The following is a 55661-nucleotide window of genomic DNA, read 5'->3' as shown; positions in this document are numbered from 1 at the left end:
GGTCCAGGGCCCCGGTGCGGATTCCGGGAGCGGCCCCAAGCAAGCACGGCCCGGCCAGTCGGCCGCGCCGGTACCGCCGCCGCAGGGCTGCAAGGACTTCGACCCGTCGGTGATCGCGACCTGCCTGGACACCGTCGCCGCGGTGGCCGGCCTGCCGGGTGACGGCTCCACGCCCAGCGCGCTGGCCGGCGAGCGCAAGAGCGGCCGCGTGCTGCTGGCCACGAGCGGCAAGGACGCGACGGACTTCGCGACGCTCGAAGTCCAGGCGGCCGGCGACGGCGGGCTGACCGGGCTCGCGCTGTCGCCGTCGTACGTCGAGGACCAGCTGGTGTTCGCCTACATCACGACCGCGACCGACAACCGCGTCGTGCGGTTCGCCAAGGGCCAGTCGCCGAAACCGGTGCTCACCGGCATCCCGAAGGGTGCGTCCGGCAACCGCGGCACGATCGGCACCGACAACCGGGGCGCGCTGCTGGTCGCGACCGGCGACGCCGGCAACCCGGCCGCCGCGGCCGACCCGAATTCGCTCGCCGGGAAGCTGCTGCGCATCGACACTTCCGGCAAGGCCGCGGCGGGCAACCCGAACGGGTCGCTCGCGGTGGCGGCCGGCCTGCACGCCCCGGGCGGGGTGTGCGCCTCGGCCGACGGCGGCCGCGTCTGGGTCACCGACCGCCTCGCCGACAAGGACGCCCTCTACCGGATCCAGGCCGGCCAGCCGCTGGCGACGCCGGCGTGGACGTGGCCGGACAAGCCGGGTGTCGCGGGCTGCGCCGACTTCGTCGACGCCAACGGCTCGCTCTCGGTCGGCACCGCACTGGCCGGCAACCTGCAGAACCTCCCGGTCAGCCCGGACGGCGCGATCAGCGGCAAGCCGACGATCAGCCTCGACGGAAAGACCGGCAAGCCACCGCTGACGTACGGGCGCCTGGCCGGCATGAGCATGATCAACCCGCAGCTGGCGGTGGCGGGCACGGTCAACAAGGACGGCGGCACCCCGGTCTCCAGCGACGACCGTGTGGTGCTGATCACCCCAGCCACCTCCGGCGGCGGCAACAGCAAGGACTGACCAGCAGGTTTTCGCCGGTCGCCGATTTTTGACGACGGCGTGCTCCGCGCGGGCGCCCAGCACGCGGGGTTCGCCCGTCGCCGACTTTCGACCACAGCGCGCGCCCGCGCCGGCGCGGCAAGGCGCGGGTTTCGCCGGTCGCCGACTTTCGACCACAGCGCGCGCCCGCGCCGGCGCGGCAAGGCGCGGGTTTCGCCGGTCGCCAATCTTCGACCACAGCGCGCGCCGCGCCGGCGCGCAGCGGCGGGGTTCGCCGGTCGCCGATTTTTCGACCACAGCGTGCGCCGGGCGGGCACGCAGCACGCGGGGGTTCGCCCGTCGCCAACTTTCGACCACAGCGTGCGCCGCGACGGCGCGCAGCAGGGCGCCGGTTTCGCCGGTCGCGGACTTTCGACCACAGCGCGCGCCGCGGCGGCGCGCGGCAGGACGCGGGTTTCACCGATCGCCGACTATCGACCACGGCGTCCTCCGCCGCTGGCGCGGCAGGGCGCAGGTTCAAGGACCGGCCGCGCGCGCCCACCGCCCGAACGGTCCGCGCACTGCCACGGCCGGCCGGTGCCGAACCGCCCTCGTCTCCCCGGACGGTCAGCTCAGCGGCTTCAGCTCCACCCGCCGCCCTTCGGCCGACGACGTCAGCCCGGCCTCCGCCACCTGCAGACCGCGGGCCGCCGAGAAGAAGTCGTACCGGTGTTGCCGTCCGGCGACCACGTCCCGCACGAACTCCTCCCACTGCGCCTTGAAGCCGTTGTCGAATTCGGCGTTGTCCGGGACCTCCTGCCACTGGTCGCGGAAGGGCTCGGTGGCCGGCAGGTCCGGGTTCCAGACGGGCTTCGGCGTCGCCGAGCGGTGCTGGACACGGCAGCGCCGCAGCCCGGCGACCGCGCTGCCCTCGGTGCCGTCGACCTGGAATTCGACCAGCTCATCGCGGAAGACCCGCGTCGACCACGACGAGTTGATCTGCGCGATGACCCCCGACTCCAGTTCGAAGATGCCGTACGCGGCGTCGTCCGCCGTCGCCGCGTACGCCTCCCCCTGCTCGTCCCAGCGGCGCGGGATGTGCGTCACCGCCTTCGCCGTCACCGCCGAGACGCGGCCGAAAAGGTTCTCCAGCACGTAGTTCCAGTGGCAGAACATGTCGAGCACGATCCCGCCGCCGTCCTCGGCGCGGTAGTTCCAGCTCGGGCGCTGTGCTTCCTGCCAGTCGCCTTCGAAGACCCAGTAGCCGAACTCGCCGCGCACCGAAAGGATCCGCCCGAAGAACCCGCCGTCGATCAGCCGCCGCAGCTTGAGCAGCCCGGGCAGGAACAGCTTGTCGTGCACGACGCCGTGGCAAACGCCGGCGTCCCGCGCGAGCCCGGCCAGTTCCAGCGCCGCCGGCAGCGTCTCGGCGAGGGGCTTTTCGGCGTAGATGTGCTTGCCCGCGGCGATGGCCTCCCGCACCGACGGCTCGCGCGCCGACGTCAGCTGCGCGTCGAAGTAGATATCGACGTCCGGCAGCGCGGAGCCGGCGTCGGTGGTCCACGCCGTCAGGCCGTGGCGGTCGGCGAGGTCCTTGAGCTTCGCGGCGTTGCGCCCGGCGAGGATCGGCTCGAGCTGTACGCGGCTGCCGTCCGGGAGGGCGACGCCACCCTGCTCGCGGATCGCCAGGACCGACCGGAGCAGGTGCTGCCGGTAGCCCATCCGGCCCGTCACCCCGTTGAGCAGCACTCCGATGCTGGACTGGTTCATCTCTGCAAGCCTTCCTGGTCGAGCGGGATGTCGTATTCGGCCCGGCGGCCGCACATGCCGTAGCCGTCCGGGTTGGACGGCGTCGCGACCCGCAGGCCGGACCGGTCGAGGTGGCTCCCGTCGCCGTCGGCGAGCGCCTGGAGGTGTGCCCCGGTCAGTTCGGCGGCCCGCAGCGCCCCGGCCTGCCAGCGCGGTACCCACTCTGCGACCTTCGGCGCGACCAGCGCGACGGCCGCACGGTGGAACGCCCGCAGCGGTTCCGGATCGCCGTCGCGCAGGGCGTCCCGCAGCGGCAGGTACCCGCGGACGGCCAGGTCACGACGCTGCCGCGCGGCGTCGTCGGTTTTCGGCAACGCCGCGGCCTCGGCGTAGGCGCCCGCGTCGGCGAGCACATCGGGCGGGAAGGTGAAGACGGCGTCCCCGGCCTCCGGCAGCCCGCTGTTCTGCATCAGGACCGTGACGCGCAGGCCGTCGTCCTGCACCATCCGGTGCACGGTGCCGGGCGCGAACCACGCGATCACGCCGGCAGCCAGCGGCGTCTCCGCGTAGCCGCCGACGCTCAGGGTCTGGACGGCACCCCGGCCCCCGGTGACGACGTAGGCCTCGGTGCAGGCGAGGTGGATGTGCGGGCTGCCGCCGCAGACGCCGTCCTCGGCCGTCCAGTCGTAGGCGCGCAGGTGCGAGACGCCGATGCCACCCGGTAGCGGAAAATCGTTCATGACCACCCGTGTCCGTCGAGGTAGCGGGTCACCCGATCGCGGTCCCAGGCCCCGTCGGCGACGACGATCCGGTACCGGTAGGCGAAGCTTTCGCCCGGTGGCAGTTCGAATTCGTCAAAATACGCCCACGAAAAGGCGACCATGGGCGCCTCCTGGGCTCGGACGAACCAGTGCGACTCGTGGATCGCCTTGTCGTTCTCGGGGGCGTGGGCGAAGACCAGCGTCGAATGCGCGTCGACGAAGTCGTGCTCGCCGACGAACGCGAGCCACGGCGCCTGCGCGCCCATCATCGCCTCGCCTTCGAGGTCGCCGGGGCCGAGGACCCGGCCACCGCCGAAGTCCCGGGGCCCCCGCCAGTGCAGGCCGGTGTACCCGGCCAGCTCGCGGCCGGCGGTGGTCGGGCTGCCGAACACGAGCGGGGTATCGCGGACGTTGGTCAGCTCGATCCCCCAGTCGAGCGCCCAGGTCCCTTCGTCCGGCTCGACCGAGTGGACGACGATATCCCGCCGCTCCTTCGCCCACTCGTCCCCGCCATTGGCGACCCAGGTGAGGTTTTCGGCGAAACTCAGCCGATCGCGTCCGACGGTGATGCCGGCGAATCCGTCGTGCCGCATGGACCCGATGCGGTCGGGCAGCTCCTGGTACCAATCGCCGGGGACGTAGGTGTGGCCGCCCCAGAAGTTCTGCCCGGACAGGTGGCTCGCCGTCATCTGCAGGCCCTTGTGCCACCGGTGGTCGGCGGGCCGGTACCCGCTGACGTGCCGGCCGCCGAGGGTCCGCAGCGGGTGGGCGTAGGGCTTGCGCGACTCGAAGGCCACCGGGTCGGGCTTGTACACGTAGGACATCAGCTGAACGCCGCCCGCTTCGACGGAGACGTGCTCGCCGTGCCGGTGGGTCACGGTGATCGTCGCGCTCATCCGCGGTCTCCTGTCCGGGTGCCGGCCATGGCGCGGTAGAAGGGATCGCCAGGCCCGATCTCCCCGCGGCGCACGCCGAGCCCGGTGGACGCGGACTTGTACAGCGCGGCGATGAACTCCAGCACCTGCCGCCCGTCGTCCCCGCTGCACGGCGGCCGTCGCCCAGCCCGGTAGGCGGCGAGGATCGGCGCGAACGCGGCGGCGTGCGAGCTGCCGACGTCGTCGGCCGGGGTGTGCCAGCGTTCGACGGCATCCTCGGCGACGTGCGGCGCCGGGGTGTAGCGCCAGTCCTTGACGCCGTACCCGTAGAGGTGGGTGAGCTCCGCGGTGGCGAGCTCGCAGTCGATCCGGATCCGGCTCACCTCGTCCGGCGAGAGGACGCTGTTGACGACGGTCGCGAGCGCCCCCGACTCGAACCGGACCAACGCGGTGGAGACATCCTCGGTCTCGACGTCGTGCACCAGCCGAGCGGTCATCGCACGCACCTCGGCCCAGTCGCCGAGCAGGTGGAGCAGCAGATCCATCTGGTGGATGCCGTGGCCCATGGCCGGTCCGCCGCCCTCGGTTTCCCAGCGCCCGCGCCACGGCACCGCGTAGTAGGCGGCATCGCGGTACCAGGTGGTCTGGCAGTGCGCGACGAGCGGGCGTCCCAGCTCCCCGCCGGCGAGCAGGTCCCGGAAGTGCGCGGCGGCCGAGCCGGACCGCTGCTGGTAGACGAAGGCGGCGTACGGACCGCCCTCCCGCTCGGCAACGGTCATCTCGTCGTACTCGGCGAGCGACCGGCACGGCGGCTTCTCGCACCAGACCCAGGCGCCGCTCTCGAGCGCCTTCTTGGTTTGCTCGACGTGCAGGCTCGGCGGCGTGCAGATCGAGACGAGGTCCGGTTCCTGCTCGGCGAGCAGGGTGCCCAGGTCGCGATAGGGCTTGGCGTGTTCAGTCTCGGCGCAGAACGCGGCAACCCGCGCCTCGTCGACGTCGGCGGCGGCCACGAGGTCGACGTCTTCGCGGTGGGCCTCGAAGGCGGTCCGGTGGCTCTCCGCGATGGCCCCGGTTCCGATGACGGCCACCCGTAAGCGCTTTCCCTGAGCCAATCCGGGTCTCCCTCCACGGCTCCGGCGCCCCAGCAGCACCGATCCGCGCCACCCGCCACCCACGAGGACGGCGATCTCCGCGGCTGGGCTGCGCCTCTCCGACCGTTCCAGAAAGCGCTTTCTCATGCAACGGGCGACCGCGATGTCAACGTTGTCAACGCTCGCGATCCACCGGTCGGACGACTCGCGCGGCCGGTCGGAAATTCTCCAGCGGCAGGACTCCTACCGAAGTGGGCCCTCGAACGCCCGCGAAGATCAGCCGCTCTTGCTGCGGGTCTTCCGCGGCTGCCGGCTCTCGGCCCGCATCGCCCGCATGTCCAGGAAGGCGGCAACACCGGACACCAGCGCCGCGAACAGGCCGAGGAACCGGCCCAGGCCGGGTCCGATGGCGACCCCGGCAGCCTCGAAGATGCCGCGCTGGTCGCCGTCGAACTCCCAGTCCAGGGTGAACCAGCCCAGCACCATCAGCAGCAGCGACGCCGCGGCGACCACCAGCCACAGCTGCGGCAGGCCGCTGACGCGCAGGGTCCGGATTCGCCCGAAAGCGACCACGACCAGCCCGGCCAGCAGCAACGGCAGCGGCGGGCACCAGGAGAAGAAGCTCGAGTGCCACGCGTCGCGGACGACGTCACCGTGAGGCAGCTGCGCGAGGATGTTCTCGATGTCCGGCCTGGTGGAGGTGAGCGTGGTCCACGGCAGGAACGTCGAGCCCAGCGCGAGCAGCCCGGCCGCCAGGCCGAGCCACTCGCGCCAGGTGACGCTTTTGACGAATCCCGGTCGTGTCATGGAACCGGTCAGGAACCGACGCGCTCGATGATCAGCTCACGGACCCGCTTGGCGTCGGCCTGCCCCTTGGTCGCCTTCATGACCGCGCCGACGATGGCGCCCGCCGCGGCGACCTTCCCGCCGCGGATCTTTTCCGCGACGTCGGGTTGCGCCGCCAAGGCCTCGTCGATCGCCGCGAGCAGCGCCGAGTCGTCCGAGACGACCTTCAGCCCACGCTTCTCGACGACATCCCGCGGCTCGCCCTCGCCGGCGAGCACGCCCTGGACGACTTCCTTCGCCAGCTTGTTCGTCAGCTCGCCGGACGTGACCAGCCCGATCACTTCGGCCACCTGGGCCGGGGTGATCGCCAGCTCAGTCAGCTCGACCTCGCGGGCGTTGGCCTCCTGGGCAAGGGTGTTGACCCACCAGCCGCGAGCCTCGTCCGGCGACGCACCTGCCTCGACGGTGGCCGCAACGAGGTCGACGGCGCCGACGTTCAGCAGGTCACGCAGGGCTTCGTCGGAAAGCGACCATTCCTGCTGGATCCGCTTCCGCCGCTCCGAAGGCATCTCCGGCAGCGTCCCGCGCAGCTCCTCGACCCATTCGCGCGACGGCGCGATCGGGACCAGGTCGGGCTCCGGGAAGTACCGGTAGTCCTCCGCGGTCTCCTTCGTCCGGCCGGGCGACGTCGTCCCGTCGGCCTCCTGGAAGTGCCGCGTCTCCTGCTTGATCGAACCGCCCTCGGCGAGGATCGCCGCCTGCCGCGTCATCTCGTAGCGGACGGCGCGCTCGACACTGCGCAGCGAGTTGACGTTCTTCGTCTCGGTGCGGGTCCCGAACTCGGTCGCGTCCTTCGCCATCAGCGAGACGTTCGCGTCGCACCGCAGCGAACCCTGGTCCATCCGGACGTCGGACACGTCGAGCGCGCGAAGCAGGTCCCGCAGCGCGCTCACGTAGGCCCGTGCGACCTCAGGAGCCCGCTCGCCGGTGCCCTCGATCGGCTTCGTCACGATTTCGATCAGCGGTACGCCGGCCCGGTTGTAGTCGAGCAGCGAGTGCTCGGCGCCGTGGATCCGCCCGGTGGCGCCGCCGACGTGCAGCGACTTGCCGGTGTCCTCCTCCATGTGCGCGCGCTCGATCTGCACGCGCACGACCTCGCCGTCGTCGAGCGTGACGTCGAGGTAGCCGTTGAAGGCGATCGGCTCGTCGTACTGCGAGGTCTGGAAGTTCTTCGGCATGTCCGGGTAGAAGTAGTTCTTCCGCGCGAACCGGCACCACTCGGCGATCTCGCAGTTCAGCGCGAGCCCGATCCGGATCGCACCCTCGACGGCCTTGCCGTTGACGGCCGGCAGCGCCCCGGGCAAGCCGAGGCAGGTCGGGCAGACCTTCGTGTTCGGCTCGCCGCCGAACTCGTTCGGGCAGCCGCAGAACATCTTCGTGTTCGTGTTCAGCTCGACGTGCACCTCGAGCCCGAGCACGGGGTTGAACCGCTCGACGACGTCGGCGTAGTCCATCAACTCGGCCACGGCAGTCACTTCGTTCCTCCCAGCTCCGGGACCTTGTGGATGAGCGCCCCACCGGCGGCGGCGTCGCGGGCGGCCTCGTAGGCGGCACCGACCCGGTAGAGCCGGTCGTCGGCGAGCGCCGGCGCCATGATCTGCAGCCCGACCGGCAGGCCGTCCTCGTCGGAGAGCCCGCTCGGCACGCTCATGGCGGCGTTGCCGGCGAGGTTCGACGGGATCGTGCACAGGTCGGCGAGGTACATCGCCATCGGGTCGTCGACGCGCTCGCCGATCTTGAACGCCGTGGTCGGCGTCGTGGGCGAAACCAGGACATCGACCTGTTCGAAGGCAGCGTCAAAGTCACGCGTGATCAGCGTGCGCACCTTCTGCGCCGAGCCGTAGTAGGCGTCGTAGTAGCCGGACGACAACGCGTAGGTGCCCAGCATGATCCGCCGCTTGACCTCGGCGCCGAAGCCCTTCTCCCGCGTCAGCGACATGACTTCTTCGGCGCTGTGCGTGCCGTCGTCGGCGACGCGCAGGCCGTAGCGCATGGCGTCGAACCGCGCGAGGTTCGACGAGCACTCGCTGGGCGCGATCAGGTAGTACGCAGGCAGCGCGTAGACGAAGTTCGGACAAGACACCTCGACGACGTCCGCGCCGAGCGCCCGCAGCTGCTCGACCGCGGCCTGGAACGACCGCAGCACGCCCGGCTGGTAGCCGTCGCCGCCGAATTCTTTCACGACGCCGACCTTGACGCCCTTGAGGTCACCGGTCATGCCCTGACGGGCGGCGGCGACCACCGGGGGCACCGGCGTGTCGATGGAGGTCGAGTCCCGGGGGTCGTACCCGGCGATGACCTCGTGCAGCAGGGCGGCGTCGAGCACCGTCCGCGCGCATGGCCCGGCCTGGTCGAGCGAGGACGAAAAAGCGACAAGGCCGTACCGCGAGACGCCGCCGTAGGTCGGCTTGACCCCGACGGTCCCGGTGACCGACCCGGGCTGCCGGATCGACCCACCGGTGTCGGTGCCGATGGCGATGGCGGCCTCGAACGCCGCGATCGACGCCGACGAGCCACCGCCGGACCCGCCCGGGATGCGGGCGTGGTCCCACGGGTTGTGCGTCGGGCCGTACGCGGAGTTCTCGGTCGACGAGCCCATGGCGAACTCGTCCATGTTCGTCTTGCCGAGGATGACGACACCGGCCTCGCGCAGCTTGCGCGTCACGGTGGCGTCGTACGGCGGCAGCCAGCCTTCGAGCGTTTTCGAACCACAGGTCGTCGGCACGCCCTCGGTGGTCAGCACGTCCTTGAGCGCGAGCGGCACGCCGGCCAGCGGCGACGCGGGCGCCTTGCCGTCGGCGAGGCCTTCGTCGACCGCCTTGGCCGCGGCCAGCGCGCCCTCGGTGTCGACGTGCAGGAACGCGTGGATGTGGTCGTCGACCTCGGCGATCCGGTCCAGGTGGGCCTGCGTGACCTCGACCGCGGACACCTCGCGCGAATGGATCTTGCCCGCCAGCTCCGCGGCGGTCAGCTTGATGAGCTCGGTCACTGCTCTTCCCCCAGAATCCGCGGCACCCGGAAACGCCCGTCCTCGGCGGCCGGCGCACCGGCCAGCGCCTGCTGCTGCGAGAGCCCGGGGACGACGACGTCCTGTCGGAAGACGTTCGTCAGCGGCACGGCGTGCGACGTGGGCGGCACGTCGGCGGCGGCGACCTCGCTCACCTTGGCCACCGAGTCCAGGATCTGGTCGAGCTGGCCGGCGAAGACGTCGATCTCGTCGTCGGTCACGGCCAGCCTGGCCAGCTTCGCGAGGTGCGCGACCTCGTCTCGGGAAATGTTGGGCACGCGGGTGACTCCCGGGTTGTGCTGTGCGGGTTGTCTCGGAAGCTGCAAGTCTATGGTGGCGGCGCGGGCGGACTCGACTGGGTTACGCCCGGCGCAAGCCGGCTGCCGTCCGGCGACGCTCACATCCCGCCCGGCGGACAGCAGGCCCACGAGCCGGGTGGGTCTGTCACAATCGGCGACCGGCATCGAGCGTCCCACGGCAAGGCTGGGACGACAGAGGTGAGAGGGGCGCGTGGTGTCGTTCCTGATCCGGGTCCTCCTTCCGGACAGCCCGGGGACCCTCGGCGCGGTCGCCACGGCGCTCGGCACGGTAGGCGCCGACATCCTCAGCGTGGACGTCGTCGAGCGCGGCAGCGGAGTCGCCGTCGACGACCTGGTGGTCGAGCTCCCGTCGGGCCGCCTGCCCGACGCGCTGATCACGGCGGCGGAGAGCGTCGAGGGCGTCGAAGTCGATGCGGTCCGTCCCTACGCGGGCGTCCTGGACACGCACCGCGAGCTCGAGCTCGTCGAAGAGATCGCCGCGCAGCCGAAGTCCGGCCTCGACATCCTCGCCGAGGGCGTTCCCCGGATCGTGCGCGCCGGCTGGGCGATGATCGTCGAATATTCGGAGACCGGCGCGGTCCGGCTGGCCTCGTCCAGCGCGGCCCCGGAAACCCCGATCACCGATCTGCCGTGGCTGCCGCTGGAACGTGCGACGGTCCTCGACAGCGAGGAGGACTGGATCCCGGAGACGTGGAAGGAGCTCGGCACCGAGCTCGCCGCGACCCCGCTCGGCAAGCCGGGCAAGGCGCTGCTCGTCGCCCGTCCCGGGGGCCCGAACTTCCGCGCCGCCGAGGTCGCCCGGCTCGCCCACCTCGCCGGCATCGTCGCGGTCGTCCTCGACGGGTAGCGGGAAGCCCGTCACATCGCCGAAAGGGACGAGCGCACGCGGACTCGTCCCTTTCTCGACAAGGCCCAGGTCAGAAGTCGATCTGATAGGCGATCAGGGTGATGTGCGGGAGCAGCCGCCAGTCCCGCTCGGCCAGGCGCGTGAACCCGAGGCGTTCGTAGAGCCGATGCGCGCTGTGCATCCGGTCGAGGCTGCTCAGCACCACTCTGCGGAGACCCAGCGCGCGTGCGCGGTCGAACACAGCCTTGATCAAGGCTTCGCCGACACCGCGGCCCCGCGCCGATGGCGCCACCGCCAGCATCCGGAACTCCAGCTCACCCGGACGCGAGATCTCGGCGTATTCGGACCCCGGGCGCACGACGGTCACGGTGCCGACCACCTCCCCCGCCCCGTCCACGGCGACGAGGACCTCGGCCTTCTCGACCCGCCGCGCGACATCACGCAGCATCGCGTCGTAGCCGACGTCGTAGGCCAAGTGGCCGTCGGCCTCGTACGCCCGCACCGTGACCTCGCCAGCCGCGGCGTACTCCTCGGGCCGCGGCGGCCTGATCTCGACGTCACCCATCCGTTCCCCCGGTCTCTTGCTCGGCGGTCTCCTCGCCGGCCGGCAGCGCCACCTCCCGCGCCGCGTCGGGGCCCTGCTCCAGCAGGACGCGGAAGCCGGCTTCGTCGAGCACCGGCACCTTGAGCTGAACGGCCTTGTCGTATTTCGAACCAGGCGAGTCCCCGACGACGACGAAGGCGGTCTTCTTCGAGACCGACCCGGCAGCCTTGCCACCGCGGGCCATGACGACTTCCTTGGCCTCGTCGCGCGAGAAGCCGTCGAGCGAACCCGTGACCACGATCGACAGCCCCTCGAGGTGGCGAGGGATCGACTCGTCGCGCGCCTCCTCCATCCGCACGCCGGCGCGTCGCCACTTTTCGACGATCTCCCGGTGCCAGGCGACGTCGAACCACTCCTGCGTCGCGTGGGCGATGGTCGGGCCGACGCCGTCGACTGCCGAAAGTTCCTCCTCGGTGGCCTGCTCGATTCGTTCGATCGAGCCGAACTCACGGGCCAGCGCCTGCGCCGCTGTCGGCCCGACGTGCCGGATCGACAAAGCGACCAGCACCTTCCACAACGGCCGGTCCTTGGCCGCGTCGAGGTTGGAGAGCAGCTTCCGCGCGTTCGCCGACAGCTCCCCTGCCTTGGTCCGGAACAGCTCGACCTCGGCGAGGCTGTCCTCGTTCAGGTCGAAGACGTCGCCCTCATCGGCGACCACCCGCGCGTCGAGCAGCGCGACCGCAGCCTCGTACCCGAGGACCTCGATGTCGAAGGCGCCGCGTCCGGCCAGGTGGAACAGGCGCTCCCGCAGCTGCGCGGGGCAGAACCGGGTGTTCGGGCACCGGATGTCCTTGTCGCCTTCCTTCTGGTAGGCGAGCTCCGTGCCGCATTCCGGGCAGTGGGTGGGCATGACGAACTCGCGCTCGTCGCCCGTGCGCGCGTCCACGACCGGACCGAGGACCTCGGGAATGACGTCGCCGGCCTTGCGGATGACGATCCGGTCGCCGATCAGCACGCCCTTGCGCTTGACCTCCTCCTGGTTGTGGAGGGTGGCGCGCGAGACGGTCGACCCCGCGACCGTGACCGGCTCGGTGACCGCGAACGGGGTCACGCGCCCGGTTCGCCCGACGCCGACCTGGATGTCCAGCAGCGTCGTGATCGCCTCTTCCGGCGGGTACTTGTACGCGATCGCCCACCGCGGGGCGCGCGACGTCGTGCCCAGCCGCCGCTGCAACGCCACCTGGTCGACCTTGATGACCACGCCGTCGATCTCGTGCTCGGCGTCGTGCCGGTGCTCGCCCCAGTAGGCGATGTGCGCGGTCAGCTCGTCAGCCGAAGTCAGGACCTTGCTGTGTGGCGACACCGGCAGCCCCCACGCGGCCAGCGCGTCGTAGGCCTCCGATTGGCGCTGAGGCTCGAAGCCGGCGCGTTTACCGAGTCCGTGGCAGATGAGCCGCAGCCGGCGCTCGCGAGTGATCTTGGGATCCTTCTGCCGCAGCGAGCCGGCCGCGGTGTTGCGCGGGTTCGCATACGGCGGTTTGCCGGCTTCGACCATCTTCGCGTTCAGCTCGAGGAAGTCCTCGACGCGGAAGAAGACCTCGCCGCGCACCTCGACCAGGGCGGGCACCGGGAACTGATCGGTGCCGGTCAGCGTCTGCGGCACCTGGTCGAGCGTGCGGACGTTGAGCGTGACGTCCTCACCGGTCCGGCCGTCGCCTCGCGTGAGGGCCCGGGTCAGGTGGCCGTTTTCGTACAGGAGGTTGATCGCCAGGCCGTCGATCTTCAGCTCGGCGAGGAATTCTGTGCGCCCCACCTCCTTCTCGACGCGTTCGACCCAGGCCAGGAACTCGTCCTCGGCGAACACGTTGTCCAGGCTGAGCATGCGCTCGAGGTGGTCGTGCGCGGTGAACTCGGTCGAGAACGTGCCGCCGACCCGCTGAGTCGGCGATTCGGGTGTCACCAGCGCCGGGTGCGCATCCTCGAGCCGCTGCAGTTCGCCCAGCAGCTCGTCGAACTGCCCGTCGGAGATGATCGGCGAGTCCAGGACGTAGTAGCGGAACTGGTGGTCACGCAGTTCCTCGGCCAGGGCGCTGTGCCGCTCTCGAACGTCGGCCGGGACATCGGTGATGTCCTCCACGGCCACCTCGGCGTCGACCGCCGCAACCTGGTCCTGGGGAAGCTCGGTGCTGCTCACGGGTGGTAACCCTAGCCGGGGGGACCGACATTTTCGTCCGGTCCGCCGGCCAGTCCGCGGACCAGTTCACGGAGCTCCAGAAGGGTGATGGCACCGGCCGGCTCGGCCTCCGCGGTCTCGACGCGCCGTAACCGTTCGGCGGCGAGCCGTTCACCCAATGTCGCGTCGAGCGGCAGGAAGGTCATGGTCCGCCGGGCGTCATCGTCGAGATCGCCGAAGCGCGGGTGGAAGACCGCGACGTCGACCACGCGCTCGTCGTCGTCCACCTGGGCGGCGACCCGGACATCGGCCAGTGCGATCCGGTGCTCGCCGAGGTTCACCGTGACCTCGGTCGGATCGGGCACCGGCGGCACCGAATCGTGGTACTCCCAGATCGCGTCGTCCGGCGGCGCGGCCGCGCGCCACGCGTCGGTGAACGGCCGCACTTCGGGATCTTCCTGGCCGGTCACGACCAGGGCGTAGATCGCCTGGCGACCACGCTCGAGCGAGAAGTGCAGCCGCGGGTGCAGCGCCTCGACCAGCTGGCAGAGCTCGTACTCGACCCGGTGCGGCTCGCCCTCACCCAGTGCCGCGCTGACCATCGGAAGCAGCTCGAACCAGCCGTGCCAGAACGCCTCCGCGGCGGCCGCCGGATCGTCCGGCACGGGCTGCTCGGGCCACGCGGTGCGCGGGTCGGGCGGATCGGCGGCGGCGCTCTTGCGGCGGAACAGACGCATGGTTACGGATGATCCTCGTTCGGTCGGCTACGCGACACGCTACTTGCCGGCCGGAGCGGACGTCGGCGAGTTGCCGGATTCCGTCACCAGCCTTCCGGCGGCTCCACGAAGGCTTTGCCGAGGTCCCGGGTCAGCGCCAGGGCCCGCCGCATCCAGTCCGGCGTCGCGCCGGCAAGGCCACAGGCCGGTGTCGGCACCGCCCGTTCGGCGAGGACGCTGCGGTTGAAGCCGAGCCGGTCGGCCAGCCGGAACGCCGGCTCTCCGACATCCTTCAGGCTCAGCGGAGACGACGGCGAGGTCGTCGGAACCGCGCCCATGAACAGGGTCGCCCCGCCGTCCCACACCTCGCCGATCTCGTCGAGGAACGCGGCAGAGGCACCGTCGAGCGCTGCGAGGTCGAAGGCCAAGGCGTCCGCACCGGCCTCACGCAGCAGCCTTAGGGGCGGTTTCGCGGCGCAGCAGTGCAGGATCACCGGGCGATCGGTGATCCGTCGCGCGCCCTCGATCACCGTGGTGAGCAGCTGACGGGCCTCAGGCGCCGGCACCGCGGGGACGTTCCCGTAGCCGGACGGCGTCGACAGGTCGCCGGCCAGCACCGCGGGCAGCGACGGTTCGTCGAACTGGACCACGACCGGTGCGCCGATCCTGGCCCGCACTTCCGCGACGTGTTCGGCCAGGCCGTCCAGCAGGGACGACGTGAAGTCCCGCAAAGCCCCGCGATCGGTGAGCACCCGGTGGCCCCGGGGCAGTTCGATCCCGGCGCCGAGCGTCCACGGCCCGGCCAGCTGAACCTTGAAGAGCGGCGGGGTGACCCCGGACTTCTCCCGCGCCTCCTGTACGGCGTCGAGATCCCAGCGCAGCAGGTCGAGGGCCCGGCGGTGTTCGTGCCCAGGCCGGGAGGCGACGCGGTAGCCGCTCGGCACGACCTCGACAGCCAGGTCGACGAGCAGTGCCGCGGACCGGCCGAGCACGTCCGCTCCGACGCCGCGGGCCGGCAGCTCGGGCAGATGCGGAAAGTCGGGCAGTTCTCCGAACACGACCGCCGCCGCTTCAGCGGGGTCGTCGCCCGGCATCGATCCGATGGCCGTTGCGGCTCCGCTGGGCCAGATTCGCTCACTCACAACCACCGATTCTGGTCGACCCATCCTTGCGGGTACCGGCCGGGGCGACAAGATGCGGACAATTACCGCATTTCCGTTCGGTGGCACCATGAGCGGGTCCGCGGCGATAGGCTGACCGGCCATGACGAGTTCGCCACCGCAGCCGGGCTGGTACCCGGACGCGCGGGACCCCCGTCTGCACCGATGGTGGGACGGCCGGGCCTGGACCGCCGACACCCGCCCGGCCGCCCCCTTTCCGCCGCACAGCGACTCCGAGCCGATCGAGCTGGACATCGAACGCGCCCACGACCCGGCCCGGATTCAGAACCAGGTCAATCGCGCGACACGTGGCCGAGGCGGAACACGCGCCGGGGGCGGGACCCTGTTCACCGAGCCGGTCCTGGTGGTCAACCAGCGCGCCAAGCTCATCGAGATGGCCAACGAGTTCGGCGTCTTCGACCAAAACGGCAACCGGCTCGGCGGGGTCGTCGAGGTGGGCCAGAGCACGCTGAAAAAGGCGATCCGGCTCCTGACCAACTACGACCAGTTCCTGACCCACAAATTCGAAGTGCGCGACGCGAACCACAGCACCGTGCTCAAGGTGACCCGGCCGGCGAAGGTGTTCAAGTCCCGGTTCCTCGTCACCAGGGCCGACGAGACGCCGATCGGCGAGATCGTCCAGGAGAACGTCTTCGGCAAGATCCGGTTCGGCTTCATCGTCGACGGCCGGTCGGTCGGCGGGATCTTCGCCGAGAACTGGCGAGCCTGGAACTTCTCGATTCGCGACCACGCCGACACCGAGGTCGCCCGGGTGACGAAGACCTGGGGCGGATTCCTCAAAGCCGCCTTCACCACGGCCGACAACTACGTCGTGGAGATCCCTCATCCGCTGCCGGATCCGCTCGCCAGCATGGTGGTCGCCGCGGCCTTGACGATCGACACGGCCCTGAAGCAGGACACCGACTGATCGAGTGACCGGCGTCTCATCTCCTCCAGGTGGACAGCGGGCCCGGCACGGCTCAGGGTGAAGAAAGGCCGGGACGCCGCAGTCTCGCCGGGACGGAGGTCAGGCGTGGAACCGTTGCCGGAAAGCAGCGACAGGAACTGGACCGAGCCCGGAATCTACGAGGTCTCGTCCGGCGTCTACCGGATCCCGTTGCCGCTGCCCAACGATGCTCTGCGCGCAGTCAACGTCTACGCGGTCACCGACGGTGAGAAGCTGGTCCTGGTCGATTCCGGTTGGGCGCTGACCGTGGCCCGGCAACAGCTCGCCGACGCTCTGAGCGGGATCGGCGCCGGACTCGCCGACGTCAGCGAGTTCCTCGTGACCCACGTGCATCGGGACCACTATTCGCAGGCGGTGGTCCTCCGTCGTGACTTCGGTTCGAAGATCGCTCTCGGTCAGGACGAAGAGCCATCGCTCAAGGCATCCGGCAATCCCGACCGCCTGCCGATGGAAGCCCAGGTCGACCTCTTGTTCCAGGCCGGGGCCGGCGAAGTCGTGGAGGCGCTGGCCCGCCAGTTCGGCACGAACCGGCGGCACACGGAAGCCGACCTCTGGGAAGCGCCCGACGAATGGCTGACACCGGGCCCGCGGCCGATCCTGCCCGGGCGCGAGTTCGAAGTCGTCGCCACTCCAGGGCACACCTCCGGTCACGTCGTCTTCGTCGACGACACCGCCGACCTGTTGTTCTCCGGTGACCACGTGCTTCCGCACATCACCCCCTCCATCGGGTTCCAGCCGGTACCGGCCGAACTGCCGCTCAACGACTTCATCGGCTCACTTCGCTTGGTGCGCGCGATGCCGGACCGCCGCATGCTTCCCGCCCACGGCCCGGTGTCCGAGAGCGTGCACACCCGAGTCGACGAACTGCTGGAACACCATCGTCAACGTCTCGAGACGACAGCCTCCCAAATCGAGGCCGGCGCTACTTGCGCGTACGAAGCCGCGCACCGGATCGGCTGGACCCGCCGCAGCCGCAAACTGTCCGAAATGGACTCCTTCAATCAAATGCTTGCGGTCCTCGAAACCGCGGCACACCTCGATCTCCTGGTTTCCCAAGGGAAACTGAGCGCCCAGACCGTCGACGGCGTTCGTCGTTACGCGGTGGCCTGAGCGCACGCCCGGCCGGCACTGCGGGTAGCCACCTCGTTGCAGTTAGGTCCGCTGTCCGGCCTCCTGCATACTGGGGGCAATGGAGGTCATCAGACGCGCCCGGGCAACGGACATCGAGGCGCTTGTGCGCCTGTTCGCAGCACCGGGCGAGCCGTTGGCAGCCGCGCTCCGGGAACTCATGAACACTCCGCATGTCACGCTGGTCGTGGCGGAGGACGACAACGGTGTCGCCGGCACTGCACAGCTGACCGTGCTTCGAGGCCTCTCCTGGGACGGCGCGCCCCGTGGCCTGCTCGAGGGCATCCGCGCCGCGCGACGCGGTGTGACCAGCGCACTCCTGACCTGGGGCATCGACGAAGCCCGCCGGCGCGGGTGCGCACGCATCCACCTCGATTCGGGCGTCAACCGCGCCGACCTGCGAGATTTTTACGCACGCTTCGGTTTCGAGTACAGCTACCAAGGATTCACCCGCGTGCTGTGATACTGACGTCGTGGCCGACTACACCATCCGCAGAGCACGGCGAGAAGACATCGAGCCGATCGTGCACATGCTGGCGGATGACCAGCTCGGCGCCACCCGGGACGATCCCGGCGAACTCGAGCCGTACCTGCGCGCCTTTGACGAGATCGACGCCGATCCGAACCAGCTTTTGGTGGTCGTCGCGTCAGGCGACAAGCCGGTCGGCACCCTGCAGCTGACGATCATTCCGGGGCTCGCGAGGCGTGGCGCGCTTCGCGGCCAGATCGAGGCCGTGCGGATCCACGCCGACCATCGAGGCACCGGACTGGGCGCCGATCTCGTCCGCTGGGCGATCGACGAGTCGCGGCGGCGCGGGTGCGCCTTGGTGCAACTCACGTCGGACAGCTCTCGGACCAACGCACACCGGCTCTACGAGCGGCTCGGATTCACGCCCAGCCACACGGGATTCAAGCTCAAGCTCTGAGCGATGAAGCCCGCTACCTCCATCGAAGCAACGATTGTCCACTTCGGACATCGACCCCTCCTGTGATCACCACGCGGACGTCCGCGTACGCGAAACGATCCCGAAAGAATTGCGATCCGTCAAGCCGCGGAGGGCACGAACGGACCGTTCGTGCCCTTTTGATGACTTTCCTTGCGAACCGTCGTACCGTCGGACTCATGACACATTCACAACCAGTCCACAAGCTCGTCCCCGCACTCGTCCAGAGCGCCGACGGCGAACTTCCGTTCGTGCTGCAATCGGTCCGCGCCGACCCGAACACGTTGCAGCGCATGAAAGACGACCAGGTCATCGATCTGATCCGCGATACCGAAGCGGAGATCTCGAAGCTGCAGGCGGTGCAGCTGAGAGCGATCGCAGACTTGAGCGTAAGACGGAGACGGGCAACCAGCGCGTCCTCGGAAGTCGCGTTGGCCTTGTCCGTAACGGAACACCGCGCCAGTGCCATCGTTTCCGCGGCCAACGCGCTCATTGCCCGCCTCCCCCGCATGCTCAACCTCATGGACGACGGCCGGCTCGACCTCTACCGCGCTATGAAGGTCACCGACGCGACGGCATGGCTGTCGGGAGAGCACGTACGCGTCGTCGACGCAACGCTCGAGGATCGGGTGCCAGGACGGAACGCCACCCAGGTTCGCCGGGCCGCGGCCTACGCCGCCGCGCAGGCCGATCCCGACGGCGCGGCGCTCCGCACCGAGAGAAAACTCGTCGAGCGGCGGTTCACCCTGCGCCACCAAGACACCGGCGTGACCCATCTGTCGGTCAACAACGCACCGACGGAGAAGGCAACCGCTGCCTATGCCCGCGTCGACCAGTCCGCCCGTGCGTTGAAGACGCCGGACGAACCGCGCACGCTGGATCAGCTCCGAGCGGACGTGGCCATCGACCTGCTGCTCAGCGGCACCGGAGGCCCGAGCGAACGCACCGAGGTCTTCCTGCACATCGACCTGGCCACCTACCTCGGCCTCAATCAGACCCCGGCGGCGTTGTCCGGTCGCGGGCCCATCGCGTCTGCGCTGGCTCGGCACATCATCGGCGGACCCGACACGACGCTGCGCCGAGTTCTCACCGATCCGCGAACCGGTCACGCAGTCGAGCTGTCGCCGACGCGCTACTCGCTCGAGCAGGACGAGTTCATCAGGGTTCGCGACCAAGAGTGCCGGCAGCCCGGATGCACGCGCCCTGCACAGCGCTGCGGGATCAAAGCGACCCGCACGAAGGGCGAGTCCGGCGGCGTTGCAGACCAGGCCGTCACCTTCTGCTCGCGGCACAGCAAGCTGGAGGGACAGCCTGGCTGGGACTACGAAGTCACGCCGGGCGGCATCGTCAACGTCGCGACGCCGACAGGACAGGTCCACTCGACAACGCCACCGTCGATGCACCCCGGCCGCCGACGGGCGAACCGGCTCCGGAAGAAGCCCCGGCGGAAGTGACCGAGGATCAGCGGGTGCCGGAAATCTTCGCGCTGCCGAGGACGACGTCTCCATCGCCGGGATCGGGGCGGTAGAGAACGACGACCTGACCCGGAGCGACCCCGCGCAGCGGCTCGCGCAAGTGCACCGTCATGGTGTCGTCGTCCACGTCGGCGACCGCATCCACGATCCCTCCGTGGGCCCTGACCTGGACCACGCATTCGGTGGGTTCGGTCAACGGCCGGCCGCTGGGCCAGGTCGCCCGGTCAGCCTCGATCACCTTGACGCCCAGGTCGGCCACGGAGCCGACCTTGACGGAGCCCGACACCGGTTCGAGCGACAGGACGTACCGAGGACGGCCGTCGGGCGCCGGAGCATCGATCCCCAGCCCCTTGCGCTGGCCGACCGTGAACCCGTGCACGCCCGTGTGCCGGCCGAGGACCGCACCCGTTTCCGCGTCCACGAGCTCGCCAGGACGCTGTCCCAGCCGGTTCTCCAGGAACTTCTTGGTGTCGCCGTCCGGGATGAAGCAGATGTCGTGGCTGTCCGGCTTGTTGGCGACGGACAGGCCTCGTCGCTCCGCCTCGGCCCGCACGTCGGTCTTCCAGGAGTCGCCCAGGGGGAACATCGCGTGACTGAGCTGGTCCGGCGTCAGCGAGGCGAGTACGTACGACTGGTCCTTGCCGCTGTCCGCGCTACGACGCAACTCAGGCACACCGTCTACCACGGTGAGACGCGCGTAGTGACCTGTCGCGACCGCATCGAATCCCAGCGCCATCGCCTTTTCGAGGAGCGCTTCGAACTTGATCTTCTCGTTGCAGGTGACACAAGGATTCGGGGTGCGCCCGGCGGCGTATTCGCCGACGAAGGTTTCCACGACCTCTTCGGTGAAGCGCTCGGCGAAATCCCAGATGTAGAACGGGATTCCGAGGATGTCAGCAGCTCGCCGGGCGTCGTGTGAGTCCTCGATCGTGCAACACCCGCGCGAGCCGGTCCGCAGAGTTCCCGGTTTGGCGGACAGAGCCAGATGCACCCCGACGACATCGTGCCCGGCGTCGACCGCGCGCGCCGCGGCGACCGCCGAGTCCACTCCTCCGCTCATCGCGGCCAAAACCCGCATTGCCTTACACCTCTTGCTTCTGGGTCTGCTTGCGCATTCCGGCAAGGCCGGCCTGCCGGGCGCGCATGACGACGCCACCGATCTCCGCAGCCACGGCGTCGATGTCCGCGGCGGTGGATGTGTGGCCGAGTGAGAAACGAAGGGAACCGCGAGCCGCTGCCGGGTCGGCCCCCATGGCGAGCAGCACGTGGCTTGGCTGGGCGACGCCTGCGGTGCACGCCGATCCCGTCGAGCATTCGATGCCCTTGGCGTCGAGCAGCATCAACAGGCTGTCGCCGGCGCATCCGGGGAAGGTGAAGTGGGCATGGCTGGGCAGCCTCTCGCCATCTCCACCGTTGAGGACGGCGTCGGGGACCTCGCGTCGGACCGCCTCGACGAGCTCGTCTCGAAGCTCCTCAACGCGCTTCGCGTAGTCGGCTCGGCACGCGACGCTGATTCGGACGGCAGCTGCGAAACCCACGATTGCCGGGACGTCCAGGGTGCCGGAGCGAACGTTGCGTTCCTGGCCTCCGCCGTGCAGCAGAGGCGCGCAAGGCACGTCCCGTCCAAGCAGAAGCGCTCCCACTCCGAAGGGTCCGCCGAGCTTGTGCCCGGTCAGGGTGAGCGCTGCGACGCCGCTGGCGGCGAAGTCGACCGGCGCGGCCCCGACGGCCTGGACCGCGTCGGTGTGGAACGGGATGTCGAACTCGGCGCACACCGACGCCAGCTCGGCGATCGGGTTGACCGTGCCGACCTCGTTGTTCGCCCACATCACGGTGGCCAACGCCACGGTCTCGGGATCCGCGGCGATGGCTGCCCGGAGGATGTCAGGCGACACCCGTCCCTGGCTGTCCACGTCGAGCAGTGTGACCTCGGCGCCGCTGTGGGCCTCGAGCCATTCGACGGTATCCAGCACAGCGTGGTGCTCCGCGGCACCGCACAGAATGCGGCGACGCTGCTCCTGCTCGCCGCGACGAGCCCAGTAGATGCCCTTGATCGCGAGGTTGTCGCTCTCGGTGCCTCCGCCGGTGAAGATCACCTCGGAGGGACGGGCGCCCAGCGCCTCGGCGATGGTTTCGCGGGCTTCTTCGACCATCCGGCGAGCCCGGCGGCCCGAAGAATGCAGTGCCGAGGCGTTGCCCACGGTGGACAGCGCCTCGGTCATCGCCGCTATGGCTTCGGGCAACATCGGAGTGGTCGCCGCGTGGTCGAGATAGGTCATCGCTGTTCCAGGGTAGTCCGCTCCAGCGCGTTACGAAGCCCACCCTGGTCCTCGAAGTGGGCTGTCACACCTTTGACGGCCACCGCCCGGTCAACCGGACACCCACGGCCGCGAGCGTCACCAAGGCCACCGTGAGCAGCGCCATCGCCGGCGACGGGTCTAGAACCGAGCCGACCGCGCCGAGCAGGACCCCACCCAGGCCGATGAGCAGCGCGGAGCCGATCCAGTCCGCGAGTTGCATCGCCGAGGTATTGAATCCACGCTCGCCCTCGGGCGAGTAGCGGAGCAGGAGGACGGACATCGCGGGCATCGCGATCCCCATGCCTGCGCCGCCGACCGCGCAGGCCACGAAGGCGACCCAGCCGGGAAACCACGGTTGCGAAACCAGACCGAAGCCCACCAGGCCGGCCGCGACCAGCCAGAACCCGGTGCGCAGCGATGCCTCTCGCGACCAGTCGAGGTACCGGCCTTGCGCTGCCGACGCCGCGGACCAGCCCAGAGCCGTGATCGTCAGTGGCAGGCCGGCGAGGGCGGGGCTGTAACCGTGGACCGCGCTCATCGTCAGCGGGAGATACGCCTCCATCCCGGCGTACGCTCCGGCGATCAGGGCACGGGAGGCGATGACCGTCGGCAGGCCGGGGCGGGAAGTCAACGTCCCGGACGGCAGCAGCGTGCGGAGCGCATAGCCCAACGCGATCAGTCCGACCGTGCCGTAGCCGAGCGCGATGAGTGACTGATGCTGAGCCGCCCACGTCAAGGCTGCGACGCCGAGCGCGGCGATGATCGCCTGCGGCACGCTCGCCCGTCGCCCGCCCGTGGCGGGTTCGTGGCCGGGCAAGCGCCGGACGACCACGGCCAGCATGAGCACGCCGACAACCACAAGCGGAACCAAGCCGAGGAAGACCCAGCGCCAGCCGACGCTGACCGTCACGACTCCGGCCACCGAAGGCCCGATGACCGCGGGCAGGACCCACGCGGCAGCGTTCGCCGCGTAGATGACCGGACGTTCGTGGTCGGTGAACGTCAGTGCGATCAGGAGCGAGACCGAGACGAGGAGCAATCCCGCGCCGAAGCCCTGCAACGCGCGGCCGAGGAGCAGCATCGGCATCCCGCTCGCCGTTCCCGCGACCAGGAGACCGGCCGCGAACAACACGGGCCCGGCGAGCAGGGCCGGCGCCGGGCCGCGGCGGTCGCCGATCCGGCCCGAAAGCACCGTCGCGACCACGCTGGAGATCAGGAAGATCGTGAAAGGCCACGAGTAGAGCGCCGACCCGTGGAGGTCGGCGACCAGCGTGGGCATCGCCGTCGCCACGCCCATGCTCTCGAACGCGACCAGCGTGACCACGAGCAGCAGCGCGATCGTGGTCAGCCGGTGCTCCGCGCTCCAGAGCACACTTCGGCGGCGAGGTGCGGAGTCGATCGTCGAGGCCATGATCAGCAGCCTGCAACCTCCAGCCCGCTGGAGGTCAAGGTGATTCAGGCAGTGCGACGCGCCACCGGTTCCAGCGGCAGGTCACGGGCTAGCGCGGCCGCTTCGCCGCGGGAACTCACGTCGAGCTTGTCGAGGATGTTGCGGACGTGGAACTTCACCGTGTGCTCGCTGAGCTGCAGTTGTTCGGCGATCTGCCGGTTGCGCAGGCCCTGGGAGATACCCGACAGGACCTCCAGTTCGCGCGGGTTGAGCCGATCGAGGGCACGCAGCTCCGGCGGTTCGGCCACGCCGAGCGGGAGGACCGCCGTGACCGTGGTGCCCCAGCTCGGCACGGCGTCGACCTCCCAGTGGCCGCCGAGGGTCGTGAGGCGCTCGGTCAGGCCTCGGGGCGGGACCGCGTCGGCGACTTCCGGGCAATCGTCGCGGACCGTGATTCGCAGCACCGGTCCGTCCACCCGCCAGGACGCCCGCAAACGCGTGGTCGCTGGCTGGTCCAACGCCGCGAGTACCAGGCCGCGGGTGAGCGTCCGTGCCGTGTGGGCGATGTCCTGCGGGAGAGACGCGTCGCCGACGGGATCGACGAGGTCGACGTCGACTTCCGTGTGCCGGACCAGGTCGGCCAGCTGGGTCTTGAGGACGGCGAATGCCGCGTCCGCCTGCTGCGCGGACAGGACCTGGTCGCGGTCGATGACCCCTTTGAGCTCGAGCAACGCGTCGGCGGCGAGGTCGGCCGCGGTCCGGCGGGCGACGGCGTCGGAGAGCCGGCCGGAGCGGAGGACCGACAGGACCGTGACCAGGGTTGCCGCGTGTATCTGGCCGAGGTCGGTGACCGCCTGGGCGCGTGCGGAGGCCGCGGCGAGGCTGCCGGCCAGGACGTCCGGGCCCGGGTCCGTCGCCCGCTGGCCCGCATCGGTGCTGACGATGTGCCACAGCCGGGCCGCCAGCTCCAGCTCCGCGGGCGGCGGCTCCGCGGCCTCGGGCACCACCACGATCACCGCGCCCTGCCCGACGGCCGGGGTCGAAGCGAGCAGGACCAGACGGCGCTCGACGCCGCCGAGCACGCCGTCGGTCACCACGGCCCTGCCCGGTTCGCTGCGGTCGACCAGCCGCTGCAGCTCGACGCTGGTCACGGCCTGCGTGATCGCTTCGTCGCCGATGACCTTGAGGGGACTGCGGGGACAGTCGCCCGTCTGCATCGCGGCCGCGCGGTGCGGGATCAGCTTGGCCAGCTCGGCGGTGAACCGGCTGAGCAACTGGGGCCGCGGTGCCGACAGGAGCCGCTCGACGACGTCCAGCACCTGCCGTGGATCCGACCAGGAAGCGTCCATGACGTCCAAGGTAGGCGCGTCCGGGGCCCGGCGACCTGCTCGTCCGGCTAGTGAACACTGCTCGTCCGGGCGGTTCGGCGGCTCCGTCCGGCGAGTTGACTTCCGGGGGAGGACATTCGAACCGAAGGTCACGAACCAAGGAGCGCGAACCACCATGCGAGCGATCACCTTCTCCGCATACGGCGGACCGGAAGTCCTGCAGCTGTCCGACGTTCCGGCGCCGGAGCCCGGCCCGGGGCAGGTGCGGCTGGCCGTGCGGGCCGCCGCGGTCAACCCGATCGACTGGAAGATCCGCAACGGCGCCATGCAGCAGAACTTCCAGGTCCCGTTCCCGCACATCCCCGGCGTCGAGGTCGCCGGAGTCGTCGACGCCGTCGGGGAGGGCGCGGACTTCGCCGTGGGCGACGAGGTGTTCGGCTGGTCGGAGACCGGTGCCTACGCCGAGTACGCACTCGCGAAGACGATCGCGCCGAAGCCCGCAAGCCTTTCGTGGGCGGACGCAGCCGCGTTGCCGGTCGCCGGCGAGACCGCCCTTCGCGTCCTCGGGCTGCTGGGGGTTCGCGAGGGCGAGACGCTGCTGCTCCTCGGCGCCAGCGGCACGGTCGGGCGGTTCGCCGCTCAGGTGGCCCTCGCGCAGGGCGTGACCGTCATCGGGACCGGGGGAAGCCGGAGCCTCGACGACCTCAAGTCGCTGGGCGTCGTTCCGGTCCGCTACGGCGACGGCTGGGTGGAGCGGGTGCGCGAAGTCACGTCCGGGCCGGTGGACGCCGTCTTCGACGCTGCCGGGCACGGGGTGCTGCCGGGATCCGTCGAGCTGCGGGGCACCAAGGACCGGATCATCACCATCGCCGATGCGGCCGCGTTCGAGCTGGGGATCCCGTTCTCCAGCGGGGGCGAGCAGACCCGTGAGGTCCTCACCGGGATCGCCGGCTGGGTGACCGATCGCGGGGTCGGCATCGCGCAGGGCAAGAGCTATCCGCTGGCCGAGGCGGCCGCGGCGCAGGTCGAAAGCGAGGGCGGGCACCCTGGCGGAAAGGTGACCATCGCGGTCGGCTGACCGAAGGGGGACCCAATCCGGGCCTGTCGCCGGATCGCGGCGACAGGGCCCGGATCACTTCGCGGGAGGCGAAGCCAGTGGGGCCGCCTCGCGGCGCGGGGTCCGCCGCCGCTGCTGGGCCGGGATCTGCACCGTGCCCAGAGCGGAATGGACCGCCGCCTCGGCGAGAGCGGCCAGTTCGCGGCGGGTTTCCGCGCGGCCCGGGGCGATCTCCGGGCAGATGTGGATCTCGAGCACCAGGCCGCGCAGGGCCGCGACCCGGCGCAGCGACGCGATCAGCGACTCCGGTCCGATGAACGCCGGCCGGCTGGTCTCGCGGCCGTCGGCGAGGCGGTACCGCAACGCGATCGGGCGCACCGGGACACCGCCGTCGATGGCGGCCTGGAACGTCGCCGTCGTGAAGCGGCCGGAGGCCAGGCCGCACCACGTGGTGCCCTCCGGGGTGACGCTCACCAGTGAGCCCGTCCTCAGCGCGTCGGCCAGCGACGCCATCGTGGCGGGCAACGTGGTCAGCCGCTCGCGGTCGAGGAAGATGCTGCCGCCGCGGCGGACCAGGCCGCCGAGCACCGGCCAGCCCGCGATCTCCTTCTTGGCCAGCGCGCGCATCGGCCGCAGCGCGTTGATCGCGACGATGTCCAGCCACGAGATGTGGTTGTTGACCACCAGCGCGCCACGGCCGGCAGGCGCGGTCAGGAAGTCGGCGCCGCCCCGGATGTCCAACCGGACGCCGAACGCCCGCAGCATGCCCAGGAAGATCAGCCGGAGCAGGCGCTCGCGGCCCGGGACGACCAGCAGCAAGGGCGCGCACACCAGCGCCGCGAGCACGACCGAGATCGCCGCCGTGATGCGCAGGACCCGTCGCGGAAGACCGACCACCGGGTCGTCGGCGGTCAGGCAGCCGTCGCCGCACGGCGAAGACGGCATCCAGGCGTGGCTCATCCCTGGACCCCGAGGAAGAACTTGAGGTACCGCTCGTCGACGTTGTGCAGGTCCAGGAGGACGAAGAAGTCCGCGACGCCGAAGTCGACGTCGAGCGCCGGCGGCCCGCAGACCTTGGCGCCGAGCCGGACGTAGCCCTTGATCAGCGGCGGCAGTGTGGGCCGCGCCGGGCGCTCGATGCCCGAGGTGTCCCACGGGATCAACGGCGTGACGCGCGTGGCCTCGTCGGAGTAGTGCTTGGCCCGCAGGACGTCCCACACTCCGGCGGCGAAGGAGCCGTCGTCCACCAGCGGGACGGACGCGCAGCCGGCGAGGTAGCGGTGACCGGAAAGCAGCATGTAGCGGGCAATCCCGGCCCAGACAAGGCTGACGACGGCGCCGCTGCGGTGGTCCGGGTGCACGCAAGACCGGCCCGTTTCGACCAGTGACGGTCGCAGGCCCTCGAGTGCGGTGAGGTCGAATTCGCTGTCGGCGTAGAGCTTCCCGGCCAGGGCGGCGCGCTCCGGCGGCAGCATGCGGTAGCAGCCGACGATCTCGCCCGTGTTGTCGTCGCGGACCACGAGGTGGTCGCAGAACTCGTCGAACTCGTCGACGTCGAGACCGGGCCGCGGGGAGTGGAGGCGCGCACCCATTTCCTCGGCGAAAACCCGGTGACGCAGTTTCTGCGCCGAGACCACTTCGTCGTTCGCGTGCGCGACGAGAAGCGAGTACCGGGGGGCGTCGGCGGGGACCTCGGTACCCGCCTGATCAGTGCTGACGAGGAGCTGTGACGTCGTCATGGTCAAGGTTTACCTGCGCGGAGGCAGCCGCGGAGAGTGCCATCCGATGACCGATTAGTGCACGTTCAGTTAATGGCGGGTTCTCAGGCTCCTCTCAGGTCCCCGGAATGCGCAAAGGGCCTCCCGGGGACGTCCCGGGAGGCCCTTCGACGTGGCTCGAAATCAGCCCTTGCGCTTCTCGACCGCTTCGGTCAGCTGCGGCGCGACGTTGAACAGGTCGCCGACGATGCCGAAGTCGGCGATCTCGAAGATCGGCGCCTCCGCGTCCTTGTTGACGGCGATGATCGTCTTCGACGTCTGCATGCCCGCGCGGTGCTGGATCGCGCCGGAGATGCCGAGCGCGATGTACAGCTGCGGCGAGACCGTCTTGCCGGTCTGGCCGACCTGGAACTGGGCCGGGTAGTAGCCGGAGTCGACAGCGGCCCGCGACGCGCCGACGGCCGCGCCGAGCGAGTCGGCCAGCTTCTCGACGACGTCGAACTTCTCCGCCGAACCGACACCACGGCCACCGGACACCACGATCGAGGCCTCGGTCAGCTCGGGCCGGTCACCACCGGTCACCGGCTCGACGCCGGTGATCTTGGTGGCCTTCGCCGCGTCGACCGCGGGGAGCTCGACGGTCTCTTCGGCCGCGGCGCCCTCGGCGGGCTCGGCCTCGACCGCACCCGGGCGGATCGAGACGACCGGGGCCCCCTTCGCGGACTTCGACTTGACCGAGAAGGCGCCACCGAAGATGGACTGGTCGATGACGCCGTCGCCGTTGACGCCCACGGCGTCGTAGATCAGGCCGGAGCCGAGGCGCACGGCCAGGCGGGCGGCGACCTCCTTGCCCTCACCGCTGGCGGTGACGAGCACAGCGGCGGGGGACGCCTGCTGCGCGAGCGCGGCAAGCACGTCCACCTTGGGCGTGACCAGGTAGTTCGCGGCGTCGTCGCCTTCCGCGACATACACCTTGGCGGCGCCGTGCGACGCCAGCGCCTGCTTCGCCTTGGCGGCGGTCCCGGTCGGGCCGACGACGACGGCCGACGGCTCACCGAGCGCGCGGGCGGCGGTCAGCAGCTCGAGCGTGACCTTCTTGACCTCACCGTCGACGTGGTCGACGAGGACGAGTACTTCAGCCATGGTTCTACTTCCTCCTCGAAGAGCCGTTGTCAGATGAGCTTCTGGCCGACCAGGTACTCGGCGACCTTGGTGCCGCCGTCGCCCTCGTCCTCGACCTTCTCGCCGGCGGTGCGCGGCGGCTTCGGCGCGGACTCGGTCACCGTGGACCACGCGTTGGCGAGACCGACCTCGCCCGCGTCGATGCCCAGGTCGGCGATGGTGAACGTCTCGACCGGCTTCTTCTTCGCGGCCATGATGCCCTTGAACGACGGGTAGCGCGGCTCGTTGATCTTCTCGCCGACGCTCACGATCGCGGGCAGGCTCGCCTCGAGGCGGGTGAGGCCGTCCTCGGTCTCGCGGGTGGCCTTGATCGTCGAGCCGTCGACGGTCAGCTCACGCACGTAGGTGACCTGCGGCAGGCCCAGCAGCTCGGCGAGGATCGCCGGGATGGCGCCACCGCGGCCGTCGGACGACTCGTTGCCGGCGATGACCAGGTCGAAGCCCTCGACCTTGCCGATCGCGGCGGCGAGCACCTTGGCGGTGGCGATCGCGTCGGAGCCGTGCAGCGCCTCGTCGGAGACGTGGATGGCCTTGTCGGCGCCCATGGACAGCGCCTTGCGGATGGCGTCGGTCGCGCGGTCGGGGCCCACCGAGATCACGGTGACCTCGCCCTCGCCGGCTTCCTTGATCTTCAGTGCTTCTTCGACGGCCTTCTCGTTGATCTCGTCGAGCACGGCGTCGGCGGATTCGCGGTCAAGGGTGTGGTCGGACCCGTTGAGCTTCCGCTCCGAGTAGGTGTCCGGTACCTGCTTGACCAGGACGACGATGTTGGTCATGGGTCTGCTTCGACCTCCCGGTTCGTGGCCCGCGGACGACCACGGGACAGTGCTCTACTGGCCGGTAGATTAGGACCAATTTTCGCGCTGGACCTGTCGAGGTGACGTCATTCACCTGGATGTGCAATTTAGTGGGACCATCGTCCCGGTAGTTGACCGGTTACCCCACCCGAACTGCCGTTCGTCCGATCGGACCAACCACGGCCTACTCGCGGTGGGTGTGAGGCATTAACCTCCCCCACCATGCCCGCGCGCATCGCCGTCATCACCGACTCGAGCTCCTGCCTGCCCGACCTCGTCGCTTCTCGCTGGGCCATCGGCGTCGTCCAGATCCAGCTCAGCCTGGGAAGTCACTACGACGACGAAAACCGCTTCGACCGCAAAGAAGTGATCGAGGCCATGAGAGCCGGGCAGGTGATCGCCACGGCGCCCCCGGACCCGGGGGCGTTCTTCTGGGCCTACCAGGAGGCAGCCACCGCGGGCGCGACCGCCATCGTCAGCATCCACATCTCCGGCCGCATGTCCGACACCGTCCGCGCGGCCCGGGAGGCCGCCCAGCAGGTCCGCATCCCGGTGCACGTCCTGGACAGCCGGACCACCGGCATGAGCCTCGGCTTCGCCGCCGTGTCGGCCGCGCGGGCCGCCGCGGCCGGCGCGGACGCCGACCGGGTCATCGAAGCCGCCGAACGCCGGTGCACCACGAGCACCGAGTTCATCTACGTCGACACCCTCGAGTACCTCCGCCGCGGCGGCCGGATCGGCGCCGCCCAGGCCATGCTCGGTAGCGCGTTTTCGATCAAACCGCTGCTCACGGTCAAAGACGGCGAGGTCGCGCCGCTCGCCCGGGTCCCCGGCACAAAGCGCGCCCTGGCGAAGATGGTCGACCTCGCGGTGAAGAAGTCCGGCGGGTTCCGCGCCGACATCGCCGTGACGCGGTTCGGCGCCAGCGATCACGAACTGGAGATCGGCAGGCAGATCGAACGCCGGGTGCCGGCGATGGTCGAGAGCATGGTCGTCGAAGCGAGCACGGTCATCGGCGCGCACCTCGGCCCCGGTGCGCTGGGCATCACGGTGTCGCCGGTCGGCTGACCCGCCGCGCCGGAACCAGCAAGACCACGAGCGGCAGCAGCACTCCCAGCCCGGTCGTCCCCACGATGAGGACCTGGTCGATCCGCTCGAAGTGCCCGACGTGGCCGAGGCGGTAGCGGAAGTGCGGGACGCCGAACAGCAGCGCCGAAACGGCCGCGAGCCGCGCCACGGCTGTGGTGGCGATCACGGCGGCCCCGATCAGCAGCGCCGCGAGCCCCAGGTTGAGCCCGCCGAAGTCGCGCAGGAGGTGCTCGTTGAACGGGCCGTCCATCGCCACCCAGCCGACGCGGAAGCCGGGAAAACCCTGGTAGAAGCCGGTCGGCGACACCAGTGGCCAGATTCCGGCCACGGCCTCGACCAAGCCGAAGACGACGAGCAGTACGCGGGTGATGGTCCGTTGCATGACCACGGAACGAGACGGCGGCGCCGGACGTGACACCGCTAGGGTCGCGGAGGTGACCACCCCAGCCACCCGGGCCGAGGCGCTGCACCTGACCGGCGAGCGGACCGTCCCCGGCATCGCCGAGGAGAACTACTGGTTCAGGCGCCACGAAGCCGCGTACGCCGCCCTGCTCCCCCACTGCGCGGACGCGATGGTCCTTGAAGCCGGCTGCGGCGAGGGCTACGGCGCGAGCCTCCTCGCCACGACGGCCCGCCGGGTGCTCGCGCTGGATTACGACATCCCGACCACCGAGCACGTCGCCCGTCGCTACCCCGAGGTCGCCGTCGCGCGGGCGAACCTGGCCTTCCTCCCGATCCGGGACGGCGCGGTCGACGTCGTGGCCAATTTCCAGGTCATCGAGCACCTGTGGGACCAGGCCGGGTTTCTCGCCGAGTGCCGGCGGGTGTTGTCGCCGAACGGCAAACTGCTGGTCACGACGCCGAACCGGCTGACTTTCACCCCGGACAGCGACACACCGCTGAACCCGTTCCACACGCGCGAGCTGGCGCCCTCCGAACTGGCCGGGTTGCTCACCGACGCCGGCTTCGCCGTCGAATCGCTGCACGGGCTGCACCACGGCCAGGCCGTGCGCGCCCTCGACGAGCGGTACGGCGGTTCGATCATCGACGCCCAGCTCGACGTGGTCATGGGCAAGCTGCCGGGCCAGGCCGAGTGGCCGGAAGCCCTGCTCGCCGACGTCGCCGCGATCGAGGCCACCGGGTTCGACATCCACGGCGAAGACCTGGACGCCAGCCTCGACCTGATCGCCGTGGCGGTGCGCCGATGAGCGAGGGGACCTTCTGCCTCGTCGTGCACAGCCACCTGCCGTGGCTACCGCACCACGGGAGCTGGCCGGTCGGCGAGGAATGGCTCTACCAGGCGTGGGCGCACTCCTACCTGCCGATGGTCGAGCTCTTGGAGCGCTTCGCCGACGAAGGCCGCCGCGACGTGCTGACGCTGGGCGTGACGCCGGTGCTGGCCGCACAGCTCGACGACCCGTACAGCATCCGCGCGTTCCACGACTGGCTCGGCCACTGGCAGCTGCGCGCCCAGCACGCGGCGACGCTGTGGCGCGGCGACCCGCTGCTGCGCGAGCTCGCCGCGGCCGAGCACCGGACCGCCGTCCGCGCGGCCGAAGAGCTCGGAACGCGGTGGCGGCACGGGTTCTCCCCGGTCCTGCGGTCCCTGGTCGACAATTCGACCATCGAGCTGCTCGGCGGCCCGCTCGCCCACCCGTTCCAGCCGCTGCTGGACCCGCGGGTGCGCGAGTTTGCGCTGAACGCCGGTCTCGCCGACACGGCCCTGCGGGTCGGGACGCGACCGGAGGGGATCTGGGCCCCCGAGTGCGGCTACGCGCCTGGTATGGAAAACGACTACGCGGCGGCGGGCGTGCGACGGTTCCTGGTCGACGGCCCCTCGCTGCGCGGCGAGACCTGGGCCGCCCGGCCGGTCGGCGGCACCGACGTCCTCGCGTTCGGCCGGGACCTCGAGGTCACCTACCGCGTCTGGTCGCCGAAGGCCGGCTACCCCGGGCACTCCGCCTACCGCGACTTCCACACCTGGCAGCACGAGGTCGGCCTCAAGGCGGCGCGGGTCACCGGCAAGACCGTCGAGCCGCAGGACAAGGCGCCCTACGACCCGGCGCTCGCCGCGGATGTGCTGGCGACGCACGTGAAGGACTTCGTCGAGACCGTCGTGACGCGCCTGCGGTCGCTGAAGCGGCAACACGGGCGTGAGGCGCTCGTGGTCGCCGCGTACGACACGGAGCTGTTCGGGCACTGGTGGCACGAAGGACCGGCGTGGCTGGAAGGCGTCCTGCGCGCGCTCCCCGAGGCCGGCGTGCGGGTGACGACCCTGGAGGGCGCGATGGAAGCCGGCCACGTCGGCGAGCCGATCGACCTGCCTTCGTCGTCGTGGGGCTCGGGCAAGGACTGGCGCGTCTGGGACGGCGAGCAGGTCAAGGACGTGGTCGCCGCCAACGCGGCGCTGCAGGACCGGCTGCTGGACCTGGTCGCCGGGCTGGACCGGACGGCCCGGGACACTGTCGCCGACCAGGCCGTCGCCGAGGCGATGCTGGCGCTGGAAAGCGACTGGGCGTTCATGGTCACCAAGGACTCGGCCGCGGACTACGCGCGCCGTCGTGCGGCGGTCCACACCGAGCGCTTCGACGCGCTGGCCGGGCTGCTGCGCCGCGGCGATCGCGCGCGCGCCGTCGAGCTCGCCGCCGCCTACCGCGCCGACGACGGACCGTTCGGGCACCTCGACGCCCGGGCACTGAAGCACGACTGAAAGGCACTTTCATGGGCATCCACGAAATTCCGCTCAAGACCCTCGACGGGCGGGACAGCTCGCTGGGCGAGTTCGCGGGCAAGGCGCTGCTCGTCGTCAACGTCGCGTCGAAGTGCGGCTTGACTCCGCAGTACTCCGGTCTCGAGCGGCTGCAGGAACAATTCGGCGAGCAGGGCTTCTCCGTCGTCGGGTTCCCGTGCAACCAGTTCGCCGGACAGGAACCGGGCAGCGCGGACGAGATCCAGACGTTCTGCTCCACGACCTACGGCGTCACGTTCCCGCTGTTCGAGAAGATCGACGTCAACGGCGAAGGCCGCCACCCGCTCTACGCCGAGCTGACCGAGACCGCCGACGCCGATGGCGCGGCGGGCGACGTCCAGTGGAACTTCGAGAAGTTCCTCATCGGCGCCGACGGCGAGGTCCTGGCGCGGTTCCGGCCGCGCACCGAGCCCGAGGACGAGGCGGTCGTGAAGGCCATCGAGGCGGCACTGCCGGCTTGATGCCACGGTGCGGACCGGCGGTGGTCGAAATCAGGACGAGCCCGCTTCGATCACCGCTCGCACGCACTTCGCGACCACCGCCGGGTCCACCTTGACCACACGACGGTCATAGGTGAGCAAGCCGTTGACCTCGTTTTCCACGTCCGTCGTCTGGGTGTAGACGGCTCCGGACAAGCCGCGTTCGGCCACCACTCGCTCGAGGGCGGCGCTCACCTCGGCGTAGCGCTCGGTGAGCCGCTCCGGCGTCGGCGTCATCTCGTACGCGTTCGGCGGGCCGGGCCAGCAGTGGTCGTCCAAAACCAGACCGAGGCCGCCGTACTCGCCGTCGACGATCGCACGCCCGTCGCGCACCGACGGCGAACCCGGGCCCACGTACGTGTGGTCGTCGTAGACGTCGCCCGCGCCGCTGTCCGGCCGCGAAAAACAGCAGTTGACGCCGCTGTTCGCGATCACCAGCCGCGTCGGGTCGAGGGCTTTGACCGATTCCGCGACACGGGCCGTGTCGAACTCGCCCCAGCCCTCGTTGAACGGGACCCAGCCGACGATCGACGGGACCGCTCGCAGCTGCGTCACCATTTCGGCCAGCTCCGCCTCGAACCGCTCGCGGGCCCGCGGGACCGGATCCGGCGCGATCCCCGGCGGCCCGTCGAACGACACCGTCAGCGACGGCATGTCCTGCCAGACGAGCAAGCCCAGCGTGTCGGCCCAGTAGTACCAGCGGGCGGGCTCGACCTTGACGTGTTTGCGGACGAAGTTGAAGCCCAGCTCTTTTGTCTTTTCGAGGTCGAATCGCAAGGCGTCGTCGGTGGGCGCGGTCGAGATGCCGTCCGGCCAGTAGCCCTGGTCGAGCGGTCCGTGCAGAAAAGTGAGCTGGCCGTTGAGCGCGATCCGCGGCCGGCCTTGCGGGTCCGAGACCAGGCCGATCGTCCGGAGGCCGGCGTAGCTGCCGATCTCGTCCGAAATCGAACCATGCCCGTCGAGCAGCTGGACCCGCAGCGAGTAGAGGTGCGGGTCGTCCGGCGTCCAGAGGCGCGGCGAAGGAACGTCCACGCGCACCGACGTCCCGGCCGCACCCGACGCCCGCGCCACCTCGATGCCGTTTGCCGAAAGCACGACAACGACCTCGGCGCCGCCGGTGACCTGCGGGAACACCGTCACGCCGGTCAAGTCGGGAGTCAGGTCCAGCCGTTCGATCCTGATCTCGGGGACCGGCTCCAGCCACACCGTTTGCCAGATTCCGGACGACGGGGTGTAGCAGATCCCGCCGGGTGCGTTGCGCTGCTTGCCGACCGGGAAGGGTTCGATGTCGGTGCGGTCCTCGGCACGGACGGTCAGCTCCTGCGGTCCCGAAGCCCGCAGGACGTCGGTGACGTCCGCGCTGAACGCCGTGTACCCGCCTTCGTGGGTCGCGACGAGCTGGTTGTTGACCCAGACCTTCGCGGTCTGGTCGACCGCGCCGAAGTGCAGGAGGACGCGTGCGCCGTTCCAGTCGGACGGGACTTCGAAAAGACGCCGGTACCAGAGGACTTCGTCGCGTCGCCGAATTCCGGACAACGCCGATTCCGGCGGGAACGGGACCAGGATGCGCTCGGCGTAGCCGGACGGCCGTGGTTCATCCGGCGACGACGGCCAGCCCGCGTACTCCCAGACGCCGTTGAGGTTCAGCCAGCGAGGCCGGGTCAGCTGGGGCCGCGGATACTCGGGCAGGGCGTTGTCCGGAGCGACATCGCCGCTCCACGGGGTCGGCAGGGGCGGGTCGAGCCGGCGCCAGCCGAGGTCCTTGTCAGGAGTCATCCCGGTCGATGGTGGCAGAGATCTTGACCGTCGCCAGTGATCGAGATCACATGTGAACACTTCGCCAGCACGGGCGCGTCGAGGCCTACTGACTCGCGAGTAACCTCTGCGCATGCGAGTGCTGATGCTGTCCTGGGAGTACCCGCCCGTGGCCATCGGGGGCCTGGCCCGGCACGTCCACGCGCTCGCTACCCACCTCACCCGCCAGGGCCACGAGGTCGTCGTGCTCTGCCGGCACGCCGCGGGCACCGACGCCGGGACGCACCCGCGCACCGACCGCGTCGTCGAGGGCGTGCGGGTCATCCGGGTCGCCGAAGACCCGATGCACGTGACGTTCGAACGGGACCTCGTCGCCTGGACGCTGGCCATGGGGCACGCCATGATCCGCGCCGCGCAGGACCTGCTGCGCACCTGGCAGCCCGACGTCGTCCACGCGCACGACTGGCTGGTCGCCCACCCGGCCATCGCGATCGCCGAGGCGGCGCGGGTGCCGCTGGTCGGCACGATCCACGCAACCGAGGCGGGGCGGCACTCCGGTTGGCTGTCGCACCCGCTGAACCAGCAGGTCCACTCGGTCGAATGGTGGCTCGCGAACCGCGCCGACGCGCTGATCACCTGCTCGCAGGCGATGCGCCGCGAGGTCGCGTACCTCTTCGAGGTCGAGGCGGCCGACGTCACGGTGATCCACAACGGCATCGAGGAACGCGGCTGGCAGGTGCCCGCGGACGAGATCGCCCGCGCCCGCGAGGTCTACAGCCCGGCCGGCGCGCCGCTGTTGCTCTATTTCGGACGACTCGAGTGGGAGAAGGGCGTGCAGGACCTGCTGGCCGCGCTCCCCCGCATCCGGCGCCGCCACCCGGGCACCCGCGTGGTCGTTGCCGGAAAAGGACGACACTTCGACGAGCTGGTCGAGCAGTCGCGCAAGCTGCGGGTGCGGCGCGCGGTCGACTTCGTCGGGCACCTCTCCGACCGCGACCTCCGCGCGGCGCTGGCCGCGGCCGACGCCGTCGTGCTGCCGAGCCGGTACGAGCCGTTCGGCATCGTCGCACTGGAGGCCGCGGCCGCGAAGGCACCGCTGGTGGCGTCGACGGCCGGCGGGCTCGGCGAGGTCGTCGTCCACGGTGAGACCGGGCTGGCGTTCAGTCCCGGGGATGTCGCCGCACTGGCCTCCGCGGTGACAACGGTGCTCTCCGACGCCGAGGCCGCGGCCGAGCGGGCCCGGGCCGCGCAGTCCCGGCTGGCCGCGGACTTCGACTGGGGCCGCATCGCCGAAGCGACCGCCGAGGTCTACCGGCGGGCGAAGCCGGGCGAACCGGTCGAGCTGCCCCGGCCCAAGATCGCCACCGGCAACGCTTTCGAACCGGTGCCGGCCGAGATCCCGGAAGTCTAGGCAGCCGCCCGCTCAGAACCGGCAGGGCCGGACGCAGGCCGGACCGGCCGAAACGGTCGTGGTCGTGATTCCGTCCACGGCGAACGAGAGCGAAAACACGACGAAGAGAGTGGCGGCGGCAGCTCTGAACCTGCTGGTCATGGGGACTCCTCGGGAAACGGCGGCGCGATCGGCGCCTCGCAGCGAGCATCCGCGCCGCCTCCCGGGGAAACAATAAGCGGAACAGCAGGGGCCGGTACGTATTCGCCTTCCGTGATCGGTTCGTCCGGTTCACCGGATTCCGGTCAGCAGCCGGGCCCGGACCCGTTCGCGCAGCGGGCCGTGCGGGGCGACCGCCGTCCGGATGCGCTCGGTGAACGCCGGCCTCACGGCCGGGGCGGGCAGCTGCTCCGGGCTCATGGCCGAAAAACCGCCACCGGCCAATTCGTCGGCGGTCAGCAGCGCGGAATACTCGACGACCGTCGAGCTCACGGCGTACCCAGCGGCTTCGAGGGCCCTCGCGTACCGCTCCTGGCTCGCGTCGTCCGTGCCGCAGGTCGTGGTCCATCCAGTGCAACGCCTGCGCGACCGCCCTCGGGCCAGGCGCCCCGGCCCGAAGGCGGCCGTCAAGGCGCCGACATCGGAATCGGCGCCGAACAGCCAGCCGACGTTCCGCTCCGCCGTCGCCAGCCGGGCCTGCGCCAGCATCGCCGGTTCCGGGTCCATGCCCAGCACAGCCCGGACACGGGGCCCGGGTGAGCCGGCTGGTGCCACAGCCGAGGTCGACGATGACGTCGTCCCGGGTCAGTGCGAACAGCGTGGCAAGCCCGTCCGCCACCTCGGGCGGGTAGCCGCGGCGGAACCGCTGGTAGTACTCGCTCACTTCGCCGCCGAACGCCGATGTCGTCATGTCCGGAGGCTGCCCCGCCATGACCGGCGAGCGGGCCCAGTTCCGCTCAGGGCGTCACAGTCGGGTCTCAGCCGCAACCCGCTGGCCTGCACAAACGCCTTTACGACACGAACCTAACACCGCGAGGTCACCATGAAGATCCTCTTCCTCACCGCAGCCGGCCTGTTCGCACTCACCCCGGCAGCCGCCGCGCAGACCACCACACCGCCACCGCTGCCCACCTGGCTGAGACTGTCCGCCTCCAGTGGACATGCCGGCGAAAAGGTCTCCCTCACTGTCGCGTGCGAAGGCGAAGCGAGCCCGGTGACGACCAGGGCCCTGCGCGTCACCGTGCCGTTGGACCGCAACGCCGAGGGCCACCAGCCGTGGGCGTTTTTCGGCGAGAGCGTCGTCGCCGCCGTCGCGCCCGGCACGTATCCGGTCTCCGTCCGCTGCGCGGGGAAACCCCTGACCGCGCACTTCACGGTCCTGGCGGCGCAGCCCCGGCCCGGCCAGGTGAAGGTCCTCCCCCACGGCGCTCCCCGGACCGGGGACGGCTCGGCCGCCTAGAAGACCGGCAACAGGACGCCGTGCTCCGATTCCGGTCGCGGGCCGAAGATGCGGCGGTCGGCTTCGGCGATCGGGACGTCGTTGATGCTCGCTTCGCGGCGGCGCATCAGGCCTTCGTCGCTGAACTCCCACAGCTCGTTGCCGTAGCTGCGGAACCACTGGCCCTCGGCGGTCCGGGACTCGTACTGGAACCGGACGCCGATGCGGTTGCCGCGAAAACCCCACAGCTCCTTGCGCAGGGCGTAGTCCAGCTCGCGCGCCCATTTCTCGGTGAGGAACTCGACGATCCGCGCGCGTCCGACGACGTGCCGGTCGCGATTGCGCCAGACCGAATCCTCCGTGTACGCGAGCGAGACGCGCTCGGGGTCGCGGGTGTTCCACGCGTCTTCGGCGGCCTGGACCTTCTGCCGGGCGGCGTCTTCATCGAAGGGCGGGAACGGCGGGCGCGGGGTCATGACAGCTCCTTCCGAACGCGGAGAACGTGCGTTCTCCACTGCTCCCGTTAGACTAGAGAACGATCATTCTCAGCGCCAGGGGCAGGTGACATGGATTCCACGGAGGCGACCGACCGGCTGCTGGAGGCCGCCGAGGACCTCTTCTACGCCCGCGGCGTGCAAGCGGTCGGGATGGACGCCGTCCGCGAACGCTCCGGCGTCTCGCTCAAGCGGCTCTACCAGTGCTTCCCGGCGAAGAACGACCTCGTCGAGGCGTACCTGCTTCGCCGCGACGAACGCTGGCGCGGCTCGTTGCGCGATTTCGTCCACGCCCGCGGCGACGACCCCCTGGCCGTGTTCGCCTGGCTGAAGAACTGGTTCGCCGAGCCAGGGTTCCGCGGCTGCGCGTTCATCAACTCCTTCGGTGAGTTCGGCGAGCCCACCCCCGGCATCGCCGCCGCGATCCGCAAGCACAAGGACGAGGTCCGCGCCTATCTGCGCGGCCTCGTGCCCGACCGGAGCCTCGCCGACCAGCTGTTCTCGCTCATGGAGGGTGCGACCGTCCTCGCCGCCATCACCGGCGATCCCCGCGAAGCGGAGACGGCCGGCGAGGCGGCGAAGGTCCTGCTGGCCGCTCAGGGGTAGAGCGTCAGCCCCGGATCGAGCGCCACCTCCGCCAGCTGGGCGAGGTCCAGGGGCGGCGACGGCATGTCCGGCGCATCGCCCTGCTTCGCGTCCCGGGCGGTGTTCTGGGCCTCGACGAGGACGCCGGTGCCGTCGGACTTGGTGACGTTCACCCGGTTGGCCGTCGGGCCACCCGGCAGGGTCCACGTCTCCTCGACGATCGTTTCGCCGTGCGGTCCGGTCCGGCGGTGGCACGAGCCCTGCGTGTCGTCGGGTGCCTGCCCGCACTCGGTCGCCGGGGTGGCTGCCCGGCGACGCCGCCGGGCTGGTCCGCGCCGGGCGGCTCGACGAGCAGCTGTTCAACGTCACCGGCCTGCTGCGCCAGGGCTACGACGACGCCCACACGCCGCACGTGCCGCTGCTGGTCCGGCAGGCGGGCCCGGCGGTCGCCACCCGGACCGGCGTGGCCGCCCGGCCGTCCGCGCCGGCCGGCCGCAGCACGCTGCCGGTGGTGTCCGCCGGGGCCGGCACCCCGGAGGACCTGGCCGGGATCGACGCGCACGGCAAGCTCGCGGTCATCCGGCTGCCACAGGGCACGCAGATCAGCGAGGCCTACCAGCGGCTCGCGAACGTCGAGCACGCCGGGGCGAAGCTCGCCGTGGTCTCCCTGTCGGGCGACGCTGCCGCAGCCACGGTGCTCGGCGGCGGCGCCCCGGCGCTGACCATGCCGACGATCTGGAGCGGGGTGTCGGTGACCGGACGGCGGCTGGCGGAACTGGCGGCGAAGGGCGGGGCTTCGGCGACGCCGGCCAGCCGCCCGTCGCCGAATTTCCGCTACGAACTCGGCGACGGCGTCGAGCGGGCCGTGACGGCCGCCCGCGTGCAGCGGCCGAAGACGCGTGACCTCGCCGAGGTGCGCACCGCTGACCACGACAACGTCCCCTCGACCATCCGTTACGTCGCCGGGCACGAGTTCTTCGGCCGGATGGTCGGCTACGGCTACACCGAACCCGTGGCCGACCGGCAGGAACGCACCGAGTACTACTCCCCCGGCCGGTGGGAGTCGACGTGGACCGCCGGTTACCTCGGGGAGCTGACGGAGAACCTCGACCTCGCTGCGGGCCGCAAGTACCAGCTCGCCTGGAACAAGGCCGTGGCGGGCCCGTCGTTGCGCGGGCTGACCGTAACCCACTCCGGCGAGCAGCCGCGGCCGTGGGCGTGGCGCAAGGACGGCGTCTTCGACATGGGGTTGCCGATGTTCGGCGATGCCGCCGGACGGCCGCGCATGCCCGAGTCGTTCGTCGGGGACACCGGTTCGGTGAGTCTCTCGAAGGACGGCGTCGCGATTCCCGTGTCACCGGACGAGCCGGGAGTGGCCCGGATCCCGGTGCCGGACGCCGACGGCGCGTACCGGCTCACCGCGGACGTCCACCGGCACGCCGGCTGGTGGCCACTGTGGACGGACGTGTCGGCGGAGTGGGGCTTCCGCTCGTCGGCGGCCGCGGACGGCCGGGCGCTGCCGCTGCTCACCGTCCGGTTCGACCCGGCGGTCGACCTGCGAAACCGCGCGCCGGGCGGGCGGGTCGTCACGTTCCCGGCGTTCGTCGAGCGGCAAGGCAGCGGGACGGGAAGCAAGCTCGTCGTCGAAACGTCCACGGACAAAGGTCGCACCTGGCAGCCCGCGGCGGCCCTGCGGACCGGTGAGCACTGGACGGTCGTGGTGCGGAACCCGGCGAGCGGGTTCGTCTCGCTGCGGGCGAGCGCGTCGGACGACGGCGGGAACACCGTGCGGCAGACGGTGATCCGGGCCTACGCGGTGAGCTGACGCGGAAATGAACCGGTCCGGTGACGGGGAGCCGCCGTCACCGGACCGGTCCGGACCACACCATCCCAATCAGTGTGGATCCGGCTTCCCCTCGTCAGGTAGGGGAAGCCGGGCCCCTGCTACCGGGCGTCCGTGAGGTACCGCGCGTAGGCACCCGTGGTGAGGAAGCTGGGCAGCTTCTCGCCCAGCGCGGTTTCGGTGAAGATCTCGTACGCGTCGTCGAGGCGGTTGCCGGTGCCGAGTTCAGCGCGGACCGACGCGAGTTCGTCGTCCAGGAATTCGACCGCCAGTTCGCGGGTCAGCGCCGTGCCGTCCTCGAGCTTCGTGCCGTTGCGGATCCACTGCCAGATCTGGCAGCGCGCGATCTCCGCGGTGGCCGCGTCCTCCATGAGGTGGTGGATCGCCGCCGCGCCGGTGCCGCGCAGCCACGCGTCGACGTAGCGCAGCGCGACGTTGATGTTCGCGCGCACGCCCGCCTCGGTGACCTCGCCGCCGGCGCTGGCCACGTCGAGCAGGTCCTCGGCGGTGACGTGGACGTCTTCGCGCAGCTTGCCGAGTTGGTTGGGCCAGCCGCCGAGCACGCCGTCGAAGACCTCGCGGCAGACCGGGACCAGGCCGGGGTGCGCGACCCAGGAGCCGTCGAAACCGTCACCGGCCTCGCGTTCCTTGTCCGCGCGGACCTTCTCGATCGCGGTCGCGTTGATCTCCGGGTCCTTGCTCGGGATGAACGCGGCCATGCCGCCGATGGCGTGCGCGCGGCGCCGGTGGCAGGTGCGCACCAGCAGCTCGGTGTAGGCCCGCATGAACGGCACGGTCATCGTCACCTGCGCGCGGTCCGGCAGGACGAAGTCGGCGCCGTGCGCGGCAAAGTTCTTGATCATGCTGAAGATGTAGTCCCATCGGCCGGCGTTCAACCCCGCGGCGTGCTCGCGCAGCTCGTAGAGGATTTCGTCCATCTCGAACGCGGCGGTGATCGTCTCGATCAGCACGGTCGCGCGGATGGTGCCGCGCGGGATGCCGAGCTCGCGCTGCGCCAGCAGGAAGACGTCGTTCCACAGGCGCGCTTCGAGGTGGTTTTCCAGCTTCGGCAGGTAGAAGTACGGGCCCACGCCGCGGGCCACCAGCTGGCGCGCGTTGTGGAAGACGAACAGGCCGAAGTCGACCAGGCTCGCCGAGACCGGGCGGCCGTCGATGCGGATGTGCTTCTCCACCAGGTGCCAGCCGCGGGGCCGCGCGACGATCGTTGCGGGCTCGTCGCCGATCGTGTAGCGCTTACCCGCATCCGTGGTGAAGTCGATGTTGCGGCGGATGGCGTCGTAGAGGTTGAGCTGGCCGTCGATGACGTTGTGCCACGTCGGCGACGTCGCGTCCTCGAAGTCCGCCAGCCAGACCTTGGCGCCGGAGTTCAGCGCGTTGACCGTCATCTTGCGGTCGGTCGGGCCGGTGATCTCGACGCGGCGGTCCTCGAGGCCCGGCGCGGTCGGAGCCACGTGCCACGACTCGTCGTCGCGGATCGACCGGGTCTCGGGCAGGAAGCCGAGCGGCTTCTCCCCGGACTGCAGTTCTTCGCGCCGCACGCGGCGGGCGTCGAGCAGCTCGCGCCGGCGTCCGGCGAACGTGTTGTCCAGCTTGGCCAGGAAGTCGAGTGCCGCCGGGGTCAGGATCTCCGCGAACCGGCCCTCGACCGGGCCGGTGACCTCGATGCGGTAGTTCAGCCGATCAACCATGGGGTGCCTCCGCGAGCTGTGGGCAGGGAAGGGAAGAGGGGGAAGGTCGCGGCCCGGCAGCGGAGGGGGTTGCCGCCGCCGGGCCGCGGCCGGGATCAGTGGAACTGGGCTTCTTCGGTGGAGCCCTTGAGCGCGGTGGTCGAGCTCTCCGGGTTCAGCGCCGTCGCGACGTTGTCGAAGTAGCCGGTGCCGACCTCGCGCTGGTGCTTGGTCGCGGTGTAGCCGCGGCTCTCCGACGCGAACTCGCGCTCCTGCAGGTCGACGTAGGCGGTCATGCCCTCGCGGGCGTAGCCGTGCGCCAGGTCGAACATCGAGTAGTTCAGCGCGTGGAAGCCGGCCAGCGTGATGAACTGGAACTTGTAGCCCATGTGGCCGAGCTCGCGCTGGAACTTCGCGATCGTCGCGTCGTCCAGGTGCTTCTTCCAGTTGAACGACGGCGAGCAGTTGTAGGCCAGCATCTGGTCCGGGAACTTCGCCTTGATGGCCTCGGCATACTTGCGCGCCACCTCGAGGTCCGGCTCGGAGGTCTCCATCCAGAGCAGGTCGGCGTACTGGGCGTAGGCCAGGCCGCGCTCGATGCAGGGCTCGATGCCGTTGGTGACCTCGTAGAAGCCCTCGGCGGTGCGGCCGCCGGTGAGGAACTGCCGGTCGCGCTCGTCGACGTCGCTGGTCAGCAGCGTCGCGGCCTGCGCGTCGGTGCGGGCGACGACCAAGGTCGGCACGTTCAGCACGTCGGACGCGAGGCGGGCGGCGTTCAGCGTGCGCTCGTGCTGCTTGGTCGGGATGAGGACCTTGCCGCCGAGGTGACCACACTTCTTCTCGGACGCGAGCTGGTCCTCCCAGTGCACACCCGCGGCGCCGGCGGCGATCATGCCCTTCATCAGCTCGAACGCGTTGAGCGGGCCACCGAAGCCGGCCTCGGCGTCGGCGACGATCGGGGCGTACCAGTCGATGTCGGTGTTGCCTTCGGCCCAGTTGATCTGGTCGGCGCGGCCCAGCGCGTTGTTGATGCGGCGGACCACGGCCGGCACCGAGTTGGCCGGGTAGAGGCTCTGGTCGGGGTAGGTCTGGCCGGACAGGTTGGCGTCGGCCGCGACCTGCCAGCCGGACAGGTAGATCGCCTGCAGGCCGGCGCGGACCTGCTGGACGGCCTGGTTGCCGGTGAGCGCCCCGAGCGCGTGGATGTAGTCCTCGGTGTGCAGCAGGTCCCACAGCTTCTCCGCCCCGCGGCGGGCCAGGGTGTGCTCCTCGACGACGCTGCCGCGCAGCTTGATCACGTCTTCGGCCGAGTAGGAGCGCTGCACGCCCGCCCAGCGGGGGTCGTTCGCCCACTGCGCCGCCAGCTCCGCGGCCGCCTGCTTGGCCTGTTCCGTCATCGGATCTCCCGGTGTTGCGAAGTTTGCGATTGCTCGCCTTGCTTGGCCTGACCCTGACACGCCAGCGAAAACGAGGTCCAGTTGTCCAATTTGCCAATTTGTGCGAAGGGTCCGTACGCTCTTTGCAAAGGTTGCGAATCAGCCGGTTCGCAAGTGCACGAAAATCCACGTTCTTGACCGTTCACGTAACCGTTCAGGACCGGAAACCTTCCGGGAAGGAGGGCACGAATGGAGAAGACTTTCGCCGGCGCGCGGTTGCGGCACCTCCGCGAAAGCCGTTCGATGAGCCAGGCCGATCTCGCCCGTGTGCTGGAGATCTCACCCAGCTACCTCAACCAGATCGAGCACAACTCGCGTCCGCTGACCGTGCCGGTGCTGCTGCGGATCACGCAGGCGTTCGGCGTCGACACCGAGTTCTTCGCCAACAACGACACGTCCCGGCTGGTCGCCGACGTCAAGGAAGCCCTGCTCGACGAAGCCCTCGGCATCGACGTCACCACCGGCGAGCTCAACGAGCTGGCCACGAACCTGCCGGCGATCGCCCAGGCGCTGGTCAAGCTGCACCGCAGCTACCGCAACGCCGTCGAAAACACCGCCGCGCTGACCACGGAAAACGGCCTGGGCCTGCACGGCAGCGCCGCCGCGCCGCTGCCGCACGAGGAGGTGCGCGACTTCTTCTACGAGCGCGAGAACTATGTCGCGGAACTGGACGAACGCGCCGAGAAGATGGCCGCGGACATCCCGCTGCAGCGCGGGCAGGTGCTGGGCGCGCTGAAGGAACGGCTTTCCCAGCGCTACGGCGTCGAGGTGACCAGCGAGGGCATCGACGAGGCCGCCGGCCAGCAGCACCGCTACGAGCCGGTGACGCGGGTGCTGCGGCTGGCGCCGAGCCTGCGGGTCGGGCAGCAGGCGTTCCGGATGGCTTCGCAGATCGCGCTGCTCGAGTACGACGACCTCATCACCGAGCTCGCCGACTCGTGGGCGTTTTCCGGACCGGCCGCCCGGTCGCTCGCCCGCGTCGGCCTGGCGAACTACTTCGCCGGGGCGCTGATCCTGCCGTACGGGCCGTTCCTGGCCGCGGCCGAGCGGTTCCGCTACGACATCGAGCGGCTGTGCGACCACTACGGCGTCGGTTTCGAGACCGTCTGCCACCGGCTGTCCACGCTGCAGCGGCCGAAGCAGCGCGGGGTGCCGTTCTCGTTCGTGCGGGTGGACCGGGCCGGGAACATGTCGAAGCGGCAGTCGGCGGCCGGGTTCCACTTCTCCCGCGTCGGCGGGGCCTGTCCGCTGTGGAACATCTACGAGGCGTTCACCCAGCCGGGCAAGATCCTCACCCAGATCGCCACCCTGCCCGACGGCAAGAGCTACTTCTGGATCGCGCGCACGGTGTCGCGCAACATCGGCGGCTACGGCAGCCCGGGCAAGACGTTCACGGTCGGCCTCGGCTGCGAACTGCGCCACGCCGGACGGCTCGTCTACTCGACCGGCCTCGACCTGGACGAGCCGGCCGCCGCGACACCCATCGGGATGGGTTGCAAAGTCTGCGAACGGCCGGCGTGCTCGCAGCGCGCGTTCCCGACGATCGGCAAGCAGCTCACCGTGGACGAGAACACCAGCACCTTCGTCCCGTACCCGGCGGTGCCCAAGGGCTGATCAGCCGATCACGTGCGGCGTCCACTTCGACTCGTCCGGGCCGATCGGCGTGATCCGGCTCAGCAGCTCCTGCGAAGTGATGCCCGTGGCCTGGGGCTTGTCGATCGCGACGCACGCCCGCAGGCCGTTCTTCGTCGTGCACACGGGCTTGCCGAGACCGTCCGCGCGGCCACCCGGCGGGGAGACGGTGATCGTCGCCAGAGCACCGTTCGACGAATATTGGAGCACCGCCCGCCACGGGACGCCGTCCTGGTCAGGGCGGCGCCACAGGGCGATGTCGGCGACGCGGAACGCCTCCGGCAGACCGGAGATGTGCAGCGGCAAGGGCACCGCGCGGTTCGCGAACGTCACTTCCCCGGCGACGCGCAGCAGGACCTGCTGCAGGTCGGGAAGGGCCAGGTAGTACGCGTTCAGCTCGGCCCAGCGGCCGTCCCCGGTCGGCCAGCGCAGGTAGCTGTTGCCCCGGTTCAGCGGGTCCCGGGCATCGGTCGTGATCCAGTAGCCGTCGCGGTCGCCGACCCGGACCGGGACGCGCACCGCCCGCCCGCCCATGTCGTGCCGGCGGTCCAGCGCGGGTTCCTGGTCGTACACGGCGAGCCAGATCATCGGCGCCAGGTCGCCGCGGCCGATGGCCAGCGCGTAGTCGCCGTGTTCGCCGGCACCGTACTCGACGCCCTTGATGGGCTCCGGCAGCCAGCCGAAGCTCGCCTTCGTCACCAGCGGGTTGTCGGTGGGCGCCGGCGCGACGGACGGCGCGACGGACGGCGGCTTGGGCAGCACGGCCGCCGGCGCGGCCGGCGGCGTGGTGCGGAACGCCGACACCGCCGTCAGCCCCCCGGCCGTCACCAGCGCGGCGCAGCCCACGACCAGCACCGTGGTCCGCACGCGACGACGGCGTTCCCCGAGCCGGCGGGCGCGGTCGAGGTCGATCCGGGCCGGCGGGGCGGGCGTCTCGGCCAGTTCCTTCAGCTTGGTGGCCAGCTCGTGGTCGGTCATGCCCGTCCCTCCCGGATCGGTTCGCGCAGCAGCTCGCGAAGCGTGTCCACGGCCTTCGCGGTCTGGCTCTTGACGGTGCCTTCGGAACAGCCCAGCGCCCGCGCGGTCTCGGCGACCGGCAGATCGCCGAAGTAGCGCAGGACGACGGTCGCGCGTTGCCGGGCCGGCAGCCGTTCCAGCGCGGCCCGCAGGTCCAGCGCCTGTTCGACGTCCGTGCCCGGTGTCGGCGGGTCCTGGTCGTTTTGGCGCAAATCCACCCGCCGCCACCACGACGTGCGCTGCTCGGCCAGGAAGGTGTTGACCAGCGTGCGGCGCGCGTAGCCGTCCAGGTTGCCGGCGCGGGACGCCCGCGCCCAGTTCGCGTAGAGCCGGGTGATCGCCGACTGGACCAGGTCGTCGGCCCGGTGCCAGTCGCCGCAGAGCAAGTACGCGACCTTGCGCAGCCAAGCCGCCCGCGCGGTCACGTACTCGGTGAATCCGGCGTCCATCGGCGTCCCCCATCTCGTTCGTCACCCCTTTGATGCGCCCGGAGGCCCGGCCGGTTGCCCGGGACGCGCGAGTCGTAGATTCACCGGGGTGCACGACATCGACACGGTGACCGCGGCGACGATCGAGAAGGCCGCCGAGCGGCTGGCCGGGGTGGTGACCCGGACGCCGCTCGAGCCGAGCGCCCGGTTGTCGTCCCGGGTGGACGCGCAGGTCTGGGTGAAGCGCGAGGACCTGCAGACCGTCCGGTCGTACAAGATCCGCGGCGCCTACAACTTCATCGTCCAGCTCGACGAGGACGTCCGCGCCCGGGGCGTCGTCTGCGCCAGCGCCGGCAACCACGCCCAGGGCGTCGCGTACGCGTGCCGCCGGCTCGGCGCCAACGGCCGCGTGTACGTCCCCGGGACCACGCCGCGGCAGAAGCGCGAGCGCATCGCGACGCTCGGTGGCGCGCACATCGAAGTGATCGTTGTCGGAGAAACGTACGAAGACGCCTTCGCCGCGGCCAACGAGGACGCCCAGCGCACCGGCGCGACCCTGGTGCCCGCGTTCGACGACGTCCGCACCGTCGCCGGCCAGGGCACGGTCGCGTGTGAGGTGATCGAGCAGCTCGGCTTCGTGCCGGACGTCGTGCTCGTGCCCGTGGGCGGCGGCGGGCTGCTCGCCGGGGTCGGCAGCTGGCTGCGCGAGCGGCACCCGGACGTCCGGATCGTCGGCGTCGAGCCCGCGGGCGCGGCCTGCATGGCGGCGGCCCTGGAGGCCGGGCACCCGGTGCGGCTGCCGGAGCTCGACTCCTTCGTCGACGGCGCCGCCGTGCGCGAAGCCGGCGCGGTCACCTATCCCCTGATCCGCGAGAGCGGCGCCGAACTGACCGCGGTCGCCGAGGGCGCGGTGTGCACCGAGATGCTCGCGATGTACCAGTCCGACGGGATCATCGCCGAACCCGCGGGCGCGCTCGCCGCGGCGTCGCTCGGCACGGTCGTCCGGGTCGAGCCCGGCCAGACCGTGGTCTGCGTGGTGTCCGGCGGCAACAACGACGTCAGCCGCTACAGCGAGATCCTCGAACGTTCGCTGATGCACGAAGGCCTGAAGCACTACTTCCTGGTCGGCTTTCCGCAAGAGCCGGGCGCGCTGCGGCGGTTCCTCGAGCAGGTGCTCGGGCCCGAGGACGACATCACCCGCTTCGAGTACGTCAAGCGCACCAACCGCGAGATGGGCCCGGCGCTGGTCGGCATCGAAATCGCCCGGTCGGCCGACCTGCCCGGGCTGCTCGCCCGGATGGACGCGAGCCCGCTGCAGGTGGAGCGGATCGAGCCGGGCAGCCCCCTGTTCCACTTCCTGCTCTGAGCGCGTGGTCCACTAGGCGGATGGTGAAGGTCGACGGTGTCCGCAGTGTTGAGGCGTTGCGCGAAAAAGTCCACGAGGGTGCGGAGCCCGAGTACCTGCTGTTCTACGGGCACACGCCCTCGAAGTCCGGGCGGGTGACGGCGAGCTGCCTGAGCCAGTGGTGGGTCGACCCGTTCGAGGCCGACGGCGTCGAGTACCCGACCGCCGAGCACTACATGATGGCCGGCAAGGCCGCGCTGTTCGGCGACCACGAGAAGGCCGAGCTGATCCGGACCACGCCGGACCCGAAGGCGGCGAAGGTGCTCGGCCGCGAGGTCGCCGGGTTCGACGCCGCTATCTGGGAGCGGCACCGGTTCGACATCGTCGTCGACGGGAACCTGGCCAAGTTCCGCGCCCACCGCGACCTGCGCCGGTTCCTGCTGGGGACCGGGGACGCGGTGCTCGTCGAGGCCTCCAAGAAGGACCTCGTCTGGGGCACCGGCCTCGCGCGCGAGGAGAAGAACGCGACCAAGCCGGACTACTGGCGCGGGCTGAACCTGCTCGGCTTCGCACTGATGGAGGTCCGCGACCAGCTGCGGGCGCGCATCTGACTCACGGCGCCGGGATCGGCGCTCCCGTGTCGAAGAAAGTGAGTACAGCGTCGGCGCTGAGCAGCGACGAATCGCCGGGCGCCCGGATCAGTCGCCCGGGCATTCGTTGTCGCCGCCGCTGCGCTCGACGCAGTGACGCGGCTCCGGTGGCGGCGGCGGAGCGGGGTGGGTCTAGGGCCCACCGGGCGAACATCAGCGGGACGACGATCAGCCACACCGCCGTCCCCACCGCCAGCAGCGCGGACACGGCAACCTCGCGGACCTCCCCCATGCGACCACCATGTCCAAAAACCGACCACGTGGCCCGAGCAGTCCTACTGGTCGCCGAGGGTTTTCTGGAGGGCCTTGTTCGCCTTGCGGGCCATGTCCGCGACGGCCTCGCGACGGGCGGCGTCGGCCGCGTAGTCGTCTTCGCGGTTGCGGACCACTCGCGCCGGCGCGCCGACCGCGATCGAGTAGTCCGGAATGTCACCACGGACGACCGCGTGGGCGCCGAGCACGCTGCCGCGGCCGATGCGGGTGCCCTTCAGGACGCTGACCTTGGTGCCGAGCCAGGTGTCCGGACCGATGCGGACCGGGGACTTCACGATGCCCTGGTCCTTGATCGGCACGTGAATGTCCGAAATGACGTGATCGAAGTCACAGATGTACACCCAGTCGGCGACCAACGTGGCCGCGCCGAGCTCGATGTCGAGGTAGCAGTTGATCACGTTCTGGCGGCCGAACACGGACTTGTCGCCGATCCGCAGCGAACCCTCGTGGCAGCGGATGGCGTTGCCGTCGCCGATGTGGACCCAGCGGCCGATTTCCAGCCGCCCGTAGCCGGGGCGGCAGTGGATCTCGACGTCCTTCCCCAGGAAGAGCATGCCCCGCAGGATGATGTGCGGGTTGGCGAGCCGGAACTTGAGCAGCCGGTAGTACCGGACCAGGTACCAGGGCGTGTACGCGCGGTTGCGCAGCACCCAGCGCAGCGAGTCGGCGGTCAGGAACTTCGCCTGCCGCGGGTCCTGCCGGGCACGGCGCCACGCCCGCACCCGCGACAGCGCGGGCGCACCCCACATCGACGTCATGCCCGTGACCGTAACCTGTGTGCGGGACGGGTTCGCAGGCAAGGGGAGCGGGATGGGCACGAAGCTGATCATCGACACCGACCCGGGCGTCGACGACGCGCTGGCGATCGCGCTGGCGGCGCTGTCCCCGGACGTCGACCTGCTCGGGGTGACGTCGGTTTTCGGCAACGTCCCCCTCGACCGCACGACGTCGAACGCGCGCCGGCTGCTGGAGCTCTTCGGCCGCACCGACGTGCCCGTGGCCGCCGGGGCGGCGCGCCCGCTGATCTACTCCAAGCCGCGTGACGCGAAAGAGGTCCACGGCGGCGACGGCCTGTCGGGCCACTCCTACACGCTCCCCGAGGCGACGCGGCCTCAAGACGAGCGCGATGCCGTCCGGCTGATGCTCGACCTGCTCGAGACGTCCGACGAACCGGTGACCATCGCCCCGATCGGGCCGCTGACGAACATCGCGGCCCTGCTCGCGGCCCACCCGGGTGCGGCGGCGAAGATCGCGCGGCTGGTGATCATGGGCGGCGGCGTGACGTTCGGCAACAGCACGACCGCCGCCGAATTCAACATCTGGAGCGACCCCGAGGCGGCCCGGCGGGTGCTGGTCGAAGAGGACGTCCCGGTCGTGCTGGTGCCGCTGGACCTCACGCACCGCTGCGCCGTCGACGGCGAGTGGCTGGCGAAGCTCGCGTCGTCGGGGCCCGTCGGCGCCACCCTCGAAGGCCTGACCTCGACCTACCGGCAGCACTACACGCGCGTGTTCGGCGAAGACCGGATGGTCATGCACGACGCCGTCGCGGTCGCCGAAGCGATCTCGCCGGGCATCCTGCACACCGAGACCTACCGGGTCGACGTCGACTGCGGTCTCGGCCCGGCGCGCGGCCAGACCCTGGTCGACCGGCGGCGGCTCGGCGAGGACGATCCGCAGTTCACCCCCGGCCGCCCGATCGAGGTCGCGCTGGACACCGACCTCGACGGCCTGCGCGGCTTCGTCCTCGACCGGCTCACCGGAGCGGCCCGGTGAGCGAGGAGCCCGAGGTCGTCCCGGCCGAACCGGCTGAGCCGTCCGAACTGTCTGAACCGGCCGAACCGGCCGCGTCCCGCCGCAGGAAGCCCGTGGTCGTGATCACGGCGGTGGTCGTGGTCGCGGGCGCCCTGGTGGCCGGCATCCTGCTCGCGCCGAAGCAGCAGGAGACCACGAACGCCGCCTCGACGGGCACACCGGCGTCGTCGACGTCGCCGAGGCCTTCGAAGCCGCCGACGACCACGCCACCGCAGACCTCGACGCCGCCGAAGGTGCCCGAAGCGAGCGAGTTCGACGCCTGGGCGTCCAAGACCAGCCAGTGGCTCGACGTGCCGCTGCGCGCGATGGTCGGCTACGCGAAGGCGACGACGAAGCTCGGCAAGGACGTCCCCGGGTGCCACCTTTCGTGGGTCACGCTGGCCGCGGTCGGAAAAGTGACCACGGACCACGGCCGCGCGCGGGGCGGGCAGTTCGGCACCACCGGTGTCCTGGACAAGCCGCTCGGCACGATCGAGGTGCGCGACTTCTACAACAAGGTCGTCTCGACGGCGAACGCCGCCGGGCCGATGCAGCTGTCCCCGGCGGTCTGGAACAAGTACCAGGCGAGCGCGTCCGGCGGGAAGCCCGATGTCCAAAACATCGACGACGCGGCGCTGACCACGGGCCGCGCGCTGTGCGCCGACGGCCACGACCTGTCCCAGGGCCAGGTGTGGTGGGACTCGGTCGGGACCCTGCAGCCGGCGCCGCTGTTCCTGCACCGGACGCTGGCCACGGTCAACGTCTACGGCACGGTCGGCCAGGGCTCGGCGGCGCCGAACGCGGCGGTGCTGAGCGCGGTGAACTTCGCGATCGACAAGATCGGCCTCCCGTACATCTGGGGCGGCAACGGCACCGGCGGCAACGACCCGGGCTTCGACTGCTCGGGCCTGACGACGGCGGCGTACGGCAGCGCGGGGATCAAGCTGATGCGCACGGCCGACACGCAGTTCCGCAGCGTCCCGCACGTGACCGACCCGCAATTGGGCGACCTGATCTTCTACGGCGAGCCGGCGACGAAGATCCACCACGTCGGCCTCTACATCGGTAACCAGCAGATGATCGACGCGCCGCAGACCGGCCAGGCGGTGCAGGTCCACTCGTACCGCCGGGACGGCGACGACTACGCCGGGGCGGGCCGTCCCACGGCCTGAAATCCGGCCGTGGTCGCGTGAGCGACCAAAAGGATTGGACGGGGTGCGGCCCGGGCTTGTAGCTTGCCGGGGACCGTGACACCGCCCGAGGAGGTGAGCCCCATGACCGCAGGATCGACGTGGGTGCTCCCCCGCCAGTCACGGCCGGGCGATTGACGTAGGTGTCGCCGGGAGCGCCAAGACACTCCCGAAAGGCACCACCGATGGACTCTTCGCCATCCACCACCGAGCCGTTCGACGTGATCATCGCCGGCTGCGGGCCGACCGGCGCGACGCTGGCCGCCGAACTGCGGCTGCACGACGTGCGGGTCCTCGTCCTGGAGCAGGACACCGAGCCCGCGTCGTTCGTCCGCATCGTCGGGCTGCACGTCCGCAGTCTCGAGCTGATGGCCATGCGCGGCCTGCTGGAGCGCCTCCTCCGGCACGGACGGCAGCGTCCGGCCGGCGGGTTCTTCGCCGCCATCCCCAAACCCGCGCCCCGCGACCTCGATTCCGCGCACGCCTACCTGCTGGGCATTCCGCAGCCGGTGATCGTCCGTCTCCTCGAAGAACACGCGATCCACCTGGGCGCCGAGGTCCGGCACGGGTGCGCCGTGGTCGATTTCGAACAAGACGGCGAGGGCGTGACCGTCGAGCTGGCCGATGGCGGACGACTGCGTGCGCGCTACCTCGTCGGCTGCGACGGCGGACGCAGCACGGTGCGCAAGCTCAGCGGCGTCGGCTTCCCCGGCGAGCCTTCGCGGATCGAGACGCTGATGGGCGAGATGGCGGTGGACGCGCCACCGGCGGAGATCGCCGCCAAGGTGACCGAGGTCAGCGAGACCCACAAGCGGTTCTGGCTCCGGCCCTTCGGTGACGGCGTCTACAGCGTCGTCGTCCCGGCCGCGGACGTCGTCGATCGCGCGACTCCACCCACCCTGGACGATTTCCGGCAACAGCTGCGGGCCGTCGCCGGAACCGACTTCGGCGTGCACTCGCCGCGCTGGTTGTCGCGGTTCGGGGACGCCACCCGGCTGGCCGAGCGCTACCGGACCGGGCGGGTGCTGCTGGCCGGCGACGCGGCGCACATCCACCCGCCCACCGGCGGCCAGGGCCTGAACCTGGGCATCCAGGACGCGTTCAACCTCGGCTGGAAACTGGCCGCGCGGCTCCGCGGCTGGGCGCCGGAACCGCTGCTGGACACCTACCAGGCCGAGCGTCGTCCGGTCGCCGAGGCCGTGCTCGACAACACCCGCGCCCAGATGGAACTTTCGTCCCCCGGACCGGGGCGGCAGGCGGTGCACCGGCTGCTCACCGAGCTGATGGACCTCGACGAGGTGAACCGCTACCTGATCGCGAAGATCACCGGGCTCGACATCCGCTACGACTTCGGTGCGGGTCCTGATCTGGTCGGCCGCCGCCTGCGCGACATCGACGTCGAACACGGCCGCCTCTACGACCGGCTGCACCGCGGCCGCGGCCTGCTGCTGGACCGCACCGGACGCCTGACCGCCGGCGGCTGGTCCGACCGGGTCGACCACCTCGCGGACCCCACCGCGGCCCTCGACGTCCCGGGCGTCCTGCTGCGCCCCGACGGTCACGTCGCCTGGGTCGGCGATGAGCAACGGGACCTGAACGACCAGCTGGCCCGCTGGTTCGGCTCACCTCTCCGGTGAGGCCCGGTGGACGGCGTCGAGGCGGGCCAGCTCGTCCGGCGTGAGCCGGAGGGCCCCGGCCGCGACGTTGTCCTCCAAATGACCACGGGTCCCGGTGCCGGGGATGACCAGCACGTGCGGTCCCCGCCGCAGCGCCCACGCGAGCCGCACCTGCGCCGGGCTCACCCCGTGCGCCCGGGCGGCGGCGAGCACCTCCTCGTGCTCGTCGCCGCCCGCTCCGGCCTCGCGCCCGGCGCCGGCGATCGCGAAGAACGGCACGTACGCGATGCCCTGCTCGCCGCAGGTGTCGACGAACGAGTCCTGGCCCCGGCGGTAGCCCAGGCCGTAGGCGTTCTGCACGCACACCACCGGCGCGACGGCCTGCGCCTGGGCGAGGTGCTCGGGCCGCGCGTTGGAGATGCCGAGGTGCCGGATCAGCCCGGCCTCGCGCAACCCGGCCAGCGCGCCGAAGTGCTCGCTGATCGAGGCCGGCCCCGAGACGCGCAGGTTCACCAGGTCCAGGTGGTCGCGGCCGAGCTGGCGCAGGTTCTCTTCGACCTGTCCGCGCAGCTGCTCCGGGCGAGCCAGGGGCAGCCATTCGCCGGCCGGATCGCGGGCCGGGCCCACCTTGGTGGCGATGACGAGGTCGTCCGGGTACGGCGCCAGCGCGCGGTTGATCAGCTCGTTGGCCGAACGCAGCCGGGAGAAGTAGAACGCGGCGGTGTCGATGTGGTCGACGCCCAGCTCGACGGCCCGGCGCAGCACGCCGATCGCCTGGTCCCGATTGCGCGGGACGGCGTCGGCGGCGAACGCCTGGCCGTTTTGCGGCAACCGCATCGCGCCGAAGCCGATGCGGTTGACCGTGCGGTCGCCGAGCGTCCAGGTGCCGGGCAGGTCCGTGATCATCAGCGGATGATGGCACCGGCTCAGCCGAGGTGGTCGTTGGCCCCGCTCACCCAGGCGATGTAGCGCTCCGCGGACCGGCGCACCACGCCCTTGGCGTCCCCGAGGACCTTGCCGCCGAGAAGACCGTAAAGGCGGTCGAACTCGTAGGGCTCGAGGCGGTCCACGATCCGCTGCACCAGGCCCGCGGAGAGCGGGATGCGGTTGGGGTAGCTGCGCATGAAGGTCACCCACCCGGCCGCCGCCACCGGGAGCATGGTGTCGCCGACCAGCAGGGTGCCGCCGGTGTCGTTCTCGACGTGGGCGACCGCGGCGCCGGGGAAGTGCCCGCCGGCTTCGACGAGGGTCACCCCGGGCAGGACCCGCTCGGTGCCGGACCACTCCCGGATCACGGCGTCCTCGCGCTGCACCCAGCGCCGATCGGCGGAGTGGACGAGGACGGGCACGTTCCCGAGCCGATGGCTCCAGCCG

At 70.7% G+C, this 55661-nt stretch carries 56 protein-coding genes (2 of these 56 running past the window's edge); 22 read left to right on the top strand and 34 right to left on the bottom strand.

Annotated elements, in window-relative coordinates; all coding sequences use genetic code 11:
• On the top strand, positions 1 to 1066 hold the 3' portion of the coding sequence (locus ISP_RS09030; RefSeq protein WP_013223577.1) for a PQQ-dependent sugar dehydrogenase. 143 nt of this gene lie to the left of the window's left edge; the window shows 1066 of its 1209 coding nt (coding positions 144–1209); the start codon falls outside the window, past its left edge; the stop codon is at positions 1064 to 1066.
• A gap of 585 nt (positions 1067 to 1651) precedes the next feature.
• Here the strand turns inward: ISP_RS09030 and ISP_RS09025 are convergent.
• The 8 genes from ISP_RS09025 to gatC form a co-directional block, all read right to left on the bottom strand.
• Entirely contained in the window at positions 1652 to 2794 is a 1143-nt protein-coding gene (locus ISP_RS09025; protein WP_013223576.1) for a Gfo/Idh/MocA family protein, read from the bottom strand.
• Positions 2791 to 3513: a cupin domain-containing protein gene (locus tag ISP_RS09020; RefSeq protein ID WP_013223575.1), complete on the bottom strand. Its 723-nt coding sequence runs from the start codon at positions 3511 to 3513 to the stop codon at positions 2791 to 2793. The genes ISP_RS09025 and ISP_RS09020 overlap by 4 nt, the downstream gene beginning before the upstream one ends.
• The gene (locus ISP_RS09015; RefSeq protein WP_013223574.1) at positions 3510 to 4430 is read right to left on the bottom strand and encodes a DUF6807 domain-containing protein; all 921 of its coding nucleotides are present in this window, start codon (positions 4428 to 4430) and stop codon (positions 3510 to 3512) included. The genes ISP_RS09020 and ISP_RS09015 overlap by 4 nt, the downstream gene beginning before the upstream one ends.
• Positions 4427 to 5497, bottom strand: a complete 1071-nt coding sequence (locus tag ISP_RS09010) for a Gfo/Idh/MocA family protein (RefSeq protein ID WP_013223573.1) — start codon at positions 5495 to 5497, stop codon at positions 4427 to 4429. The genes ISP_RS09015 and ISP_RS09010 overlap by 4 nt, the downstream gene beginning before the upstream one ends.
• A gap of 279 nt (positions 5498 to 5776) precedes the next feature.
• Positions 5777 to 6307, bottom strand: a complete 531-nt coding sequence (locus tag ISP_RS09005) for a hypothetical protein (protein ID WP_013223572.1) — start codon at positions 6305 to 6307, stop codon at positions 5777 to 5779.
• Between the two features lie 8 nt (positions 6308 to 6315).
• On the bottom strand, positions 6316 to 7821 hold the full coding sequence (gene gatB / locus ISP_RS09000; RefSeq protein WP_013223571.1) for an Asp-tRNA(Asn)/Glu-tRNA(Gln) amidotransferase subunit GatB: 1506 nt from the start codon (positions 7819 to 7821) through the stop codon (positions 6316 to 6318).
• On the bottom strand, positions 7818 to 9335 hold the full coding sequence (gene gatA / locus ISP_RS08995; protein ID WP_013223570.1) for an Asp-tRNA(Asn)/Glu-tRNA(Gln) amidotransferase subunit GatA: 1518 nt from the start codon (positions 9333 to 9335) through the stop codon (positions 7818 to 7820). Before gatA ends, gatB begins: the two co-directional genes overlap by 4 nt.
• Positions 9332 to 9631, bottom strand: a complete 300-nt coding sequence (gene gatC / locus ISP_RS08990) for an Asp-tRNA(Asn)/Glu-tRNA(Gln) amidotransferase subunit GatC (protein ID WP_013223569.1) — start codon at positions 9629 to 9631, stop codon at positions 9332 to 9334. Before gatC ends, gatA begins: the two co-directional genes overlap by 4 nt.
• Before the next feature lie 235 nt (positions 9632 to 9866).
• Here gatC and ISP_RS08985 point away from each other — a divergent pair, with 235 nt between their 5' ends.
• A complete protein-coding gene (locus ISP_RS08985) occupies positions 9867 to 10520 on the top strand; it encodes an ACT domain-containing protein (RefSeq protein ID WP_034284416.1) in 654 nt (217 codons plus the stop codon).
• A 70-nt stretch (positions 10521 to 10590) separates the two neighbouring features.
• On the opposite strand, the gene ISP_RS08980 is transcribed toward ISP_RS08985, so the two are convergent.
• The 4 genes from ISP_RS08980 to ISP_RS08965 form a co-directional block, all read right to left on the bottom strand.
• Positions 10591 to 11085: a GNAT family N-acetyltransferase gene (locus tag ISP_RS08980; RefSeq protein ID WP_013223567.1), complete on the bottom strand. Its 495-nt coding sequence runs from the start codon at positions 11083 to 11085 to the stop codon at positions 10591 to 10593.
• The gene (ligA, locus tag ISP_RS08975) at positions 11078 to 13258 is read right to left on the bottom strand and encodes an NAD-dependent DNA ligase LigA (RefSeq protein WP_013223566.1); all 2181 of its coding nucleotides are present in this window, start codon (positions 13256 to 13258) and stop codon (positions 11078 to 11080) included. The genes ISP_RS08980 and ligA overlap by 8 nt, the downstream gene beginning before the upstream one ends.
• A gap of 11 nt (positions 13259 to 13269) precedes the next feature.
• Positions 13270 to 13974, bottom strand: coding sequence for a hypothetical protein (locus tag ISP_RS08970; protein ID WP_013223565.1), 705 nt, complete (start codon positions 13972 to 13974; stop codon positions 13270 to 13272).
• 83 nt (positions 13975 to 14057) lie between these two features.
• The gene (locus ISP_RS08965; RefSeq protein ID WP_034284403.1) at positions 14058 to 15095 is read right to left on the bottom strand and encodes a uroporphyrinogen decarboxylase/cobalamine-independent methonine synthase family protein; all 1038 of its coding nucleotides are present in this window, start codon (positions 15093 to 15095) and stop codon (positions 14058 to 14060) included.
• Positions 15096 to 15216: 121 nt separating this feature from the next.
• Here ISP_RS08965 and ISP_RS08960 point away from each other — a divergent pair, with 121 nt between their 5' ends.
• The 5 genes from ISP_RS08960 to ISP_RS08940 all read left to right on the top strand — a co-directional run bounded on the left by ISP_RS08960 (position 15217) and on the right by ISP_RS08940 (position 19606).
• Positions 15217 to 16041, top strand: a complete 825-nt coding sequence (locus tag ISP_RS08960) for a phospholipid scramblase-related protein (protein ID WP_013223563.1) — start codon at positions 15217 to 15219, stop codon at positions 16039 to 16041.
• Between the two features lie 105 nt (positions 16042 to 16146).
• Positions 16147 to 17190 (top strand): MBL fold metallo-hydrolase, encoded by a 1044-nt coding sequence (locus tag ISP_RS08955; RefSeq protein WP_013223562.1) that lies wholly within the window; start codon positions 16147 to 16149, stop codon positions 17188 to 17190.
• A 79-nt stretch (positions 17191 to 17269) separates the two neighbouring features.
• A complete protein-coding gene (locus tag ISP_RS08950; protein WP_013223561.1) occupies positions 17270 to 17671 on the top strand; it encodes a GNAT family N-acetyltransferase in 402 nt (133 codons plus the stop codon).
• A gap of 10 nt (positions 17672 to 17681) precedes the next feature.
• Positions 17682 to 18134: a GNAT family N-acetyltransferase gene (locus ISP_RS08945; RefSeq protein WP_013223560.1), complete on the top strand. Its 453-nt coding sequence runs from the start codon at positions 17682 to 17684 to the stop codon at positions 18132 to 18134.
• A gap of 197 nt (positions 18135 to 18331) precedes the next feature.
• Positions 18332 to 19606, top strand: a complete 1275-nt coding sequence (locus tag ISP_RS08940) for a DUF222 domain-containing protein (protein WP_013223559.1) — start codon at positions 18332 to 18334, stop codon at positions 19604 to 19606.
• 7 nt (positions 19607 to 19613) lie between these two features.
• Here the strand turns inward: ISP_RS08940 and mnmA are convergent, their stop codons facing one another.
• The 4 genes from mnmA to ISP_RS08920 form a co-directional block, all read right to left on the bottom strand.
• Entirely contained in the window at positions 19614 to 20705 is a 1092-nt protein-coding gene (gene mnmA, locus ISP_RS08935; protein WP_013223558.1) for a tRNA 2-thiouridine(34) synthase MnmA, read from the bottom strand.
• Positions 20706 to 20709: 4 nt separating this feature from the next.
• The gene (locus tag ISP_RS08930; RefSeq protein ID WP_013223557.1) at positions 20710 to 21906 is read right to left on the bottom strand and encodes a cysteine desulfurase family protein; all 1197 of its coding nucleotides are present in this window, start codon (positions 21904 to 21906) and stop codon (positions 20710 to 20712) included.
• A 64-nt stretch (positions 21907 to 21970) separates the two neighbouring features.
• Positions 21971 to 23338 carry an MFS transporter gene (locus tag ISP_RS08925; protein ID WP_013223556.1) on the bottom strand — a complete coding sequence of 456 codons (1368 nt, stop codon included), beginning with the start codon at positions 23336 to 23338 and terminating at the stop codon, positions 21971 to 21973.
• A gap of 44 nt (positions 23339 to 23382) precedes the next feature.
• A complete protein-coding gene (locus ISP_RS08920; protein WP_013223555.1) occupies positions 23383 to 24666 on the bottom strand; it encodes a helix-turn-helix transcriptional regulator in 1284 nt (427 codons plus the stop codon).
• A gap of 154 nt (positions 24667 to 24820) precedes the next feature.
• Between ISP_RS08920 and ISP_RS08915 the strand changes: the two genes are divergently transcribed.
• Complete coding sequence (locus ISP_RS08915; protein WP_013223554.1) at positions 24821 to 25723, top strand: NADP-dependent oxidoreductase; 903 nt, start codon at positions 24821 to 24823, stop codon at positions 25721 to 25723.
• A 54-nt stretch (positions 25724 to 25777) separates the two neighbouring features.
• On the opposite strand, the gene ISP_RS08910 is transcribed toward ISP_RS08915, so the two are convergent.
• From ISP_RS08910 to ISP_RS08895, 4 genes are all read right to left on the bottom strand, one after another.
• Complete coding sequence (locus tag ISP_RS08910; protein ID WP_013223553.1) at positions 25778 to 26662, bottom strand: lysophospholipid acyltransferase family protein; 885 nt, start codon at positions 26660 to 26662, stop codon at positions 25778 to 25780.
• Positions 26659 to 27441 (bottom strand): GNAT family N-acetyltransferase, encoded by a 783-nt coding sequence (locus tag ISP_RS08905; protein WP_013223552.1) that lies wholly within the window; start codon positions 27439 to 27441, stop codon positions 26659 to 26661. Before ISP_RS08905 ends, ISP_RS08910 begins: the two co-directional genes overlap by 4 nt.
• Positions 27442 to 27603: 162 nt before the next feature.
• Positions 27604 to 28563, bottom strand: a complete 960-nt coding sequence (locus ISP_RS08900) for an electron transfer flavoprotein subunit alpha/FixB family protein (protein ID WP_013223551.1) — start codon at positions 28561 to 28563, stop codon at positions 27604 to 27606.
• Positions 28564 to 28592: 29 nt separating this feature from the next.
• Positions 28593 to 29378 (bottom strand): electron transfer flavoprotein subunit beta/FixA family protein, encoded by a 786-nt coding sequence (locus tag ISP_RS08895; RefSeq protein ID WP_013223550.1) that lies wholly within the window; start codon positions 29376 to 29378, stop codon positions 28593 to 28595.
• A 243-nt stretch (positions 29379 to 29621) separates the two neighbouring features.
• Here ISP_RS08895 and ISP_RS08890 point away from each other — a divergent pair, with 243 nt between their 5' ends.
• Positions 29622 to 30467, top strand: a complete 846-nt coding sequence (locus tag ISP_RS08890; RefSeq protein ID WP_013223549.1) for a DegV family protein — start codon at positions 29622 to 29624, stop codon at positions 30465 to 30467.
• Here ISP_RS08890 and ISP_RS08885 read toward each other — a convergent pair.
• A complete protein-coding gene (locus ISP_RS08885; protein WP_014466698.1) occupies positions 30445 to 30870 on the bottom strand; it encodes a hypothetical protein in 426 nt (141 codons plus the stop codon). The two genes, ISP_RS08890 and ISP_RS08885, sit on opposite strands and share 23 nt — an antisense overlap.
• 52 nt (positions 30871 to 30922) lie before the next feature.
• On the opposite strand from ISP_RS08885, the gene ISP_RS08880 reads away from it, so the two are divergent.
• From ISP_RS08880 to ISP_RS08870, 3 genes are read left to right on the top strand one after another with little or no spacing between them, the layout of a single operon-like run.
• Positions 30923 to 31696 (top strand): class I SAM-dependent methyltransferase, encoded by a 774-nt coding sequence (locus ISP_RS08880; protein WP_014466697.1) that lies wholly within the window; start codon positions 30923 to 30925, stop codon positions 31694 to 31696.
• Positions 31693 to 33198 (top strand): 1,4-alpha-glucan branching protein domain-containing protein, encoded by a 1506-nt coding sequence (locus tag ISP_RS08875; RefSeq protein ID WP_013223546.1) that lies wholly within the window; start codon positions 31693 to 31695, stop codon positions 33196 to 33198. Before ISP_RS08880 ends, ISP_RS08875 begins: the two co-directional genes overlap by 4 nt.
• A gap of 11 nt (positions 33199 to 33209) precedes the next feature.
• Positions 33210 to 33698: a glutathione peroxidase gene (locus ISP_RS08870; RefSeq protein WP_013223545.1), complete on the top strand. Its 489-nt coding sequence runs from the start codon at positions 33210 to 33212 to the stop codon at positions 33696 to 33698.
• Positions 33699 to 33728: 30 nt separating this feature from the next.
• On the opposite strand, the gene ISP_RS08865 is transcribed toward ISP_RS08870, so the two are convergent.
• Positions 33729 to 35492, bottom strand: a complete 1764-nt coding sequence (locus ISP_RS08865; protein ID WP_013223544.1) for a glycoside hydrolase family 2 protein — start codon at positions 35490 to 35492, stop codon at positions 33729 to 33731.
• Positions 35493 to 35604: 112 nt separating this feature from the next.
• Here ISP_RS08865 and ISP_RS08860 point away from each other — a divergent pair, with 112 nt between their 5' ends.
• The gene (locus ISP_RS08860; RefSeq protein ID WP_013223543.1) at positions 35605 to 36882 is read left to right on the top strand and encodes a glycosyltransferase family 4 protein; all 1278 of its coding nucleotides are present in this window, start codon (positions 35605 to 35607) and stop codon (positions 36880 to 36882) included.
• Positions 36883 to 36894: 12 nt separating this feature from the next.
• Here the strand turns inward: ISP_RS08860 and ISP_RS08855 are convergent, their stop codons facing one another.
• On the bottom strand, positions 36895 to 37023 hold the full coding sequence (locus ISP_RS08855; protein WP_014466695.1) for a hypothetical protein: 129 nt from the start codon (positions 37021 to 37023) through the stop codon (positions 36895 to 36897).
• Between the two features lie 129 nt (positions 37024 to 37152).
• Positions 37153 to 37587, bottom strand: coding sequence for a hypothetical protein (locus ISP_RS08850; protein ID WP_230468743.1), 435 nt, complete (start codon positions 37585 to 37587; stop codon positions 37153 to 37155).
• Positions 37588 to 37903: 316 nt separating this feature from the next.
• On the opposite strand from ISP_RS08850, the gene ISP_RS08845 reads away from it, so the two are divergent.
• Positions 37904 to 38320: a hypothetical protein gene (locus ISP_RS08845; protein ID WP_013223541.1), complete on the top strand. Its 417-nt coding sequence runs from the start codon at positions 37904 to 37906 to the stop codon at positions 38318 to 38320.
• Here the strand turns inward: ISP_RS08845 and ISP_RS08840 are convergent.
• Entirely contained in the window at positions 38317 to 38775 is a 459-nt protein-coding gene (locus ISP_RS08840; RefSeq protein ID WP_013223540.1) for a nuclear transport factor 2 family protein, read from the bottom strand. The genes ISP_RS08845 and ISP_RS08840 overlap by 4 nt on opposite strands.
• A gap of 90 nt (positions 38776 to 38865) precedes the next feature.
• On the opposite strand from ISP_RS08840, the gene ISP_RS08835 reads away from it, so the two are divergent.
• Positions 38866 to 39399: a TetR/AcrR family transcriptional regulator gene (locus tag ISP_RS08835; RefSeq protein ID WP_013223539.1), complete on the top strand. Its 534-nt coding sequence runs from the start codon at positions 38866 to 38868 to the stop codon at positions 39397 to 39399.
• Here the strand turns inward: ISP_RS08835 and ISP_RS08830 are convergent.
• Positions 39390 to 39551, bottom strand: a complete 162-nt coding sequence (locus tag ISP_RS08830) for a hypothetical protein (protein ID WP_014466694.1) — start codon at positions 39549 to 39551, stop codon at positions 39390 to 39392. The two genes, ISP_RS08835 and ISP_RS08830, sit on opposite strands and share 10 nt — an antisense overlap.
• A 101-nt stretch (positions 39552 to 39652) precedes the next feature.
• Here ISP_RS08830 and ISP_RS08825 point away from each other — a divergent pair, with 101 nt between their 5' ends.
• The gene (locus tag ISP_RS08825; RefSeq protein ID WP_013223538.1) at positions 39653 to 41203 is read left to right on the top strand and encodes a protease-associated domain-containing protein; all 1551 of its coding nucleotides are present in this window, start codon (positions 39653 to 39655) and stop codon (positions 41201 to 41203) included.
• A gap of 119 nt (positions 41204 to 41322) precedes the next feature.
• On the opposite strand, the gene aceB is transcribed toward ISP_RS08825, so the two are convergent.
• Both aceB and aceA read right to left on the bottom strand, forming a co-directional pair.
• Positions 41323 to 42930, bottom strand: a complete 1608-nt coding sequence (gene aceB / locus ISP_RS08820) for a malate synthase A (protein WP_013223537.1) — start codon at positions 42928 to 42930, stop codon at positions 41323 to 41325.
• Positions 42931 to 43025: 95 nt separating this feature from the next.
• Positions 43026 to 44306 carry an isocitrate lyase gene (gene aceA / locus ISP_RS08815; protein ID WP_013223536.1) on the bottom strand — a complete coding sequence of 427 codons (1281 nt, stop codon included), beginning with the start codon at positions 44304 to 44306 and terminating at the stop codon, positions 43026 to 43028.
• Positions 44307 to 44534: 228 nt separating this feature from the next.
• Here aceA and ISP_RS08810 point away from each other — a divergent pair, with 228 nt between their 5' ends.
• Entirely contained in the window at positions 44535 to 45959 is a 1425-nt protein-coding gene (locus ISP_RS08810; protein WP_013223535.1) for a short-chain fatty acyl-CoA regulator family protein, read from the top strand.
• Here the strand turns inward: ISP_RS08810 and ISP_RS08805 are convergent, their stop codons facing one another.
• Positions 45960 to 46955 (bottom strand): hypothetical protein, encoded by a 996-nt coding sequence (locus ISP_RS08805; RefSeq protein WP_013223534.1) that lies wholly within the window; start codon positions 46953 to 46955, stop codon positions 45960 to 45962.
• On the bottom strand, positions 46952 to 47443 hold the full coding sequence (locus ISP_RS08800; protein WP_013223533.1) for a SigE family RNA polymerase sigma factor: 492 nt from the start codon (positions 47441 to 47443) through the stop codon (positions 46952 to 46954). The genes ISP_RS08805 and ISP_RS08800 overlap by 4 nt, the downstream gene beginning before the upstream one ends.
• Positions 47444 to 47531: 88 nt before the next feature.
• Between ISP_RS08800 and ilvA the strand changes: the two genes are divergently transcribed.
• Together ilvA and ISP_RS08790 are read left to right on the top strand one after the other, a co-directional pair.
• Positions 47532 to 48788 (top strand): threonine ammonia-lyase IlvA, encoded by a 1257-nt coding sequence (gene ilvA / locus ISP_RS08795; RefSeq protein ID WP_013223532.1) that lies wholly within the window; start codon positions 47532 to 47534, stop codon positions 48786 to 48788.
• A gap of 20 nt (positions 48789 to 48808) precedes the next feature.
• Entirely contained in the window at positions 48809 to 49378 is a 570-nt protein-coding gene (locus tag ISP_RS08790) for an NADAR family protein (RefSeq protein WP_013223531.1), read from the top strand.
• Position 49379: 1 nt separating this feature from the next.
• Here the strand turns inward: ISP_RS08790 and ISP_RS08785 are convergent, their stop codons facing one another.
• Both ISP_RS08785 and ISP_RS08780 read right to left on the bottom strand, forming a co-directional pair.
• Positions 49380 to 49649: a hypothetical protein gene (locus ISP_RS08785; protein ID WP_014466693.1), complete on the bottom strand. Its 270-nt coding sequence runs from the start codon at positions 49647 to 49649 to the stop codon at positions 49380 to 49382.
• A 43-nt stretch (positions 49650 to 49692) separates the two neighbouring features.
• Positions 49693 to 50448: an acyltransferase gene (locus tag ISP_RS08780; protein WP_013223530.1), complete on the bottom strand. Its 756-nt coding sequence runs from the start codon at positions 50446 to 50448 to the stop codon at positions 49693 to 49695.
• 52 nt (positions 50449 to 50500) lie between these two features.
• Between ISP_RS08780 and ISP_RS08775 the strand changes: the two genes are divergently transcribed.
• From ISP_RS08775 to rox, 3 genes are all read left to right on the top strand, one after another.
• Entirely contained in the window at positions 50501 to 51463 is a 963-nt protein-coding gene (locus tag ISP_RS08775) for a nucleoside hydrolase (RefSeq protein WP_013223529.1), read from the top strand.
• 92 nt (positions 51464 to 51555) lie between these two features.
• Positions 51556 to 52653 (top strand): C40 family peptidase, encoded by a 1098-nt coding sequence (locus ISP_RS08770; RefSeq protein ID WP_013223528.1) that lies wholly within the window; start codon positions 51556 to 51558, stop codon positions 52651 to 52653.
• 203 nt (positions 52654 to 52856) lie between these two features.
• On the top strand, positions 52857 to 54308 hold the full coding sequence (gene rox, locus ISP_RS08765) for a rifampin monooxygenase (protein ID WP_013223527.1): 1452 nt from the start codon (positions 52857 to 52859) through the stop codon (positions 54306 to 54308).
• Here the strand turns inward: rox and ISP_RS08760 are convergent.
• Both ISP_RS08760 and ISP_RS08755 read right to left on the bottom strand, forming a co-directional pair.
• Entirely contained in the window at positions 54294 to 55193 is a 900-nt protein-coding gene (locus tag ISP_RS08760) for an oxidoreductase (protein WP_013223526.1), read from the bottom strand. The genes rox and ISP_RS08760 overlap by 15 nt on opposite strands.
• Before the next feature lie 20 nt (positions 55194 to 55213).
• Positions 55214 to 55661: the 3' portion of an MBL fold metallo-hydrolase gene (locus ISP_RS08755; RefSeq protein WP_013223525.1), read on the bottom strand. It continues 374 nt past the right edge of the window; the window shows 448 of its 822 coding nt (coding positions 375–822); its start codon lies beyond the right edge, outside the window; its stop codon occupies positions 55214 to 55216.

It is taken from the genome of Amycolatopsis mediterranei (genome assembly GCF_026017845.1).
Taxonomy (GTDB): Bacteria; Actinomycetota; Actinomycetes; order Mycobacteriales; family Pseudonocardiaceae; genus Amycolatopsis; species Amycolatopsis mediterranei.
Note: the sequence above shows the minus strand (reverse complement) of the source record. Positions and strands in the feature narration are given on the sequence as shown.

Coding starts and splice junctions, on each gene's coding strand:
- ISP_RS08905 (WP_013223552.1), bottom strand. CDS start 27,441: ATGACGACGTCACAGCTCCTCGTCAGCACTGATCAGGCGGGTACCGAG.
- ISP_RS08865 (WP_013223544.1), bottom strand. CDS start 35,492: ATGACTCCTGACAAGGACCTCGGCTGGCGCCGGCTCGACCCGCCCCTG.
- ISP_RS08870 (WP_013223545.1), top strand. CDS start 33,210: ATGGGCATCCACGAAATTCCGCTCAAGACCCTCGACGGGCGGGACAGC.
- ISP_RS08840 (WP_013223540.1), bottom strand. CDS start 38,775: ATGACCCCGCGCCCGCCGTTCCCGCCCTTCGATGAAGACGCCGCCCGG.
- ISP_RS08800 (WP_013223533.1), bottom strand. CDS start 47,443: ATGGACGCCGGATTCACCGAGTACGTGACCGCGCGGGCGGCTTGGCTG.
- ISP_RS08915 (WP_013223554.1), top strand. CDS start 24,821: ATGCGAGCGATCACCTTCTCCGCATACGGCGGACCGGAAGTCCTGCAG.
- ISP_RS08930 (WP_013223557.1), bottom strand. CDS start 21,906: ATGACCTATCTCGACCACGCGGCGACCACTCCGATGTTGCCCGAAGCC.
- ISP_RS08890 (WP_013223549.1), top strand. CDS start 29,622: ATGCCCGCGCGCATCGCCGTCATCACCGACTCGAGCTCCTGCCTGCCC.
- aceB (WP_013223537.1), bottom strand. CDS start 42,930: ATGGTTGATCGGCTGAACTACCGCATCGAGGTCACCGGCCCGGTCGAG.
- ISP_RS08810 (WP_013223535.1), top strand. CDS start 44,535: ATGGAGAAGACTTTCGCCGGCGCGCGGTTGCGGCACCTCCGCGAAAGC.
- ISP_RS08845 (WP_013223541.1), top strand. CDS start 37,904: ATGAAGATCCTCTTCCTCACCGCAGCCGGCCTGTTCGCACTCACCCCG.
- aceA (WP_013223536.1), bottom strand. CDS start 44,306: ATGACGGAACAGGCCAAGCAGGCGGCCGCGGAGCTGGCGGCGCAGTGG.
- ISP_RS08855 (WP_014466695.1), bottom strand. CDS start 37,023: ATGACCAGCAGGTTCAGAGCTGCCGCCGCCACTCTCTTCGTCGTGTTT.
- ISP_RS08960 (WP_013223563.1), top strand. CDS start 15,217: ATGACGAGTTCGCCACCGCAGCCGGGCTGGTACCCGGACGCGCGGGAC.
- ISP_RS08790 (WP_013223531.1), top strand. CDS start 48,809: ATGGTGAAGGTCGACGGTGTCCGCAGTGTTGAGGCGTTGCGCGAAAAA.
- ISP_RS08780 (WP_013223530.1), bottom strand. CDS start 50,448: ATGACGTCGATGTGGGGTGCGCCCGCGCTGTCGCGGGTGCGGGCGTGG.
- ISP_RS08910 (WP_013223553.1), bottom strand. CDS start 26,662: ATGAGCCACGCCTGGATGCCGTCTTCGCCGTGCGGCGACGGCTGCCTG.
- ISP_RS08835 (WP_013223539.1), top strand. CDS start 38,866: ATGGATTCCACGGAGGCGACCGACCGGCTGCTGGAGGCCGCCGAGGAC.
- ISP_RS08785 (WP_014466693.1), bottom strand. CDS start 49,649: ATGGGGGAGGTCCGCGAGGTTGCCGTGTCCGCGCTGCTGGCGGTGGGG.
- ISP_RS08760 (WP_013223526.1), bottom strand. CDS start 55,193: ATGATCACGGACCTGCCCGGCACCTGGACGCTCGGCGACCGCACGGTC.
- ISP_RS08980 (WP_013223567.1), bottom strand. CDS start 11,085: ATGGGTGACGTCGAGATCAGGCCGCCGCGGCCCGAGGAGTACGCCGCG.
- ISP_RS09025 (WP_013223576.1), bottom strand. CDS start 2,794: ATGAACCAGTCCAGCATCGGAGTGCTGCTCAACGGGGTGACGGGCCGG.
- mnmA (WP_013223558.1), bottom strand. CDS start 20,705: ATGCGGGTTTTGGCCGCGATGAGCGGAGGAGTGGACTCGGCGGTCGCC.
- ISP_RS08900 (WP_013223551.1), bottom strand. CDS start 28,563: ATGGCTGAAGTACTCGTCCTCGTCGACCACGTCGACGGTGAGGTCAAG.
- ISP_RS08805 (WP_013223534.1), bottom strand. CDS start 46,955: ATGACCGACCACGAGCTGGCCACCAAGCTGAAGGAACTGGCCGAGACG.
- ISP_RS08860 (WP_013223543.1), top strand. CDS start 35,605: ATGCGAGTGCTGATGCTGTCCTGGGAGTACCCGCCCGTGGCCATCGGG.
- ISP_RS08970 (WP_013223565.1), bottom strand. CDS start 13,974: ATGCGTCTGTTCCGCCGCAAGAGCGCCGCCGCCGATCCGCCCGACCCG.
- ISP_RS08885 (WP_014466698.1), bottom strand. CDS start 30,870: ATGCAACGGACCATCACCCGCGTACTGCTCGTCGTCTTCGGCTTGGTC.
- ISP_RS09005 (WP_013223572.1), bottom strand. CDS start 6,307: ATGACACGACCGGGATTCGTCAAAAGCGTCACCTGGCGCGAGTGGCTC.
- ISP_RS08940 (WP_013223559.1), top strand. CDS start 18,332: ATGACACATTCACAACCAGTCCACAAGCTCGTCCCCGCACTCGTCCAG.
- ISP_RS09015 (WP_013223574.1), bottom strand. CDS start 4,430: ATGAGCGCGACGATCACCGTGACCCACCGGCACGGCGAGCACGTCTCC.
- ISP_RS08850 (WP_230468743.1), bottom strand. CDS start 37,587: ATGGACCCGGAACCGGCGATGCTGGCGCAGGCCCGGCTGGCGACGGCG.
- ISP_RS08895 (WP_013223550.1), bottom strand. CDS start 29,378: ATGACCAACATCGTCGTCCTGGTCAAGCAGGTACCGGACACCTACTCG.
- ISP_RS09020 (WP_013223575.1), bottom strand. CDS start 3,513: ATGAACGATTTTCCGCTACCGGGTGGCATCGGCGTCTCGCACCTGCGC.
- ISP_RS08875 (WP_013223546.1), top strand. CDS start 31,693: ATGAGCGAGGGGACCTTCTGCCTCGTCGTGCACAGCCACCTGCCGTGG.
- ISP_RS08950 (WP_013223561.1), top strand. CDS start 17,270: ATGGAGGTCATCAGACGCGCCCGGGCAACGGACATCGAGGCGCTTGTG.
- rox (WP_013223527.1), top strand. CDS start 52,857: ATGGACTCTTCGCCATCCACCACCGAGCCGTTCGACGTGATCATCGCC.
- ISP_RS08775 (WP_013223529.1), top strand. CDS start 50,501: ATGGGCACGAAGCTGATCATCGACACCGACCCGGGCGTCGACGACGCG.
- ISP_RS08925 (WP_013223556.1), bottom strand. CDS start 23,338: ATGGCCTCGACGATCGACTCCGCACCTCGCCGCCGAAGTGTGCTCTGG.
- ISP_RS08920 (WP_013223555.1), bottom strand. CDS start 24,666: ATGGACGCTTCCTGGTCGGATCCACGGCAGGTGCTGGACGTCGTCGAG.